This window comes from Mesorhizobium sp. WSM4832, assembly GCF_055811115.1.
In genome coordinates this window covers 566,280-622,473 of record NZ_JBVVQH010000001.1, presented here as the reverse complement: position 1 = coordinate 622,473, position 56,194 = coordinate 566,280, and the positions used below count along the sequence as shown (strand labels likewise).

General features: G+C 64.4%; 54 protein-coding genes and 1 pseudogene (2 of these 55 only partly in view). 33 read left to right on the top strand and 22 right to left on the bottom strand.

Features of this window, described 5'->3' with window-relative positions; genetic code table 11:
* Positions 1-1,090 carry the 3' portion of a DNA mismatch repair protein MutS gene (mutS, locus tag AC0L2L_RS02955; RefSeq protein ID WP_473576039.1) on the top strand. It extends 1,649 nt beyond the left edge of the window, so only the last 1,090 of its 2,739 coding nucleotides appear in the window; the start codon falls outside the window, past its left edge; the stop codon is at positions 1,088-1,090.
* On the opposite strand, the gene AC0L2L_RS02950 is transcribed toward mutS, so the two are convergent.
* Both AC0L2L_RS02950 and AC0L2L_RS02945 read right to left on the bottom strand, forming a co-directional pair.
* Positions 1,091-1,720, bottom strand: a complete 630-nt coding sequence (locus AC0L2L_RS02950; protein ID WP_473576037.1) for a methyltransferase family protein — start codon at positions 1,718-1,720, stop codon at positions 1,091-1,093.
* Between the two features lie 32 nt (positions 1,721-1,752).
* Complete coding sequence (locus AC0L2L_RS02945) at positions 1,753-2,667, bottom strand: DUF3313 domain-containing protein (RefSeq protein WP_473576035.1); 915 nt, start codon at positions 2,665-2,667, stop codon at positions 1,753-1,755.
* Between the two features lie 166 nt (positions 2,668-2,833).
* On the opposite strand from AC0L2L_RS02945, the gene AC0L2L_RS02940 reads away from it, so the two are divergent.
* The 3 genes from AC0L2L_RS02940 (at position 2,834) to AC0L2L_RS02930 (ending at position 4,567) form a co-directional block, all read left to right on the top strand.
* Positions 2,834-3,424, top strand: coding sequence for a TetR/AcrR family transcriptional regulator (locus tag AC0L2L_RS02940; protein ID WP_473576034.1), 591 nt, complete (start codon positions 2,834-2,836; stop codon positions 3,422-3,424).
* Positions 3,425-3,527: 103 nt separating this feature from the next.
* Positions 3,528-3,992, top strand: a complete 465-nt coding sequence (locus tag AC0L2L_RS02935; RefSeq protein ID WP_473576033.1) for a nuclear transport factor 2 family protein — start codon at positions 3,528-3,530, stop codon at positions 3,990-3,992.
* Between the two features lie 5 nt (positions 3,993-3,997).
* Entirely contained in the window at positions 3,998-4,567 is a 570-nt protein-coding gene (locus tag AC0L2L_RS02930; RefSeq protein WP_473576031.1) for a TetR/AcrR family transcriptional regulator, read from the top strand.
* Between the two features lie 9 nt (positions 4,568-4,576).
* On the opposite strand, the gene AC0L2L_RS02925 is transcribed toward AC0L2L_RS02930, so the two are convergent.
* The 4 genes from AC0L2L_RS02925 to AC0L2L_RS02910 all read right to left on the bottom strand — a co-directional run bounded on the left by AC0L2L_RS02925 (position 4,577) and on the right by AC0L2L_RS02910 (position 9,294).
* The gene (locus tag AC0L2L_RS02925) at positions 4,577-5,386 is read right to left on the bottom strand and encodes an MBL fold metallo-hydrolase (protein WP_473576030.1); all 810 of its coding nucleotides are present in this window, start codon (positions 5,384-5,386) and stop codon (positions 4,577-4,579) included.
* Positions 5,387-5,430: 44 nt separating this feature from the next.
* The gene (locus tag AC0L2L_RS02920; protein WP_473576029.1) at positions 5,431-6,276 is read right to left on the bottom strand and encodes an aldo/keto reductase; all 846 of its coding nucleotides are present in this window, start codon (positions 6,274-6,276) and stop codon (positions 5,431-5,433) included.
* 82 nt (positions 6,277-6,358) lie between these two features.
* On the bottom strand, positions 6,359-6,748 hold the full coding sequence (gene copM / locus AC0L2L_RS02915; protein ID WP_473576028.1) for a CopM family metallochaperone: 390 nt from the start codon (positions 6,746-6,748) through the stop codon (positions 6,359-6,361).
* Positions 6,749-6,789: 41 nt separating this feature from the next.
* The gene (locus tag AC0L2L_RS02910) at positions 6,790-9,294 is read right to left on the bottom strand and encodes a heavy metal translocating P-type ATPase (RefSeq protein ID WP_473576026.1); all 2,505 of its coding nucleotides are present in this window, start codon (positions 9,292-9,294) and stop codon (positions 6,790-6,792) included.
* Positions 9,295-9,479: 185 nt separating this feature from the next.
* Here AC0L2L_RS02910 and AC0L2L_RS02905 point away from each other — a divergent pair, with 185 nt between their 5' ends.
* The 6 genes from AC0L2L_RS02905 (at position 9,480) to AC0L2L_RS02880 (ending at position 18,916) form a co-directional block, all read left to right on the top strand.
* Positions 9,480-12,281, top strand: coding sequence for a [protein-PII] uridylyltransferase (locus AC0L2L_RS02905; RefSeq protein ID WP_473576025.1), 2,802 nt, complete (start codon positions 9,480-9,482; stop codon positions 12,279-12,281).
* A gap of 40 nt (positions 12,282-12,321) precedes the next feature.
* Positions 12,322-13,926 carry a murein biosynthesis integral membrane protein MurJ gene (murJ, locus tag AC0L2L_RS02900; protein WP_473576023.1) on the top strand — a complete coding sequence of 535 codons (1,605 nt, stop codon included), beginning with the start codon at positions 12,322-12,324 and terminating at the stop codon, positions 13,924-13,926.
* Positions 13,927-14,045: 119 nt separating this feature from the next.
* On the top strand, positions 14,046-15,113 hold the full coding sequence (gene trpS / locus AC0L2L_RS02895; RefSeq protein WP_473576021.1) for a tryptophan--tRNA ligase: 1,068 nt from the start codon (positions 14,046-14,048) through the stop codon (positions 15,111-15,113).
* 102 nt (positions 15,114-15,215) lie between these two features.
* A complete protein-coding gene (locus AC0L2L_RS02890; protein ID WP_027166068.1) occupies positions 15,216-15,707 on the top strand; it encodes a universal stress protein in 492 nt (163 codons plus the stop codon).
* A gap of 325 nt (positions 15,708-16,032) precedes the next feature.
* Positions 16,033-18,198 (top strand): amylo-alpha-1,6-glucosidase, encoded by a 2,166-nt coding sequence (locus tag AC0L2L_RS02885; protein WP_473576020.1) that lies wholly within the window; start codon positions 16,033-16,035, stop codon positions 18,196-18,198.
* Between the two features lie 148 nt (positions 18,199-18,346).
* Positions 18,347-18,916, top strand: a complete 570-nt coding sequence (locus tag AC0L2L_RS02880; RefSeq protein WP_473576019.1) for a NifU family protein — start codon at positions 18,347-18,349, stop codon at positions 18,914-18,916.
* 336 nt (positions 18,917-19,252) lie between these two features.
* Here the strand turns inward: AC0L2L_RS02880 and AC0L2L_RS02875 are convergent, their stop codons facing one another.
* Positions 19,253-19,870, bottom strand: coding sequence for a L,D-transpeptidase (locus AC0L2L_RS02875; protein ID WP_027166071.1), 618 nt, complete (start codon positions 19,868-19,870; stop codon positions 19,253-19,255).
* A 226-nt stretch (positions 19,871-20,096) separates the two neighbouring features.
* Between AC0L2L_RS02875 and cueR the strand changes: the two genes are divergently transcribed.
* Positions 20,097-20,510 carry a Cu(I)-responsive transcriptional regulator gene (gene cueR, locus AC0L2L_RS02870; protein WP_027166072.1) on the top strand — a complete coding sequence of 138 codons (414 nt, stop codon included), beginning with the start codon at positions 20,097-20,099 and terminating at the stop codon, positions 20,508-20,510.
* A 34-nt stretch (positions 20,511-20,544) separates the two neighbouring features.
* On the opposite strand, the gene AC0L2L_RS02865 is transcribed toward cueR, so the two are convergent.
* Entirely contained in the window at positions 20,545-20,739 is a 195-nt protein-coding gene (locus AC0L2L_RS02865; RefSeq protein ID WP_473576018.1) for a hypothetical protein, read from the bottom strand.
* A gap of 256 nt (positions 20,740-20,995) precedes the next feature.
* Here AC0L2L_RS02865 and AC0L2L_RS02860 point away from each other — a divergent pair, with 256 nt between their 5' ends.
* Positions 20,996-21,190 (top strand): hypothetical protein, encoded by a 195-nt coding sequence (locus tag AC0L2L_RS02860; protein ID WP_473576017.1) that lies wholly within the window; start codon positions 20,996-20,998, stop codon positions 21,188-21,190.
* Between the two features lie 344 nt (positions 21,191-21,534).
* Here AC0L2L_RS02860 and AC0L2L_RS02855 read toward each other — a convergent pair whose 3' ends face one another.
* From AC0L2L_RS02855 to AC0L2L_RS02840, 4 genes are all read right to left on the bottom strand, one after another.
* Positions 21,535-22,005 carry a nucleoside deaminase gene (locus tag AC0L2L_RS02855; protein ID WP_473576015.1) on the bottom strand — a complete coding sequence of 157 codons (471 nt, stop codon included), beginning with the start codon at positions 22,003-22,005 and terminating at the stop codon, positions 21,535-21,537.
* A 144-nt stretch (positions 22,006-22,149) separates the two neighbouring features.
* Positions 22,150-22,497 (bottom strand): hypothetical protein, encoded by a 348-nt coding sequence (locus AC0L2L_RS02850; RefSeq protein ID WP_473576014.1) that lies wholly within the window; start codon positions 22,495-22,497, stop codon positions 22,150-22,152.
* Positions 22,498-22,836: 339 nt separating this feature from the next.
* Positions 22,837-23,037: a hypothetical protein gene (locus tag AC0L2L_RS02845; RefSeq protein ID WP_473576012.1), complete on the bottom strand. Its 201-nt coding sequence runs from the start codon at positions 23,035-23,037 to the stop codon at positions 22,837-22,839.
* Positions 23,038-23,188: 151 nt separating this feature from the next.
* Positions 23,189-23,911 carry a hypothetical protein gene (locus AC0L2L_RS02840; protein ID WP_473576010.1) on the bottom strand — a complete coding sequence of 241 codons (723 nt, stop codon included), beginning with the start codon at positions 23,909-23,911 and terminating at the stop codon, positions 23,189-23,191.
* A gap of 110 nt (positions 23,912-24,021) precedes the next feature.
* Between AC0L2L_RS02840 and AC0L2L_RS02835 the strand changes: the two genes are divergently transcribed.
* The 3 genes from AC0L2L_RS02835 to AC0L2L_RS02825 all read left to right on the top strand — a co-directional run bounded on the left by AC0L2L_RS02835 (position 24,022) and on the right by AC0L2L_RS02825 (position 26,524).
* A complete protein-coding gene (locus AC0L2L_RS02835) occupies positions 24,022-24,522 on the top strand; it encodes an MmcB family DNA repair protein (RefSeq protein ID WP_473576009.1) in 501 nt (166 codons plus the stop codon).
* 160 nt (positions 24,523-24,682) lie between these two features.
* Positions 24,683-25,429: an SDR family NAD(P)-dependent oxidoreductase gene (locus AC0L2L_RS02830; protein ID WP_473576008.1), complete on the top strand. Its 747-nt coding sequence runs from the start codon at positions 24,683-24,685 to the stop codon at positions 25,427-25,429.
* A 42-nt stretch (positions 25,430-25,471) separates the two neighbouring features.
* The gene (locus AC0L2L_RS02825; RefSeq protein ID WP_473576007.1) at positions 25,472-26,524 is read left to right on the top strand and encodes an RNA polymerase subunit sigma-70; all 1,053 of its coding nucleotides are present in this window, start codon (positions 25,472-25,474) and stop codon (positions 26,522-26,524) included.
* Here AC0L2L_RS02825 and nhaA read toward each other — a convergent pair.
* From nhaA to AC0L2L_RS02800, 5 genes are all read right to left on the bottom strand, one after another.
* Positions 26,521-27,717 (bottom strand): Na+/H+ antiporter NhaA, encoded by a 1,197-nt coding sequence (gene nhaA, locus AC0L2L_RS02820; protein ID WP_473576006.1) that lies wholly within the window; start codon positions 27,715-27,717, stop codon positions 26,521-26,523. The two genes, AC0L2L_RS02825 and nhaA, sit on opposite strands and share 4 nt — an antisense overlap.
* Positions 27,718-28,077: 360 nt before the next feature.
* Entirely contained in the window at positions 28,078-28,641 is a 564-nt protein-coding gene (locus tag AC0L2L_RS02815; protein ID WP_027166079.1) for an ActR/PrrA/RegA family redox response regulator transcription factor, read from the bottom strand.
* 343 nt (positions 28,642-28,984) lie between these two features.
* Positions 28,985-30,310 carry an ActS/PrrB/RegB family redox-sensitive histidine kinase gene (locus AC0L2L_RS02810; RefSeq protein WP_027166080.1) on the bottom strand — a complete coding sequence of 442 codons (1,326 nt, stop codon included), beginning with the start codon at positions 30,308-30,310 and terminating at the stop codon, positions 28,985-28,987.
* Between the two features lie 340 nt (positions 30,311-30,650).
* Positions 30,651-33,113: an ATP-dependent helicase HrpB gene (gene hrpB, locus AC0L2L_RS02805; RefSeq protein WP_473576005.1), complete on the bottom strand. Its 2,463-nt coding sequence runs from the start codon at positions 33,111-33,113 to the stop codon at positions 30,651-30,653.
* 56 nt (positions 33,114-33,169) lie between these two features.
* Positions 33,170-34,060 carry a DMT family transporter gene (locus AC0L2L_RS02800; RefSeq protein ID WP_473576004.1) on the bottom strand — a complete coding sequence of 297 codons (891 nt, stop codon included), beginning with the start codon at positions 34,058-34,060 and terminating at the stop codon, positions 33,170-33,172.
* A gap of 24 nt (positions 34,061-34,084) precedes the next feature.
* Between AC0L2L_RS02800 and AC0L2L_RS02795 the strand changes: the two are divergent.
* The 15 genes and pseudogenes from AC0L2L_RS02795 to AC0L2L_RS02725 form a co-directional block, all read left to right on the top strand.
* Positions 34,085-34,228: pseudogene (locus AC0L2L_RS02795) on the top strand (PIG-L deacetylase family protein); the annotation flags it as partial.
* A gap of 265 nt (positions 34,229-34,493) precedes the next feature.
* Complete coding sequence (locus AC0L2L_RS02790) at positions 34,494-35,825, top strand: ABC transporter substrate-binding protein (RefSeq protein ID WP_473576003.1); 1,332 nt, start codon at positions 34,494-34,496, stop codon at positions 35,823-35,825.
* A gap of 216 nt (positions 35,826-36,041) precedes the next feature.
* Positions 36,042-36,989, top strand: a complete 948-nt coding sequence (locus AC0L2L_RS02785; RefSeq protein WP_473576108.1) for a carbohydrate ABC transporter permease — start codon at positions 36,042-36,044, stop codon at positions 36,987-36,989.
* Entirely contained in the window at positions 36,986-37,936 is a 951-nt protein-coding gene (locus tag AC0L2L_RS02780; RefSeq protein WP_041001244.1) for a carbohydrate ABC transporter permease, read from the top strand. The genes AC0L2L_RS02785 and AC0L2L_RS02780 overlap by 4 nt, the downstream gene beginning before the upstream one ends.
* Positions 37,937-38,126: 190 nt before the next feature.
* Positions 38,127-38,330: a hypothetical protein gene (locus AC0L2L_RS02775; protein ID WP_473576002.1), complete on the top strand. Its 204-nt coding sequence runs from the start codon at positions 38,127-38,129 to the stop codon at positions 38,328-38,330.
* Positions 38,331-38,332: 2 nt separating this feature from the next.
* The gene (locus tag AC0L2L_RS02770; protein WP_473576001.1) at positions 38,333-39,439 is read left to right on the top strand and encodes an ABC transporter ATP-binding protein; all 1,107 of its coding nucleotides are present in this window, start codon (positions 38,333-38,335) and stop codon (positions 39,437-39,439) included.
* Complete coding sequence (locus AC0L2L_RS02765) at positions 39,432-40,445, top strand: ABC transporter ATP-binding protein (protein ID WP_473576000.1); 1,014 nt, start codon at positions 39,432-39,434, stop codon at positions 40,443-40,445. Before AC0L2L_RS02770 ends, AC0L2L_RS02765 begins: the two co-directional genes overlap by 8 nt.
* 78 nt (positions 40,446-40,523) lie before the next feature.
* Entirely contained in the window at positions 40,524-42,161 is a 1,638-nt protein-coding gene (locus AC0L2L_RS02760) for a dihydroxyacetone kinase subunit DhaK (protein WP_473575999.1), read from the top strand.
* Between the two features lie 10 nt (positions 42,162-42,171).
* The gene (dhaL, locus tag AC0L2L_RS02755) at positions 42,172-42,771 is read left to right on the top strand and encodes a dihydroxyacetone kinase subunit DhaL (RefSeq protein ID WP_473576106.1); all 600 of its coding nucleotides are present in this window, start codon (positions 42,172-42,174) and stop codon (positions 42,769-42,771) included.
* Positions 42,771-43,160 (top strand): dihydroxyacetone kinase phosphoryl donor subunit DhaM, encoded by a 390-nt coding sequence (gene dhaM, locus AC0L2L_RS02750; RefSeq protein WP_140544084.1) that lies wholly within the window; start codon positions 42,771-42,773, stop codon positions 43,158-43,160. Before dhaL ends, dhaM begins: the two co-directional genes overlap by 1 nt.
* A gap of 19 nt (positions 43,161-43,179) precedes the next feature.
* Complete coding sequence (locus AC0L2L_RS02745; RefSeq protein ID WP_473575998.1) at positions 43,180-43,482, top strand: HPr family phosphocarrier protein; 303 nt, start codon at positions 43,180-43,182, stop codon at positions 43,480-43,482.
* A gap of 41 nt (positions 43,483-43,523) precedes the next feature.
* Entirely contained in the window at positions 43,524-45,098 is a 1,575-nt protein-coding gene (gene ptsP / locus AC0L2L_RS02740) for a phosphoenolpyruvate--protein phosphotransferase (RefSeq protein ID WP_473575996.1), read from the top strand.
* Between the two features lie 6 nt (positions 45,099-45,104).
* A complete protein-coding gene (locus AC0L2L_RS02735; RefSeq protein WP_473575995.1) occupies positions 45,105-45,536 on the top strand; it encodes a hypothetical protein in 432 nt (143 codons plus the stop codon).
* A 78-nt stretch (positions 45,537-45,614) separates the two neighbouring features.
* The gene (gene dhaK / locus AC0L2L_RS02730) at positions 45,615-46,601 is read left to right on the top strand and encodes a dihydroxyacetone kinase subunit DhaK (RefSeq protein WP_473575993.1); all 987 of its coding nucleotides are present in this window, start codon (positions 45,615-45,617) and stop codon (positions 46,599-46,601) included.
* A 68-nt stretch (positions 46,602-46,669) separates the two neighbouring features.
* Positions 46,670-47,695: a nucleotidyltransferase family protein gene (locus AC0L2L_RS02725; RefSeq protein WP_473575991.1), complete on the top strand. Its 1,026-nt coding sequence runs from the start codon at positions 46,670-46,672 to the stop codon at positions 47,693-47,695.
* On the opposite strand, the gene AC0L2L_RS02720 is transcribed toward AC0L2L_RS02725, so the two are convergent.
* Genes AC0L2L_RS02720 through AC0L2L_RS02710 form a run of 3 tightly spaced genes read right to left on the bottom strand, consistent with a single transcriptional unit; the run spans position 47,692 to position 49,384 of the window.
* Entirely contained in the window at positions 47,692-48,669 is a 978-nt protein-coding gene (locus tag AC0L2L_RS02720) for a serine kinase (RefSeq protein WP_473575989.1), read from the bottom strand. The two genes, AC0L2L_RS02725 and AC0L2L_RS02720, sit on opposite strands and share 4 nt — an antisense overlap.
* Entirely contained in the window at positions 48,666-49,097 is a 432-nt protein-coding gene (locus tag AC0L2L_RS02715; RefSeq protein WP_473575987.1) for a lasso peptide biosynthesis B2 protein, read from the bottom strand. Before AC0L2L_RS02715 ends, AC0L2L_RS02720 begins: the two co-directional genes overlap by 4 nt.
* Positions 49,097-49,384, bottom strand: a complete 288-nt coding sequence (locus tag AC0L2L_RS02710; protein ID WP_027166099.1) for a PqqD family protein — start codon at positions 49,382-49,384, stop codon at positions 49,097-49,099. The genes AC0L2L_RS02715 and AC0L2L_RS02710 overlap by 1 nt, the downstream gene beginning before the upstream one ends.
* Before the next feature lie 610 nt (positions 49,385-49,994).
* Here AC0L2L_RS02710 and AC0L2L_RS02705 point away from each other — a divergent pair.
* The 3 genes from AC0L2L_RS02705 (at position 49,995) to AC0L2L_RS02695 (ending at position 53,063) form a co-directional block, all read left to right on the top strand.
* Positions 49,995-51,902 (top strand): propionyl-CoA synthetase, encoded by a 1,908-nt coding sequence (locus AC0L2L_RS02705; protein WP_473575986.1) that lies wholly within the window; start codon positions 49,995-49,997, stop codon positions 51,900-51,902.
* Between the two features lie 112 nt (positions 51,903-52,014).
* Complete coding sequence (locus AC0L2L_RS02700; protein WP_473575985.1) at positions 52,015-52,167, top strand: hypothetical protein; 153 nt, start codon at positions 52,015-52,017, stop codon at positions 52,165-52,167.
* A 182-nt stretch (positions 52,168-52,349) separates the two neighbouring features.
* The gene (locus AC0L2L_RS02695) at positions 52,350-53,063 is read left to right on the top strand and encodes a metallophosphoesterase (protein ID WP_473575984.1); all 714 of its coding nucleotides are present in this window, start codon (positions 52,350-52,352) and stop codon (positions 53,061-53,063) included.
* A 136-nt stretch (positions 53,064-53,199) separates the two neighbouring features.
* Here the strand turns inward: AC0L2L_RS02695 and AC0L2L_RS02690 are convergent, their stop codons facing one another.
* Positions 53,200-55,581 (bottom strand): polysaccharide biosynthesis tyrosine autokinase, encoded by a 2,382-nt coding sequence (locus tag AC0L2L_RS02690; protein WP_473575983.1) that lies wholly within the window; start codon positions 55,579-55,581, stop codon positions 53,200-53,202.
* A 167-nt stretch (positions 55,582-55,748) separates the two neighbouring features.
* Positions 55,749-56,194, bottom strand: the 3' end of a protein-coding gene (galU, locus tag AC0L2L_RS02685) for a UTP--glucose-1-phosphate uridylyltransferase GalU (protein WP_473575982.1). It continues 451 nt past the right edge of the window; 446 of the gene's 897 nt are visible here — the last part of the coding sequence; its start codon lies off the right edge, out of view — the gene reads right to left on this strand; the stop codon is at positions 55,749-55,751.

Sequence of the window (56,194 nt, the reverse complement as noted above, 5' to 3'; positions counted from 1 at the left end):
GGAATCCAAGATCGCCAACGCCGCCGACAAGGCGCTCGGCATCGAGCTCGCCGCCTTCGACCGGCTCACGGCTGAGGTCGTAAGCGAGGCCGAACGGATCCGTGCCGGCGCCGAGGCGCTTGCGGTTCTCGATGTTTCATCCGCGCTGGCATTGCTTTCCGAAAGCGAGGGCTGGTGCCGGCCGCTGGTGGATTCCAGCCTCGCCTTCGAGATTGCCGGCGGGCGCCACCCTGTGGTCGAACAGGCGCTCAGGCGTTCCGGCGAAGGCCCGTTTGTCGCCAATGATTGCGACCTGTCGCCCGAAGGCGGAGCCAAGGCCGGCGCGATCTGGCTGCTCACCGGCCCCAATATGGGCGGTAAATCGACTTTCCTCAGGCAAAACGCGCTGATCGCCATCCTCGCCCAAACCGGCTCCTTCGTGCCGGCGCAAAGCGCCCATATCGGCGTCGTCGACCGCCTTTTCTCACGCGTCGGCGCCTCGGATGACCTCGCGCGTGGCCGCTCGACCTTCATGGTCGAGATGGTCGAGACGGCGGCGATCCTCAACCAGGCGGGTGAGCGGGCGCTGGTGATCCTCGACGAGATCGGCCGCGGCACCGCCACTTTCGACGGCTTGTCGATCGCCTGGGCGGCGGTCGAATATCTGCATGAGAAGAACCGCTGCCGGGCGATCTTCGCCACCCATTTCCACGAAATGACGGCGCTGGCCGGCAAATTGCCGCGGCTCCACAACGTCACCATGCGAGTCAAGGAATGGGAAAGCGATGTCGTCTTCCTGCACGAGGTCGGCAAGGGTGCGGCCGACCGCTCCTACGGCGTGCAGGTGGCGCGGCTGGCCGGCCTGCCCGAAGCGGTAGTCGCCCGCGCCAAGGAAGTGCTGCACCAGCTGGAGGAAGGCGAGGTTTCCGGCAAGACCAACCGCCTGGTCGACGACCTGCCGCTGTTTTCGGTAGCGGTGAAGCGCGAAGCGCCGAAGCCGGCGAAAAACGATGCGCTGGGCGAAGCGCTGGGCGCCATCAATCCAGACGAGATGACGCCCCGCGAGGCGCTGGAGGCGCTCTACCGGCTGAAGGGACTGGCGGGCCGGTAATCAAAACAATCGGAACATAGGCGTCACCAGCCCTGCCGACTGGAGCCAGCCGAGCAATTCGACCGCCAGTATCGCCACAAGGAAGTAAGAGCCGTCGATGGCGGTCCGCCTCAGCGCCACCGGGTCGAACGTGACGGGAGACTGCCCCAGAACGTCGTCGCGATCGCGCCGTAGACGGGGAAAGAAGGCCGGCACGCTTCGACAATAGCACCAATAGGCCTCGCCAAAGATCGCATCCAGTGCGATCGCTTCGCGCGTCGCGACATAGGAAAAGACCAGATAGGTGAAGGCAAAGAGAAACGCCGAAAGGATCAGCGATCCGAATGTCAGCCCGACGCCAGCCAGTCCAAGGGCCGAGAAGAAATAGAGGGGGTTGCGCGTATAGGCATAGGGGCCGGTTGTGACGAGTTCACGGTTCTTGCGTCCGCCAACATACAGCGTTGCCCAGCAGCGACCGCCGATACAGATGAGGATCAGCACGGCACCGAGAAATTCCAGCATTTCGCGAGAGGTGCTGCCTTGCGGCCACCCGCTTTCCGCAAGCAGGGCCGGCGCCAGGACGAGTGGGGCAACCAGCCAAAGGAAGCGCATCCTTCTGCCCTGTTGAAAAGCCGTCGCGGAAAGCGGCATCGGGAACTTCTCCTGCATTTGCTTCACCGCCTTCAGTCGTTGCGCAGCGCGGCTCCCTTGTCGGTCCAGGCCGGCGGCAATCCCATCCGATCGCCGAGCAAGCCGACCAGTCCGGGCGATTTGCCGAATGCCTTGCAGGCCGGGTATTTGGGCCCGCCGCCGAACATGTCGCGCAGCTCCGCCCTGGTCGGAAGCGACGGCAGCTTGCCGAACGGCGTCTTGCCGGTGACCAGGAGCTTGCTGAAATCGTGGCCGAACTTCGCCGCCAGGTCGTAAGCGTCGCCCTCTCGGGCGACCCGGCCGGAATCCAGCAGGGCGTTCGCGCCACGTCCCCAGATCATGGCCGCCGCCTGCTTGCCGTTGTCACCAATCGCTTCGGCTTCAAGCGACAGGCTGCCCAATCCGACCGGCAGGCGCGGAACCGGAATGTGCATGTCGGGCAACGCGACGGAAACTGCCGTGGACGCGACTTTCGAAACCCCTGCCGCCAGCGCATTCGTCGGCGCCACATGCGTTACCATCGCGTGGACCGTCAGGTCGGCCGGCTCGGTCAGGGCGACCACTTGAAAGCGCCGGCTCAGGCCGGAGCAAAGGGTCCTGTCGACGGCATTCGTGATCAGGCCGCGCTGGGCCGGTGTCAATGTCGATTTTCCGGCGGCAGGCTGCGAAAAGCCCGTCGGAATGATCCGAACCGTTTTTGCCGCAAGCACGTCGTCCTTGCTCACTCGCATTAGTGAGCGGGCCAACAAACCGTCCGACGGTTTCAACTCGTCATAGGATTGCAGTGAGCCTACCTGATCCAGGGGCGCGGACGCGCAACCGACCGCGAGCATGCTCAAGACCAGCACAAATGGCCATATTACGCGGTGGTCCGCGCGGCACGCGCGCGGATCGACCGGGCCACGATCGATGTGGGCCTCGCGACGGGAACGCAAGCGAGCTGCCATGGATGCCTCTGTCCGGATGCGCCCTGCGGGGCGTGTTGGGGGAGCGTCAATAATTGCACTTAGTGCAATAATTTACGGCGCGATTATGGCGAGGCGTGATGACGGGACTTGAATGTGCGCCAAATTTCTTGTCGCATTTGAGGAACGGTCATGGCAGGAGCGCTCCATGAACGACGCGCCAAAACCAGAAGGCCTGCGCGAGCGGAAGCGGCGAGAAACGTCCCACCGCATCGCCGAAGCCGGCCTGAAGGCTTTCCTGGCCAATGGCTACGACGCGACCACGCTTGACCAGATAGCCGCAGCCGCCGGCATCTCGCGCCGCACGTTCTTCCACTATTTCAACAGCAAGGACGAGGTTTTGCTTGCGTCTCTGGGCAATTACGCGAGCATGGTCAAAGCGTTGATCCTTGCCGAGCCACCAACCGGAGCGGCGATCGACATCGCCCGCGGCGCATTGCTCAATCTTGTCGGCAGTGCCCAGGCATCAGAAATGATGGCGACGGCCAAGGTCATGCGGGAAAGCAAGACGCTGCGCTCGCGCAGGCACGCAAGCTACCTGCAGTTCGAGCAAGCCATTTTCGACGGCTTATGCGAGTTGCGGCCGGATCAGGCGCGCGACAGCCTGCGACTGGTCTCCTTGGTGGCGATCGTCGCGTTGCGTCTGGCCGTCGAAACATGGCAGCAGCAAAACGTCAGGCATCCGCTGGCGGGATATGTCCGGGATGCCTTTGAGAAGCTGAAAACCGAGATTCGATAAGTCCAGCCGCCTGAGGCGTCGCAAAGAACGTACGCTGCGTTGACTCATTGTACCGATCGGTACAATGTCGGTTATCGATGATCGAAAACCGACAGGAGATTTCATGAGCCGTCCGCCATTGCCGCCCTTCACGGCCGAGACAGCGGCGCAAAAGGCGCGGCTTGCCGAAGATGCCTGGAACAGCCGCGACCCGGAACGGGTTTCGCATGCCTATACCGAGGACAGCGTCTGGCGCAACCGGGCCGAATTCGTTTCCGGCCGCGGCGAGATCGTCGGCTTCCTCAAGCGCAAATGGGCGCGCGAGCTGGAGTACCGCCTGATCAAGGAAGTGTGGACATGGAACGAAAACCGCATCGCGGTGCGCTTCGCCTATGAATGGCACGACGATAGCGGCCACTGGTTTCGCTCCTATGGCAACGAGAACTGGGAATTCGACGAAGCCGGGCTGATGCGCCGGCGCGTGGCCAGCATCAACGACCTGCCGATCATCGAGAGCGAGCGCAAATATCACTGGCCGCTCGGCCGCCGGCCGGACGACCATCCCGGCCTTTCGGAACTCGGGCTCTAGGGGCGGTGCGGCGCATCGCGCCAGAACGCGCGGACTTGCTGGCGATCGTGGCCGAGGTTTTCCGCGAGCATGGCTATGAGGGCGCCAGCCTGGCCCTGATCGGCGAGGCGACGGGGCTCGGCAAAGGAAGCCTCTATCACTTCTTCCCCGGCGGCAAGGAAGAGATGGCTCGGGCCGTCATTGCCCATATCGATGGCTGGTTCGAGGACAATGTCTTTGCACCCCTGCGCGACAGCCCCGATCCGCGGGCCGGGATCGAGCACATGATCGAGGCGACGGACAGCTACTTCCGCTCTGGGCGGCGCATTTGCCTGATCGGCGCCTTCGCGCTGGACGAATCCCGCGACCTGTTCGCCGGGCAGATAAGGGACTATTTCGGCCGCTGGGTCATGCGTCTCGCCGAAGCGCTGGAGCGATCAGGGCACCGGTCGGGCGAGGCCCGCGAGCTGGCCGAGGAAGCCGTCGCCGCCATCCAGGGCGCGCTCACGCTTGCTCGCGCCGCCGATGACCTCGATGTGTTTTCAAGGGCATTGCGGCGACTGCGGATGCGGCTTGGGCTGCCGGCCAAGATGTAGCCCCGGTTCCTACAGAGGTTCGAAGCGGAAGCCTGTCTCGGTTCGGGAAACCTTGCCGACGCCCGGCGAATCGAGATGCGCTCCGGCGACGCACCAGGCGTTATCCGCTGCAAGCGCCAAAAAGCGCAGCCGGGTTGCCCGCGCCTGGTCCTGGTCGGCGTCGAATTCCCATGCGACCTCCGGCCGCTCGAACTGAAGCGACGGCACATGCACGAGGTCGCCCCAGACCAACAATGTTTCGCCGCCGCACGTGACACGAAAGCATGTGTGACCGATTTCGTGGCCCGGCGCCGCAACCGCCTCGATATTCGCGCTCAGGCGCTGTCCCGGGTCAAAAGGCTGCGCTCGATCATGGAAGCGCCTCAACCTCGCTTCCGACCGGAACATGTCGAGCTCGGCTCGAGGGACAAGCAAGGAGGAGAGCCGCGGGAAACCGTCGCGACCGTCCGGAAGGATGAGTCCGTGGATATGGTCGAGATGCGTGTGGGTGAAAGCGACCGTGCGTATCCGATCGACGGCGATCCGCGCTTCGCTCAGCGCCTGCGGCAGAAAGCCCATCGTCGGGTGCCAAGCGTTCGAGGATCCCGAATCAATCAGCGTGATTTCGTAGCCGTCGTCAACGGCAAAGGCATTGACCGACAATCTGAGTGCGCCGTCGAAGAGCGGTACCTGCGACGGGAGGTCGTCGCCGAAGGGCTTGTCTCCCGGCGGGCGAAGTCGCCGGACCGGCATGTCGACATAGCCATCGCGCAGCGAGGTGACCTTGATGTCGCCGATTTCATAGGTTGTGTGATGAGGTCCGGCTGAAATTCGTTCCAATGCCTACTCTCGGTTCAGTCGCAAATCCGGATCGAGGTTTTCGGTTAGATCATTTCCAGGCCGCGCTTGCGCGTCGGCGGCGGGAAGGCGCGGTCGAGATCGGCAAGGTCTTCCGCCGTCAGAGCGATATCGAGCGCGGCCGCGTTCTGGCGCACGTGCTCCTGGCGGCTGGCCTTCGGGATGGCGATGACGCCATCCTGCGCCATGACCCAGGCAAGCGCGGTCTGCGCCGCCGTGGCGTTGTGCCGGGCGGCGACCGCCTCGAGCCGGGCATTGCGGGCCAGCGCGCCCTGCTCGACCGGCGAATAAGCCATCAGTGGAATGCGGTGCTGCCTGCTCCACGGCGCAAGGTCGAATTCGAGGCCGCGGCGCGACAGATTGTAGAGCACCTGGTTGGTCTGGACGTTGCCGCCACCGGCCAAGCCGACCAGTTCCTCCATCTCGTCGGTGTCGAAATTGCTGACGCCCCAGTGGCGGATCTTGCCTTCGGCCTTCAGCGCCTCGAAAGCCTGCACGGTCTCAGACAGCGGTACGCTGCCCGGCCAATGCAGCAGATAGAGATCGATGCGGTCGGTCGCGAGCCGTCTCAGGCTGTTCTCGCAGGCGCGTTTGACGCCGGCGCGCGAGGCGTTGGAGGGCAGCACCTTGGAGACCAGGAAGGTTTCGTCGCGGCGCCCCGCGATGGCTTCGGCCACCACTTCCTCGGCGTCGCCGCTGGCATACATTTCGGCGGTGTCGATCAGCGGGATGCCGAGGTCGAGGCCCAGCTTCAGCGCCGCGACCTCATCGGCGCGGCGGCGCCGGTCCTCGCCCATCTTCCAGGTGCCTTGGCCCAGCACCGGAACGGCTTCGCCGGACGGCAGCTTCAAGGTTCTCACTGATGACGGCATGGTTTTCTCCGCGTGAAGCCGGATCGCAGCACAGCCCCGGTTGGAAATCCAGACCGAAGGCTCCTCCGGATTTCCGGGAGGGTTACTTCACGGGGTGCTTGGCGAGCCAGTCCTGCATCTGTTTGATCTCGGCTTCCTGGGCCGTGACGACGCCTTCCGCGAGCTTGCGGATTTCCGGGTCCTCGCCGTTGGCGATCACAACCTTGGCCATGTCGATGGCGCCCTGATGATGCGGAATCATGCCGCGGACGAAATCGACATCGGCATTGCCGGTGTATTTGATCATCATCTGCTTGTGCATCTTGTCCATCGCCTTCTTGTAGCCGGCGGCAGCAGGACTCTGCGCGCCCATCGCCATTTTGGACATGTCGTGCTTCATCTCTTCCGATGAGGCCGGCACGCTTTCGAGGAAGACGGCAAGCAGCATTCCGGCGGCCATCAACAGCAGCACGATTTTCTTGGCCAAAGTCATTCAGGGTCTCCTTCTAGTTGGGTTTTATCTGGGGGCTCGGCTCAGAGTTTCAACGTCCTCAGCCGCAAAGCATTGGCGATGACCGACACCGACGACAGGCTCATCGCCGCCGCCGCGAGCATCGGCGACAAAAGCAGGCCGGTGAGCGGATAAAGCACGCCAGCCGCGACCGGCACGCCGAGCACGTTGTAGAGGAAGGCGAAGAACAGGTTCTGGCGGATGTTGCCTATCGTCGCCTGGGCGAGCGTGCGGGCCCTGACGATGCCGTTGAGGTCGCCCTTGACCAGCGTGATGCCGGCGCTTTCGACGGCGACATCGGCGCCGGTGCCCATGGCGATGCCGACATCGGCGCTGGCCAGCGCCGGCGCGTCGTTGACGCCGTCGCCGGCCATCGCGACGGCGGCCCCTTTGCCGCGCAGTTCTTCCACCAGCGCGCTCTTGCCGTCGGGCAGCAGGCCGGCGCGCACCTCGTCGATGCCGAGCCTGCCGGCAATGGCCCTTGCGGTGCGCTCGTTGTCACCTGTTGCCATGATGATGCGCAGGCCCTTGTCGTGCAGCGCCTTGATCGCCTCGGCCGTCGTTGCCTTTACGGGATCGGCGACGGCGACGATGCCGGCGAACCTGCCGTCGACGGCCACGAACATGGCTGTCTTGCCATCGGCCTGCAGCGCCTCGGCATTGGCCGCCGGCGTTTCGACGCCGAGGTCCGCCATCATCGCCGCATTGCCGAGCGCGACCTTCCGGCCCGAAACGGTACCCGAAACGCCCTTGCCGGTGGCCGCCTCGAAATCGACCGCATCGGCCAGCTTCAGGCCACGTCCGGCAGCGCCCTCGACGATCGCCTCGGCCAGCGGATGCTCCGAGCCCTTTTCGAGCGCCGCGGCAAGACCCAGCAGCTCATTCTCATCGATGCCCCCGGCCGCGACGACATCGGTAAGCCGCGGCCTGCCCTCGGTGAGCGTGCCGGTCTTGTCGACGATCAGCGTGTCGACGGAGGCAAAGCGCTCCAGCGCCGCGGCTTCCTTGATCAGAACGCCGGCGAGCGCGCCGCGCCCCGTCGCCGTCATGATCGACATCGGCGTCGCGAGGCCGAGCGCGCAGGGACAGGCGATGATCAACACCGACACCGCCGAGACGATGGCGAAGATCAGGCTCGGCTCGGGACCGAGGGCCGCCCAGGCGATGAAGGCCAGGACGGCGACCAGAACGACGGCCGGAACGAAATAGAAGGACACGCGGTCGGCGAGCCCCTGGATCGGCGCGCGCGAGCGCTGCGCCTTGGCGACCAGCTCGACGATGCGCGACAGCGTGGTCTCGGCGCCGACTTTCTCGGCGCGCATGACCAACGAGCCGTTCTTGTTGAGCGTGCCGCCGGTAAGCGCGTCGCCTTGCGTCTTTTCGACCGGCAGCGGTTCGCCGGTGATCATCGATTCGTCGATCGCCGAGCGTCCCTCCAGCACGATGCCGTCGACCGGCACCGCATCGCCGGGGCGGATGCGCAAGCGATCGCCGGTCTGGACGCTGTCGAGCGGCACGTCCTTCTCGGAGCCGTCGGCGCCGATCAGCCGCGCTGTCTTCGGCGCAAGGTCGAGCAAGGCGCGAATGGCCGAGCCGGTGCGCTCACGGGCGCGCAGCTCCAGCACCTGGCCGAGGAAGACCAGGGCAACGATGACGGCGGCGGCCTCGAAATAGACAGGCACCGTGCCGTCATGGCCGCGGAACTGATGCGGGAAGACATCCGGAAACAGGGCCGCGACGAGGCTGAAGAGGTAGGCGGCACCGACGCCCAGCGAAATCAGCGTCCACATATTGGGGCTGCGGTTGAGGATCGATTCCCAGCCGCGATGGAAGAACGGAAACGCCGCCCACAGCACCACCGGGCTTGCCAGCGCCAGCTCTATCCACGTCTTCGTCCGGCCGTCGATGAGGCTTTCGAAGCTGAAGCCCAGCATCGGCGCCATGGCGATGACCAGGAGCGGCACGGAGAGCGCCGCGCTGACCCAGAACCGGCGCGTGAAATCGACGAGCTCGGGGTTAGGGCCTTCGTCGCCTGTCGGGACGCCCATCGGCTCCAGCGCCATGCCGCAGATCGGACAGGAACCGGGCTTGTCGCGGATGATCTCGGGATGCATCGGGCAGGTGTATTGCGTGCCCTTCGGCATCGGCTGCGGCTCGGGCCGGCCGGCAAGGTATTTTGCCGGCTCCGCCTCGAACTTGGCCTTGCAGCCGGCGGAGCAGAAATAGAAACCCTGCCCTTCATGGCGCAGAAAGTGCCTGGCGCTCGCCCGATCGACGCTCATGCCGCAGACGGGATCCGCGGCGGAAAGATACGCTTCCGGCCCGGCCACAAATTTCGTGCGGCAGCGATCGCTGCAGAAATGGAACGTTCGGCCGCCATGCTCGGCCGTTGGCTTGCCGGCCGCCGGATCGACCGTCATGCCGCAGACAGGATCGCGAATCACCGCTTCGGCGGCGGGCGCGGCATCCTTGGCGGAGCAGCAGGCTCCGCCGTGCGCATGATGGTGATGATGGTCGGAATGGGTCATGGCCAGGCCTCTAAATTTCGAACTTGAGGCGGAGGTAGTCCTTCCAGTAACTGGAAGGTCAAGGGGTGGTTTGGATTTTTGGAGCTTTCGCCTTTCGGCTGCGCATGGCATCCATCGCCGGCCGTTGGAACGCGGCCACCAGCCCCATACACAGCGCGCGGAAAACGCGCTATAGACGCCGCCGAATGGCAAAGATCTCCCTCAAACTCGACGAAATCATCGATGGCGACGCGCTGCGCCGCGACTTGACAGCGCTGACGGCGGCGAGCGCGGGCGACGGCTCCAGCAAGGCCGCGCGCACCGCCGTCCTACAGCTGCTCAAGGGCAGGATGGCGGATGGCCGGACGACCGCCGAAACCATGCTCAGGCAGGATGGCGGCGGCAATGCCTGCGCCGAGCGGCTCTCGCATCTGATGGATGAGCTGATCCAGGCGCTCTATGATTTCGCCGCCACCCATGTCTACCGCGTCAAGAACCGTTCGACCGCCGAGCGCATGGCGGTCGTGGCGGTCGGCGGCTACGGCCGCGGCACGCTGGCGCCGGGCTCCGACATCGATCTGCTGTTCCTGCTGCCCTACAAGCAGACCCCATGGGGCGAGCAGATCGTCGAATACATGCTCTACATGCTGTGGGACATGGGGCTGAAGGTCGGCCACGCGACCCGCAACATCGAGGAGTGCCTCAGGCTGTCGCGCAGCGACATCACCATCCGCACGTCGATCCTCGAGGCGCGCTTCCTGTGGGGAGAGCACAAGCTCTATGACGAGCTGCTCACCCGCTTCGACCATGAGGTAGTGCGCACGACCGGGCCCGAATATGTGCAGGCAAAGCTTGCCGAGCGCGACGATCGTCACGCCAAGGCAGGCGAAAGCCGCTATCTGGTCGAACCCAACGTCAAGGACGGCAAGGGCGGCCTGCGCGACCTGCAGACGTTGTTCTGGATCGGCAAATATTTCTATCGGGTGCGCACCGGTGAGGAGCTGGTCGAAAAGGGCGTCTTCACCGAGGCCGAGTACCGCGAATTCCATAAGGCCGAGGACTTCCTGTGGGCAGTGCGCTGCCACATGCATTTCCTCACCGGCAAGGCGGAAGAGCGGCTGCACTTCGACATCCAGCGCGAGATCGCCGAGCGGCTGGGCTATACGACGCATCCCGGCCTGTCGGCCGTCGAGCGCTTCATGAAGCACTATTTCCTCGTCGCCAAGGATGTCGGCGACCTCACCCGCATCTTCTGCGCGGCGCTCGAGGAAGAGCAAGCCAAGCATGTGCCGGGCTTCAACCGCATCTTCCTCACTTTCTCGCGGCGCAAGCGCAAGCTTGCCGGCACTTCCGATTTCATCGTCGACAATCACCGCATCAACATCGCCGACGACAGCGTGTTCGAGCGTGATCCGGTCAATCTGCTTAGGCTCTTCTGGTTCGCCGACAAGCACGGGCTGGAGTTCCATCCCGACGCGCTGAAGCTGCTCACCCGTTCGCTCGGCCTGGTCAACAAGTCGCTCCGGCGCGACGAGGAAGCCAACCGTCTGTTCCTCGACATATTGACCTCGGACCGCAATGCCGAGCTGAACCTGAGACGCATGAACGAGGCCGGGCTGCTCGGCCGGCTGATCCCCGACTTCGGCAAGATCGTCGCCATGATGCAGTTCTCGATGTACCACCACTATACGGTGGACGAGCATTTGATCCGCTGCATCGGCGTGCTGGCCGAGATCGAGCGCGGCGACGGCGAAAAAGTGCATCCGCTGGCGCATACGCTGATGCCGGGGCTGAAGAAGAGCCGCGAGGCGCTCTATGTGGCGGTGCTGCTGCACGATATCGCCAAGGGCCGGCCGGAAGACCATTCGGAGGCTGGCGCACGCATTGCCCGGCGCATCTGTCCGCATATGGGGCTGTCGGCGGCCGACACCGAGACGGTTGCCTGGCTGGTCGAGAACCATCTCGTGATGTCGATGACGGCGCAGACGCGCGACCTCAACGACCGCAAGACGATCGAGGATTTTGCCTCGATCGTGCAGTCGGTCGAGCGGCTGAAGCTGCTTTTGGTCCTCACCGTCTGCGACATCAGGGGGGTCGGACCCGGCGTGTGGAACGGCTGGAAGGGACAGTTGCTGCGCACGCTCTATTTCGAGACCGAACTGCTGCTCACCGGCGGTTTCTCCGAAGTCTCGCGCGCCGAGCGTACGGCTGCTGCGCGCGAACGGCTGGCCGAGGCGCTCTCGGCCTGGCCGACCAAGGAGCGCAAGCGTTATGTCGCGCAGCATTACGAGAATTACCTTTTGACGGTCGACCTGTCCGACCAGCTTCGCCATGCCGAATTCATCCGCGAGGCGGATGCGGCGGGCAAGAAGCTCGCCACCATGGTCAAGACGCATGAGTTCGAGGCGGTGACCGAGATCACCGTGCTGGCGCCGGACCATCCGCGCCTGCTTTCGATCATTGCAGGCGCTTGCGCTGGGGCCGGCGGCAACATCGTCGACGCGCAGATCTTCACCACCTCGGACGGGCGGGCGCTGGACTCCATCCTGATCTCCAGGGAATTCGACCTCGACGAGGACGAGCGGCGCCGTGCCGAGCGGGTTGGCCGGCTGATCGAGGATGTGCTCTCCGGCAAAAGCTGGCTGCCCGAGATGATCGAGAAGCGCACCAAGCCGAAGCGCGGGTCGAAGGTGTTCAAAATCCAGCCGCGCGCCGAAATCCGCAACACGCTGTCGAACCGCTTTTCGGTGGTCGAGGTCGAGGGCCTGGACCGGCCGGGGCTGCTCTCCGAGATCACCGGAACGCTGTCCGACCTTTCGCTCGACATCGCATCGGCGCACATCACGACCTTCGGCGAGAAGGTCATCGACACGTTCTACGTCACCGACCTCACCGGCCAGAAGATCGACAGCCCGACGCGCACCGCCACCATCCACAAGCGGCTGATCGACACGCTGGAAGGCAGTTCGACCGAGCGCAACGGCAAGTCCAAGGCGGCGGCCGAGTGACCATCCATTTGACGCAATTTCCCTGGCAATCGTCCCCGGCATGAGCCTGGTCAAGAAATTCGCCACCGTCGCTTCCGGCACGCTGATGAGCCGCGCGCTGGGTTTCGGCCGCGAGATGCTGATGGCCGCGGCCCTCGGCACCGGGCCTGTGGCCGACGCGTTCAACGCCGCCTTCCAGTTCCCCAACACCTTCCGCCGGCTGTTTGCCGAAGGCGCCTTCAACGCCGCGTTCGTGCCGCTGTTCGCCAAGGAGATCGAGCAGCACGGCAACGAGGGCGCCAAGCGCTTCTCGGAGGAGGTGTTCGGCGTGCTGTTCTCGGCGCTGCTGGCATTGACCATCGCGATGGAATTGGCGATGCCGCTGATCGTGCGCTACCTGGTGGCGCCGGGCTTCGCCGACATTCCCGGCAAGTTCGAGACGACCGTCCGGCTGGCGACGATCATGTTCCCGTACCTGATCTGCATGTCGCTCGGCGCCATGATGGCGGGCATGTTGAATTCGCTGCGCCGCTATTTCGCCGCGGCGATCGCGCCCGCCTTCCTCAACATCATCCTGATCAGCGTGCTCGGCTATGCCTGGTACCATGGGCTCGACGCGCATGATGTCGGCTTCGGCCTGTCCTGGGGCGTGCTGGCGGCCGGCATCGTGCAACTCGCAATCGTCTGGATCGCGGTGCGCAATGCCGGTATCTCGATCGGCTTCCGCCGGCCGAAGATGACGCCCAATGTCAAGCGGCTCCTGATCCTGGCGTTGCCGGCGGCGATCACCGGCGGCATCACCCAGATCAACCAGCTGATCGGCACGGCGATCGCCTCGGCGCAGAATAGCGCCGTGTCGTCGCTCGCCTATGCCGATCGCATCTACCAGCTGCCGCTCGGCGTCGTCGGCGTGGCGGTGGCGATCGTGCTGTTGCCGGAACTGTCGCGGGCGCTGAAGTCGGGCAACCTGGTCGAGGCCGCCAACCTGCAGAACCGCTCGGTCGAGTTCACCTTGTTCATGACACTGCCGGCAGCGGCGGCGCTTTGGGTGATGTCGGAGCCGATCGTGCGGCTGGTCTATGAACGCGGCGCCTTCGCCACCAACCATTCGACGCCGACGGTGGCGGCAATCCTGGCGATCTTCGGCCTCGGCCTGCCGGCCTTCGTGCTGATCAAGGCGTTCACGCCGGGCTATTTCGCGCGCGAGGACACGCGCACGCCGATGATCTTCGCCGCCATCTCGGTCGGCGTGAACGTCGCCACGGCGCTGAGCCTGTTTCCGTCGATGGGCGCTCCGGGCATCGCGGTCGCTTCGGCCGTCGCCGGTTGGGTCAACGCGCTGATGCTGCTCGCCATGCTGATCAGGCGCGGCCATTGGGGCCGAGACATCCCGTTGCTGAAGCGTATTCCCAGGCTGGTGCTGTCTGCGGTGGTGATGGCGACGGCGCTCTATTTCGCCGAGCATTATTTCGCCGCAAGGATCGGGCCGGGCTCGCCGCTGGTCGTCAAGGCGACGACGGTGCTCGGCCTCGTCGCCGGCGGGGCGCTGCTCTACTTCATCACCGCCTTCGGCACCGGCGGCGCCGATTTCGGCATGCTCCGGCGCAACGTCAGGCGCGGATCGGGTAAGAGCGCGGCTGCGCCGAAACCCACCCTCGACGAATAGTCCGCCTAACATCCGCCCTATCGTCGCCACTTGCTCCCGCCCTCCGCTTCGTCCATAAGCGCGCCGTCGAAAGACTTTCGCCGCGCGCGAAACGGCCCTCCACAAGCCATGAGGAAACAATGTCCGCCTTCAAGCCACTCGTCTTTTCGGGCGTCCAGCCGACCGGCAATCTGCATCTCGGCAACTATCTCGGCGCCATCAAGAAATTCGTCGCCCTTCAGGAACAGTCCGACTGCATCTACTGCGTCGTCGACCTGCATTCGCTGACGGCGCAGCTCGTGCACCAGGATCTCGGCGACCAGACGCGGTCGATCACCGCGGCGTTCCTGGCCTCCGGCATCGACCCGAAGAAGCACATCGTCTTCAACCAGTCGCGGGTCATGCAGCATGCCGAGCTTGCATGGATCTTCAACTGCGTGGCGCGCATCGGCTGGATGTACCGGATGACGCAGTTCAAGGACAAGGCCGGCAAGGACCGCGAGAACGCCTCGCTTGGCCTGCTCGCCTATCCAAGCCTGATGGCCGCCGACATCCTGCTCTACCGCGCCACCCATGTGCCGGTGGGCGAGGACCAGAAGCAGCATCTGGAACTGACCCGCGACATCGCCCAGAAATTCAACAACGACTTCTCCGAGAAGATCGCCGCGCTCGGCGTCGGCATCGAGATGCAGATAGGCGAGGAGACGGTGAACGGCTATTTACCGATCACCGAACCGGTCATCGGCGGTCCGGCGGCGCGCATCATGAGCCTGCGCGACGGCTCGAAGAAGATGTCGAAGTCCGACCCCTCCGACCTGTCGCGCATCAACCTGACCGACGATGCCGACACCATCTCCAAGAAGATCCGCAAGGCCAAGACCGATCCGGAGGCCTTGCCGAGCGAAGTCGATGGGCTGGAGAGCCGGCCCGAGGCGGAAAACCTCGTCGGCATCTATGCCGGCCTCGCGGAGATCTCGAAGGAAGACGTGCTGAAGGAATATGGCGGCCAGCAGTTTTCCGTGTTCAAGCCGGCGCTCGCCGATCTTGCCGTGGAGAAGCTGGCGCCGATCGCTGCCGAGATGCGCCGCATCGAGGGCGACCGCGCCTATGTCGACGCCGTGCTCAAGGATGGCGGCGACCGCGCCCGCGCCATTGCCGAGGGCACGATGAAGACGGTGCGCGACATTATCGGCTTGCTGCAGGACTGATCGGTCCTGCCTCGTTGAACTTCCATGCCATGCCGGCCGGCGGCTTGCCGCCGGTTCGCGGCAGTGGCAGATTGCGGCCGAAACCATACAGAGCAGATAAACATGGTCTCCAAACGCCTTAGCCGCGAAGCCGGCCATCGCAGGAAATTCCTGACGATCATCGATGACACGCCGGAGTGCGAGCGCGCCGTCGCCTACGCTTCAAAGCGGGCGCAGAGCACCAGCGGGGTGCTGGTGCTGCTCTATGTCATCGTGCCGGACGATTTCCAGCACTGGCTCGGCGTGGAAAAGATCATGCGCGAGGAAGCCAACGCGACGGCGCGCGCGGCGTTGGACGGCTATGCGAACAAAGTGCGCCAGAAGCTCGGCATCGAACCGGAGATGGTGGTGCGCGAAGGCAAACCCACCGAAGAGATCCACAAGCTGATCGAGGACGACCAGGACATTGCCATTCTGGTGCTGGCGGCCGGCGCCGGCAAGGAGGGCCCGGGACCGCTGGTCAGCGCGGTTGCCGGCCGGGGTGCTGCTTTCCCCATTCCGGTCACGGTGGTGCCGCAGAATCTTTCGGATGAGGAAATCGACAGCCTCGCCTGACTTGCGAAGTCTCCCCGAAATCCGGCAGGCGCATCCCGCCGGGCGGCGCCCCTGGGTTATTTCGGCATGACCGCTCAACCATGCGACATGGCGACATGGCCCCTTGGCCCTCGCTTGCGGTGCACCATTTGGAATCGTCACGAGGGCGACAGTTCCAAATGGAGCGCTGATGGCCGAATCAAACCGGGAGACGAACCGGAACGGCACGTCGAGGCCGCAAGACAGAGCGGCCGAACCCGCCGCGACGCCACCTCTCCGGCAGCGTGCGCGAATCCAGCAGGAAGCCCGGCAGCCGCCCCCTGCAAAACCAGGGCGCAGGCACCGTGTGCTCGCCAAGCGCCATCCGGCGATGGTCGAAAGCATCGCGGGCGCGGTAACCGTCAAGAGCCTCGATCTCTACTATGTCGTCGCCTCCGGCGGGCAGATCCCTTTGAAAGGCGAGCACGGCTTCGGACTTTATTTCCACGACTGCCGCTTCCTCGGTGGCTATCGGATGGCGCTGGCCGGGCAGGCGCCGATCGTGCTGGCCTCGACCGCGCAAAAGGGCTACGCGGCGCTTTTTGAACTGACCAATCCCGAACTGCATTTCGATGGCGAATCGATCCCCAAGGATGAGCTCGGCATCCGCTGGGAACGCATCCTGGACGCAGGGCAAACATGCGTGCGCGAGGTCCTGACCATCCAGAATTTCGGTCACACGGCGCATGGCTTTCCGCTGACCTTGCAATTCCGTGCCGGTTTCGAAGACATCTTCGACGTGCGTGGCCTGGTACGGCAGGACCTCGGCAGGGCCGAGCGGCCCACATGGCGAGACGGCAGGCTGCATTTTGTCTATCACGGCGCCGACCGGCTGCGCAGGACAGCGACGATCGCCTTCTCGCCTCAACCCGATGCCATGCACGAGACCATGGCAGAGTTCCGGATCGATGTGCCGGCAGGCGAAGCGCGGACCATCGCGGTCATCATCGAGCTGAGGGAAGTTTCCGAAGAGGCCGAAGCCAATCATTTGAACCAGCGACCGGCAATCATCCTCGACAACCTTGCGGAGAACCTCCAGGCAGGCTCGCAAGAATGGCTGGAGCGGCACACGAAGTTCGAAAGCGACAGCCTGCCGCTCAACGGCATCATGGAGCGCTCGCTGCGCGATCTGGCGATGCTCAGATCCGATTGGGCCAATAGAGAGTATTTTGCCGCCGGCGTGCCGTGGTTCGTCGCCCTGTTCGGGCGCGACAGCCTGATCGTCGCGCTGGAAATGCTGGCCTTCCAGCCTGAGATAGCCGCCCAGACGCTGCGTCTTCTCGCCAGCTATCAGGGAACCCGGACGGACCGATGGCGGGAGGAGCAGCCCGGCAAGATCCCGCACGAGCTGCGCGTCGGCGAGCTCGCCCGCGCGGGCGATGTCCCGCATGCCAGGTTCTACGGCACGGTGGACGCGACCCCGCTCTTCCTGCTGCTTCTGGGCCGCCATGCGGCGTGGACGGGCGATCTCGGGCTCTTTCGTGAGTTGCGGGAGCCTGTGGAAAGAGCCTTGCGCTGGATCGCCAGGGCCGGAGACAAGCACGGCGAGGGCTATCTCAAATATCGGAGCACGGCGGAGAGCGGCCTCATCAATCAGGGCTGGAAGGACTCGGCCGATGCGATCGTCAGGGCCGACGGCAGCCTCGCCAAGCCGCCGATCGCGCTCGTCGAGGTGCAAGGCTATGTCTTTGCCGCCAAGCATGCCATCGCCGAGCTTTACGAGCGCACGGGGGACCGCAATCGCGCCAAGCAGCTTCGCCAAGAAGCCGAGAGGCTTCGGGCACGCTTCAACCGCGATTTCTGGTGCGAGGACCATGGCGCCTTTGCCCTCGCGCTCGAAGCGCGGGGCCGGCAGGTCGCGGTCGTTTCCTCGAACCCCGGACATGCGCTGTGGTGCGGTATCGCGGACCGGGACAAGGGCCGCCGGTCGGTGGCGCGGCTGATGCAGGACGACATGTTCAATGGCTGGGGCGTGCGCACGCTCGCCACCTCGGAGCGGCGCTACAATCCCGTCGGCTACCACCTTGGGACCGTCTGGCCGCACGACAATGCTCTCGTGGCCGCCGGCTGCCGGGAATATGGCGAGGACGACGCGGCGTTGCGCATTTTCACCGGGATCGCCGAGGCTGCCATGCACTTTCGCCATCACAGGCTGCCCGAAGCGATGGCGGGCTTTCCGCGCGCGGATTTCCAGACGCCGGTACATTATCCGGTGGCCTGTCACCCGCAGGCCTGGGCGGCCGGGGCAGCGCCGTTCCTGCTGACGGCCTGCCTTGGCCTGGAACCCGACGGTTTCGCGAACAAGCTGCGGATCGTGCGGCCGCGAATGCCCGGTTTTGTGAACCGTATCGAGCTTCGCGGGTTGCGTGTCGGCAAGGGCAGCGCCGACCTCGAATTCAGGCGAACGGACGATGGCGCCGAGGTCGATATCCTGCAGACGAGTGGACAACTGAGCGTCGAAGTTGGAGGATGAGGACTGCCACGGTTCGGACAACCCGCCATGGCAAATACATTCCGCCAGCCAGCCATTTTGGGCGACGCGTTTCGCTTGAATGTCCAGCCGATAGAGCCTATTTAGAATTATTCCAAACTATCGGCCCGGAAAGGGCCTGGAGATACCCATGTTCATCCAGACCGAATCGACGCCGAACCCGGCGACGCTGAAATTCCTTCCGGGCAAGGAAGTGCTGCGCGAGGGCACAGCCGATTTCCGCAACGCCGAAGCCGCGGCGGAGGCCTCGCCGCTGGCCGGCCGGCTGTTCGAGATCCCGGGCGTCACCGGCGTCTTCTTCGGCTATGACTTCATCACCGTCACCAAGGACGGCCCCGACTGGCAGCACCTGAAGCCGGCGATACTCGGCGCCATCATGGAACATTTCATGTCCGGCGCGCCGGTCATGGCGTCCACTGACCCGGCCGTCGAGACCAGCCAGACCGGCGAATTCTACGACAAGGCCGATGAAGAGCTGGTGCTGACCATCAAGGAGCTGCTCGACACGCGCGTGCGCCCGGCCGTTGCCCAGGACGGCGGCGACATCACCTTCCGCGGCTTCGAGAACGGCACCGTGTTCCTGCACATGAAGGGCGCCTGCGCCGGCTGTCCGTCGTCGACGGCGACGCTGAAGCACGGCATCCAGAACCTGCTTCGCCACTTTGTTCCGGAAGTCCAGCAGGTCGAGCAGGTCGCCTGACGCCCATTGAGAGTTCTACCCTGCTGACCATCTGGCTCGGTTTTCTGCGCTTCCGGCCTTCGCCGGACGAAGCACACTCGGTAGTCGCGGCGCTGCTAAGGCTACGGCCGGCGTAGGCCGGTGCTCACGTACTTAAATGTACGCTCCGCTCCGGTTCTCGAAAACCAACCATATGGATTCAGCAGGGCGAACTCTCAAAAGGGCGCCGCGCCGCGATATTCAAGGAAACCACAAAAACAAAAAACCGGGCCCCAACAGCCCGGTTTTCTGTTCTTGGACGTCTTGTTGTTGCCTAGACGGTCCGCTTGCGAAAGCTTTTGGCCTCGGCCTTCGTGATCAGATCACGATGACCTTGGCGCCGACCGACGTGCGGTCGTAGAGGTCGATAATGTCCTGGTTCATCAGCCGGATGCAGCCCGACGACATCGCCTTGCCGATCGAGAACCATTCCGGGCTGCCATGCAGGCGGTAGCCCATGTCGCCGCCCTTGTTGAAGAGATACATGGCGCGCGCGCCGAGCGGGTTCTTCAGGCCCGGCTCCATGCCGCTCGCGAACTTGGCAAGCTCGGGCTGGCGCTTGATCATCTGCGACGGCGGCGTCCAGGTCGGCCACTCGCGCTTCAGCGCGATATGGGCGGTGCCATGCCACTCGAAACCCTCGCGGCCGACGCCGATGCCGTAACGCATCGCCATGCCGTCGCCCTCGATGAAGTAGAGGAACTTGTTCTGGGTATCGACGATGATGGTGCCCGGCTTCTCCGGAGAGTCATACCGAACTTCCTGCCGGTGATACCTGGCGGGGACCTTCTCGATCGGGATGCGCGGCAGCTGATAGCCGGCATCGGTCATCGCGCCATAGTTGTTGGTGAACAACTGCCCACCGATGGTGCTGCAGCCGCTGATCGCGGTCGACAGCGCAAGAGCGGCGACGATTGCAAATGACTTCAAGCGCATGAATAGGTCCGACGCCCCGCCTCGATGCCAGCGGCACGAGTCGGCCGCTTTGTTGCCATCATTCATGCTGGCATTTCTTTTGCTTGCCAAGCGCGCACTGCCTATATGCAAGACCTTACGTGCTGGTAAGTGCCGGACTGCGGCATTTCCGCAACAGGCTTCACAGGATTGTAAAACAAAATCAATGAGGCGGCTGAAGAGCCGCCTGGAACTCGAGGAGAGCGCCATGAATGTCGGAGATGCCGCCGAACGTTCCGGCCTGCCGGCCAAGACCATCCGCTATTATGAGGAAATCGGCTTGATCCGCCCGGCGCGGGCCGAGAACGGCTATCGCGATTACTCCGGCGACGACATCCACCGCCTCGCCTTCCTGCGCCGTGCGCGCAACCTCGGCTTCTCAATCGACGATTGCAGGCAGCTGATGGCGCTCTATCAGGATCGCGGCCGCGCCAGCCACGACGTGCGCGAGATCGCCGCCGCCCATGTCAGGGCGATCGAGGAGAAGGTGCGCGAATTGCAGTCGATGCGCTCGACGCTGCAGACGCTGATCCAGGCCTGCCACGGCGACCACCGGCCGGACTGCCCGATCCTGGATGACATGGCGGGAGCGGTGGAAGTCAATCGAGCGCAAACGGCATAGAGAGAGCGATGGTCGCGGCCGTCGGGCCGACCAGCTAGGCGACCTGGCCGATCACATCTTTGCCGGTCTGGCGGTTGGTTGTCCGCTTGAGAAACAATTTGGCGTGCTCCGCCCAATCGGCTGCTGTGACGTCATGCTCACGAACCGACTTCCTGAACACCTCACGCAGACCGTCGAGGTCGAAGGCCGAAAGCCTCTCGCCGTTCGCTACCACCCCGTCCATCGCCATATCTACTACCCCCAAGCAACGGCAAACCACATATATATCATTATATAATCCCCCCGCTGAAAACAGCCCCTGGCCTGACTTCTTTTGGGTGCAATTGCCACCTTGCCCGACGCGCCATCCAATCATGGCTGCGGAACTAACCCGGCAGGGATGCGCCGTTTATTCGATAGAATGGGGACAGGACCAGCGACGGGTCTGTCAACCGGGGTAAATCGCTACGGCTCGCTTAGATGCCTAGTTTCGTAAAGTCGTCACGATGACCGAGCACTGCGGCCAACAGCTCGTCTTGATCAATGGCGCCGCGCTGAAAGAAGGCCAGTACTGTCAGCGCCAGAACCTGACCATCTACCGATTTCCGGTCCAATTCGGCATCGGCGCATATTCGATCGAACACGCGCTGGCAGATGGCCAAATCTTCCGGCCCAAGGACTCGGCTTTGCGGAACCCGTAGCATCACAACGCCTCAAGGGCAGCACAATGAACTCACAAGCATCAATGCCCATGGCACCGCCGGTGAACATTCGCGATTCATAATCCGCCGGCCGGTAGGTTCAATTGGAATTCACTGTACGATTTTTACCAAGCGGCACAGGTGCATTGCCCACCTTGTTGGGCGCCCTAATTCTAGCCGGCGACGCTCCCAATGTCCGCCGCGACAGTGGCCGACGCAGGCAATGCTCATCCGGCAGCCGCGTCGGCCATTTCTTTTATCAGGCAGGAGTGGCACCTAAGCCGACGTCTTGATGTCGAGCCTCGGACCGACCGCTAGGGCAAGCACTCGTTTCTGAAACCGCGTCAGCGCTTCCAGAAATCGCGGTGCGGGGCGAGCATCTCGTCCGCGATTTCGGGGAAGGGCCCAAACACCTCGATCTTTTTCTGGCCGGAGGCGAATACGGTGCGCGAAGCGAGGCTCATCGTCGGATTCTCCGCGTGATCCCCGGTGAGCGCGAGAAGCTCGGTCTCCTCGAAGCCATAGACCAGCCGGCCGATATTCGCCCAATACATGGTGCCGGCACACATCGCGCAGGGCTCACCGGTTGAAACCAGCGTGCATTGCCACAGGAACTCCGGCTCATAGGCCGCCGCCGCGCGCCGGGCCAGCTCGGTCTCGGCATGGCGCACCGTATCGAGATTGCCCTGCCGCATCAGCACGCGATCGTCCGGCCCGACCAGCACGCAACCGAACGGATGATGCCCATGCGCCGCCGCCTCGCGCGCGACGGCGTCGGCGGACCGGAGGTGGGCGAGCATCTGATCGCGGGTCATGGCAAAATCCATCACGCCGACATCACCAGATGAGCGGCTTCTTCAGCCGAGATTGCTGCCAAGAGACATGGTTAGCAAGAACTAATCTTCGCTTGAACGTCCACTGGTTTCAGGCTGATTCCAATCACGCAGCGCTGGGGCTTTTCATTCCCCTACGGCTGGGTAGCCCTTCTTGGGCCGGGCCTGCCTGCCTCTGCGATCCGACCCAGGCAAGATATTGTCAGCCACTAGCTGGTCTTCAGATGATAGCCTCGGCGGTATGAAAGGACCGGTTGCGCCAATCTCGCCTAGCCAATCTTCATAGCCATCGTTCATCTTGGCTTTCAGAGCGTCAGGCTCAATTACTCCGGATTTGAAAAGGCTCATAAGCCGCCGGCCGAAGTGTTCCCTTGCCGAGTGCCATTCAGGGATTCCAGCTTCGTCGCAGTAGCCTTTGAGTACGGCGGCGAGCATTGAAAGCTGCTTGGAATCGATTGAATTGTCGTATGACATTCGCTTTTCCCTTATGGGGCGAAAGCGTGATCGACTCTTCCAAGCGCCAGGCGCCCGTACAAATTTGGCCAGCGACGTTCCTTCAGTCCGCTTTAGTCAGGGATTAGCGAGTCAAATCGGTGCCGGCCTGTCTCGTCCCTGAATCCGCACTCTGGGTTTGTCAGCCATGCAATCGCCCAACTTAAGGGCCGCGCCCGCTTCACCATTCGTTCACGATATTAGCGCAGCCTAACGTAAGGTCATGCTGGTACAGCGTACATGCGTTAAGAGCCCTAGTGCCGATCCCCCTCAGCGCTGGGGCTTTTCTTGCGCCTTACAGCCGCGTGATCTTGTCCAGCTTCATGCGATCCGCTGGCCTTCCGCGTACATCAGGGCGAAGGCTTCAAGCTCGAATGAGACGGAGAATGCTTTTTCGCCGTCGACCACATGGACGAACCATTCGCCAGCGGCTTCGACCAATTCAACACGGCTCGTGCAGACCTCTATTCCGTCGTCCATCGCGTAGATCCGGAACCAAGATAGCCCGGTCTGCTCAATCAAGGGGGGTTCACAGGATTTCGCAGGCCGGGCCATGCACCGACAACAGTGGGATGCGCCGGGCACAAAAATATGATCCGCACAACGCGAGCCTTCAATACAAAATCGCTGTACGAAATCGTACAGGCGAGAGCGCCAGCCTGTCCTGAGGCACCTACAGCGGTTCGATAAGCTCACAATTGGTGAGCGAGACGACATGCGGTTCTATTTTTTGAATTTCCCCAACCACCGTCACTGTCTCGCCACGCTTCAAAATAGTTAGCCGGTCAAACCATTTCGCGTCGAAAGTCATCAACCTGTGAGGGTAAGGCGCGCCGTCACTGTTAGCGAAGGCTAGCAAAATGGTAGTTGGCCCGGAGGGCATAATTTCTCCAATCGGCCCCTCAACGCTTATCCATTTTCCGATATACGGCGCGACCATCTTGTCGGCCTGCACGCTCGTATATTCTTCGTAGAACTGCGCGAGATATGCAGGAGTAATGCTCTTGCTGACGAAAATCCGATCGGGCCAAGCGGTCGCCTTCGGTAGTGCTGGTATTGCTGGCGCCGGTGCCTCGATGACAGGCGGCGTCTCAGCGACTTTCTCGTGGCCGCCGCCTGTCGTCCCTTCGCGTATGTACGTGAGCCTTACGCTTTCCGCGATTCCTATGAGAGACACGGCCCCAATGAGACCGACGACGATAAGTCGGGTGGCAGTAGGCGCATTCCCAAAATCCCACATGACAGCAGTCGCCCCGAATAGACAGCCGGCCACGATGAAGCAAAACCGTGCGCGCCGGTAGTCGTCTTGGGTTGGGCCTAGCATGGTGAACGCAGCCCCATACATGGCAGCCGCGACAACCCACATAGCCAGTATGCCGAACTCAACCCCGTCCATGCGCTTTTCAATATCAGCGCATTCCTGTTTTCGGCAACGGGTCTATCAAATATACAATCGCCCTCATCAAACGGTTCAAACCGTGAACAAAATCTGGCATGGTGCTTCCCATGCCTATTGTTTCCCCGATTCCCCTCAATCCGCTGATCGACGGCCGCCAGTCGGAACGCGCCATGCTGGTGCGGCGCGGCGTGCAGCGGCTGCTTGCCGAAATGGGCGCGCATGTGCTGCCGGAGCTGTCTTTAGCCACCGGCCGCCGGGCCGATCTCGTTGCGCTGACGCGGCAGGGCGATATCTGGATCATCGAGATCAAATCCTCGATCGAGGATTTTCGCGTCGACCGCAAATGGCCGGACTACCGGCTGCACTCGGACCGTTTCTTCTTCGCCACCCATCCCGGCGTTCCACAGGAAATCTTTCCCGAGGAATGCGGCTTCATCCTTTCCGACGGCTATGGCGCGGAGATCCTGCGCGATGCGCCGGAGCACCGCATGGCGGCTGCGACGCGCAAGGCGCTGATGCTGCGGATTGCCCGCGCGGGTGCCGCCCGGCTGCTGGCGGCCGAGCTCGCCGGCGTTGCGGTTCCGGCGCTGGATGGCGAGAGCGGGTAGATCCTCATCGTGGCGTGTTGCCGCTGGCGTCCGAGGCTAAAGCTACCCCTGCCCAAGGCCGGCGAGAATTTTCGTTCCGCACCGATGATTTCCGCCGATCCCGATTGTCTTCACCAACAGGCGCGTCCGGATGGCCGGCGGCCTGGAAAAGAGGTGAAGCGTGAAATCTCTACAAAATCAGAATGTCGTCGTCGTCGGAGGCAGCCGGGGTGTCGGCCGCTCGATCGTCGAAGCAGCGCTTGGCGAAGGAGCGACCGTACTTGCCGTTGCCCGCGGCGCCGCCGACCTGAAGCAACTCGCCTGGGAACGCCCTAGCCTGAAGACCCTGAGCGCGGACGCGACGGCGGAGACCGCGCCGCAAGCGGTTTTCGATGCGCTTGCGCCGGACGTGCTGGTGGTCTGCGCCGGCGCGCTCGCCCCTTCCGCGCCGATACAGGAGCAGAGCTGGGAGGTGTTCTCGGCGAACTGGGAAATGGACGTCAAGGCGTCGTTCCTGTTCTGCCGGGAAGCCCTCAAGGGCCGGCTCAAGCCGGGGAGCCGGGTTGTACTGATCTCCAGTGGCGCAGCCTTGAGCGGCGGACCGCCGTTCGCCGGCGGGTATGCAGGCGCAAAACGCATGCAGATGTTCCTGGCCGGTCATTGCCAAAAGGAATCAGATCGGCTTGGACTGGACCTGCGCTTTATGGCGCTCGCACCGGCTCGCATCATGCCAGGGACCGGCATAGGCGATGCCGGGCTCGATGGCTTTGCGGCTTATTTGGGCATCCAGCCTGCAGAAATCCTCGCGAGCATGACCGACATGCAGACGCCGGCCGATGTCGGACGGGCGGTGATCCAGCTCGCGACGGGCAAGCCGCAGGGCAGTTCCTTCACCGTGAGCGGCAGCGGCCTTGCGGCGGCGGCATGAGGCGCGCAGGATGCCGACCGAATTCAGCGCCCAGGGCTCCGCATGACTGACGCTTCCGGCCCTATCGAACCTTTGGGCCGGCCAGGCCGGCCGGGCCTCGACCGGCTGGCCTTCGAGCGCCTGAGCCTCGCCCACCGCCGCGAGCTCAAGCTCCACTGCTACCGGATGATGGGCTCGCTCAACGAGGCGGACGATCTCGTCCAGGAGACGTTCCTGAAGGCCTGGCGCGCGCGGTCGCAATTCGACGGACGCGGCTCGGCGCGCGGCTGGCTCTACTCGATCGCCACCAACAGCTGCCTCAACGCGATCAAGGCACGGTCGTCGGCGCGGCGCATTCTCGAGCAACCCGAGCGGCCACCCTCCGAAGGCCTAGCGACCGGCGGACCGGCCGCCGAACTCGCCTGGCTGGAGCCATATCCTGACGCGGAACTGCCTGACATTGCCGATGACAGGCCCGGTCCGGAAGCGCGTTACGAGACCCGCGAGGCCGTCCGGCTCGCCTTCGTGGCGGCGATCCAGCTGTTGCCGCCAAGGCAGCGCGCCACCCTCTTGCTTTGCGATGTGCTCGGATGGTCGGCAATCGAGACCGCGCAACTGCTGGGCGGATCGACCGCCTCGATCAACAGCGCCTTGCAGCGGGCCCGCGCGACGCTTGGCGGACATTACGCCCAGGGGCGCCCGCCGCAGCGATCTGAGCCCAGCCCGGACCAAGGACTATTGCTCGAACGCTATATGCGGGCCTGGCAGGGCGACAATCTGGACGGGCTCGTCGACCTGCTGCGCGAGGACGCCATCTACCACATGCCGCCATGGCGGGAATGGTACCGCGGGCGCCTGGCAATCGGCGCTTTCCTGGGAACCATCTGGGGCAATTTTGCCGGCTATCGCGCGGTGGCCATCGGGGCCAACGCCCAGCCGGCCGTGGGCGTCTACGCGCTCGGCCGCCGGGATTTCGCGTGGCGGCCCCATTCGCTGCATGTCATTGAACCCGCCGACGGCAAGATCGCCTCGCTGACGATCTATGTCCCGCCGCTCGGCCCCGCTTTGTTTGCGGCCTTCGGCCTGCCGACGGAGCCTCGCGCCTTTGGGGACTAGCCCAGGTCTTCCTCCACCCCGCCAGCCGCCGGCGCCATGAGCAGCACGGCAGCGCCGAGCAGCGCTGCGACCAGCGAGCCCGCAAGGATGCCGACCTTCACCGCGTCCTGGAGCGCCGGGTTGCCGGCGAAGGCGAGCAGGCCGATGAACAGGCTCATGGTGAAGCCGATGCCGCACAGCAGCGAAATGCCCAGCATATGCAGCCAGCCGGCATTGACCGGCAGATCGGCAAGGCCGAACCGGATCGCGAGCGCCGAGGAGCCGAAGACACCGACCAGCTTGCCGAACACAAGGCCGGCGGCGACACCCAGCGTCAGCGGCTCGACCAGCGCTGCAAAGCTCACGCCGCCGAGCGAGACGCCGGCATTGGCGAAGCCGAAGATCGGGATGACGATGAAGGGCACCAGCTTGTGCAGGCCGTGTTCCAGCCGGTGCAGCGGCGAATGTTCTGTTTCGTGGCTGATGCCGGGGGAGCGTTCGAGCGGGATGGTGAGCGCCAGCGCCACGCCGGCCAGCGTGGCGTGCACGCCCGATTTCAGCACCAGGACCCACAGCAGCGCGCCGAGCAGCAGATAAGGCCAAAGCTTCATGGCCCGCATGCGGTTGAGCACGACGAGCAGAGCGATGACGGCGAAGGCGGCCGCCAGATAGGCGAGCGACAGGCCGCTGGTGTAGAACAGCGCGATGATGATGACGGCGCCGAGATCGTCGATGATGGCCAAGGCGGTGAGGAAGACCTTCAGCGAGGCGGGCACCCGACTGCCGAGCAGCGACAGAACGCCGAGCGCAAAGGCGATATCGGTGGCGGTGGGGATAGCCCAGCCGGAGAGTGCGGCCGTATTGTCGCGATTGATGGCGACATAGACCAGCGCCGGCACCACCATGCCGCCGGCGGCCGCGATGCCGGGCAGCACCCGGCGCGGCCAGGTCGAGAGCTGCCCGTCCAGCATCTCGCGCTTGATCTCCAGCCCGACCAGCAGGAAGAACACCGCCATCAGCCCGTCATTGATCCAATGCGAGATGCTGAGCGGCCCGAGATAGGCGTGAAGGACGGCGAAATAGGTAGCCGCCGAAGGCGAGTTGGCGACAATGAGCGCAAGCGCGGCAGCCACCATCAGGATGATGCCGCCGGCGGCCTCGCCGTCGAGGAATTCGCGCAGGATCGATTTTGGCCGTTGATCGGAACCCTGCATTTCGCCTCCTCGCATTCCGCCGAAGCGATGATGCTCAAACTTCAACGGCCGGGCAAGCATCGAGGGGCAATTGTCGCCCCCCGTGTCTTCCCATTTTCGAACGATGGCGCCGCCCCTCATCTGGCTGCCGCCATCTTCTCCCCGTAAACGGGGCGAAGGACGCTGTCGTCGTTGGTTTCGCCAATCGCCAGCGTCGCGGAATAGGCGCCGGCGTTGCGCCCGGCCCCTTTCTCCCCGTCGCTATACGGGGAGAAATGCCCGGCAGGGCAATGAGGGGCAGCGCCAACTTTGGCGATTTGTGATCCCGCACAGTCCAGAATTCTCGTGGCCTATAGCGCTTGTCCTGCACGTTTGGCTAACCTAGCGCGGCGCGCGTTTGGCCAGTATGCGCTGCAGGGTGCGGCGGTGCATGTTGAGGCGGCGCGCCGTCTCGGAAACGTTGCGGTCGCACATTTCGTAGACGCGCTGGATGTGCTCCCAGCGCACGCGGTCGGCCGACATCGGGTTTTCCGGGGGTGCCGCGCGTTCGCCGGAGGTGCGGGTGAGCGCGGCAAAGACGTCGTCGGCATCGGCCGGCTTGGAGAGATAGTCGATGGCACCGAGCTTCACCGCCGTCACCGCGGTGGCGATGTTGCCATAGCCGGTCAGGATGATGGCGCGGGCGTCGTTGCGCTTCTCGCGGATGGCCGCGACGACATCGAGGCCGTTGCCGTCGCCGAGCCGCATGTCGACCACCGCATAGGCCGGCGGATGGGCGCGCGCCTTGGCGACCGCCTCTTCCACACTCTCCGCCGTCTCGACCACGAAACCGCGGGTCTCCATGGCCCGGGCAAGCCGGGTGAGGAACGGCTTGTCGTCCTCGACGATGAGCAGCGAGGTGTCCTCGCCCTCGACCATTGCACCCGTCGTGTCGTCTCCGCTCATCTTACCGGCATCCTGCTGACTTACTTCGCATAACGGATTCTAGCGAATGCACCTTAAGTCTTTGTTTTAATGCATGTCGTTGTCCCAGGACCGCTGCGCACTTCTGGGCGACATGCATTAGTTTACGGGCGTGCCGCTTTCCCACACGCCACTGCATAGTTTTGGGCGACATGCCTTACTTTTACGCAGATACAGTCCTGCAACGGCAATGTCCAATTTTTACAGCCGGCAACAGAGCTGCCATGCGGCAAATGCAGGGCTTCCGTTAGCGTATCGCAATTCCGGACAGAGGCTACGGCGAAGTCGCCGAGCCTAACCGCTGCGCACTTTTCCTGGAATTGCTCTAGGCGTTGTCGAACATGGAGGCCGAAACCAGTTCCTGGTTGAGGAACACGCCGCGCGGCCAGGCGACCTGCACCACCGCACCTTCGCCGAGCCCGCTCGAATTGCGGAAATCGATGGTGGCGCCCGACCGTTCCAGCAGGGTCTTGGCGATGAACAGCCCCAGTCCCAGGCCGCCGCCGGCCTCCGTGCCCTGGCGCGTCGACATATAAGGCTCGCCGATGCGGTCGATGATCTCGGCCGGAAAACCCGGCCCATCATCGGTGATCGAGAAGACGACCTGGTCATTGTCCCAGCTCCAGCTGACGGTGACCGACTTGCGGGCGAAATCGACGGCATTCTCGACCAGGTTGCCGAGCCCGTAGATGACGCCGGGGTTGCGCCGGCCGACAGGCTCCGGGCCGATGCATTCGCCGGGCCGCAACCGAATCGAGATGCCGAAATCACGGTGCGGCGCTGTCACCTCCTCGACCAGCGAGGTGAGCGGCATGCGCGACAAATGCGCTTCGCCTTCCGACGAAAGGCTGGTCAGCCGCTTCAGGATCTCTCGGCAGCGTTCGCTCTGCGAGCGCAAGAGCTTCACGTCCTCGCCGTATTTCGGGTCCTTGCCGAGTGCCTTTTCCATCTCCTTGGCGACGACGGTGATGGTGGCCAGGGGCGTGCCGAGCTCATGCGCGGCCGCCGCCGCCAGCCCGTCCAGCGCCGACAAATGCTGCTCGCGCTGCAGCACCAGTTCGGTGGCGGCAAGCGCGTTGGCGAGCAGGCGCGCTTCCGCCGCGACGCGGAAGGCATAGATAGCGGTGAAGGCGATCGAGGCGAACACCGCCATCCACATGCCAGCGACATAGATAAACGGCATCAGGAGCGGCGAGCCTTCGTACCAGGGCAGCGGCAGGTGGAAGAACACCAGAAGCGTGGCGGCCACCACGACCAGCGCGCCGAGGATGGCGGTGAGCCGCAGCGGCAGCGATGCCGCCGAAATGACCACTGGCACGGCGAGCAGCACGCAAAACGGGTTGGTCAGGCCGCCGGTCATGTAGAGCAGGCCGGTGAGCTGGACACCGTCGAAAGTCAGGATGGCGAAGGCCGAGAGCGGGGTGAGCCGATGCGCCGCCGGGTAGCGGAAGGTGAGCCACAGATTCATCCAGGCCGAGCAGGCGATCAGCGCAAAGCACATCGACACCGGCAGCGGGAATTTCAGGCCATAGGCCACGACAAGCACGGTCAAGCTCTGGCCGACGATGGCCAGCCAGCGCAGGCGGATCAGCGTGTTGAGCCGCAACCGCTGGCTTTGCTGGGTGTCGGGCGCGCGCAGGATGTTGATCATCGACTTACGATTATAACCGCAGGAGAATAAGCGCTAGTAGCGCTGTAAAGGGGATTTGACAGGTTGGCAGCTGGCGTTTCGGTCCACCATCATGAGCGATTTCGTCATCCACGGGCGGAGCGACGCGAAGCGGAGCGCAGACCCGAGGATCCATTCCGTTACCTTGACCACAGAATGCAGCGGAGCAGAATTCTGAACGGTCGCAACGCTTGGAGGTCACGGCATGGATCCTCGGGTCTACGCGCGTCGCTTCGCTCCTTGCTCCGCCCGTGGATGACGAAGTAATGGGGCGGTTGCGCCAATCGCCAAGGTATGCGGTTCACTGCCGTGAGCCCTATTACTACGTTCCGCGCGGCTTGGCGCGGCTGGTGGCTGTTGCCAGCAGCGGATTCTCCGGCCAGACATGCCTGGGGTAGCGGCCGCGCATGTCGGTGCGCACATCCGCCCAGGAGCCGCGCCAGAAGCCGGGGAGATCGCGCGTCGTCTGGATCGGCCGGTGCGCGGGCGACAGCAGCTCGAGCGTCAGCGGCACGGTGCCGTTGGCGATCGAGGGGTGCCTGTCGAGGCCAAACAGTTCCTGCACGCGGATCGAAAGTACCGGCCACTCGCCGTCATAGCGGATCGGCACGCGACTGCCGGACGGCGCGTCGAAATGGGTCGGCGCCAGCGCGTCAACCTTGCGCTGCAGATCGTGCGGGACCAGCGCCATGAGCGCCGACGACAGCGTCGCCGGCTTGATGGCCGCGAAGGAGGCATCGCCGGCGAGAAACGGCAGGAGCCAATCGTCGAGGCGATCCCGAAGCGCGGCATCGGAAACGTCCGGCCAGGGCGCGCCAAGGCCGCGGTGCAACCAGCCAAGCCGCTGCCGCAGCGCCTCTCCCTCCTTGCCCCAGTCGAGCAACGACAAGCCGTGCTCGCGTAGGGCGTCCAGAATAGCGCGGTCGGCACCGGCGCCTGACGGCGCCGGCAGCATGCGTTCGGACAGCGTGATGGCGCCGAGCCGCGCGGTCTCGCGCATGCGCACGGCGCGGCGCTCGCGGTCGAAGGTCGCCTCGCGCTTCGTCTCGATGCGATCGGCAAGGGCGGCACGGATATCGGCTTCGTCGACCGGTGCGGCAGCGGTGACGCGGGCGTTCTGCGCCTTGCCCTGCAGGTCGGCCACGACCAGCCAGGTTTCATTGGCGAGCGGATCGGCGGCATCGACCATGGCGCCCGAACCGTTGGCCAGCACGAAGCGGCCACGCTCGCCGCGCGCCCTTGCCACGCGATCCGGCCAGGCGTGAATGAGGAGGGCGCCGGCAGAGGCCGCCTCGCCGCCCTGCCCACCACCGGCCTGTCTGGCCAAACGCTCGGAGAGCTGCCTGGCGGCGTTGGCGCGGGGGGATTTCTCGCCGCGAAACCGGATCAGACGCCGCTCCAGGTCGGCGCTGTCGCCGCCCAACCCACGCTCGGTCAAAAGCACCGCGAGCGTAGCCGCTTCCCGTGCATGGCCAGTCCTTGCCGCCTCGGCCACCATATGCGCCAGCCGCACCGGCAGCGCCAGCTTGCGCATGGCGGCGCCCGCTTCCGTCAGCCGCCCCGCGTCGTCGATGGCGTGCAGCGCCTTGAGCAGAACCCTCGCCTCGCCGAGCGCCGGTGCCGGCGGCGGATCGAGGAACGAAAGGCTCGACGGATCGGCGACGCCGAAAGCGGCGCAGTCGAGCAGCAGGCCGGAAAGATCGGCCTCGAGGATTTCCGGCGGCGTGAAGGCGGGGAGCGCTGCCGTCTGCTCCGCGCGCCACAGGCGCACCGCCACGCCGGGCTGCGTGCGACCGGCGCGGCCGGCGCGCTGGTCAGCCGAAGCCCTGCTGACGCGCACCGTCTCAAGCCTGGTCAGGCCGCTCGCCGGCTCGTAACGCGGCAGCCGCGACAGGCCGGAATCGATGACGACGCGCACCCCGTCGATGGTGATCGACGTCTCGGCGATCGAGGTCGCCAGCACCACCTTGCGGCGACCGGCCGGCGCCGGCTTGATCGCCGCGTCCTGTGCCCGATTGTCGAGCTGGCCGTAGAGTGGAACGATGTCGGTATCGGCGGCGACGTTGCCTTGAAGCCGTTCGGCGGTGCGCTCGATCTCGCGCTGCCCGGGCAGGAAGGCGAGCACGCTGCCCTGCTCGCTGGCCAAAGCCGCGCGCACGGCCCTGGCCATGGCGTCCTCGATCGCCGCGCCGGCCGGCCGTTCGTCATAGCGGATCTCGACCGGGAAGGCGCGGCCCTGGCTTTCGATCACCGGCGCCTGCGCCAGGAGCCTCGCGACGCGCGCGCCGTCGAGCGTTGCCGACATGACCAGCAGACGCAGGTCCGGCCTCAGCGCGCCCTGCACGTCGAGCGCCAGCGCCAGGCCGAAATCGCCGTCGAGCGAACGCTCGTGGAACTCGTCGAAGATCACCGCCGAGACCCCGGGCAATTCCGGGTCGTCGAGGATCATGCGGGAGAGCACGCCTTCGGTGACGACCAGGATTTTTGTCCGCGCCGACGTGCGGTTTTCCATGCGCATGGCATAGCCGACCGTGCCGCCTGGCTCTTCGCCGAGCAATTCGGCCATGCGGCGCGCGGCGGCGCGGGCGGCGAGCCGGCGCGGTTCGAGAAGAACGATCTTGCCGGCACCCAGCCAGGACGCATCGAGCAGCGCCAGCGGCACCAGCGTCGTCTTGCCGGCGCCGGGCGGCGCCACCAGCACGGCGCTGCTGCGCCCGGCAAGTGCCGCGCCAAGCGCCGGCAGCACGGCGGTGACCGGAAGGTCCGGCAAGAGTTTCGTCGTCATGGCGCCCGCATATCAGCGGTCGCGGTCGCCACGCAACTTGCGAGAGCGGCGCGCGGTCAAAGCCGGGTGCGCGAAAACGGGTTCCAGCGGACGGTGCCGAGCCTGACTTCTTCGCGCACCATCGTCAGAAGGCCGGAAGCGCCGACAACCGCCAGACCGACCAATGACAGCCAGTCGGGATATTCCTGGAAGAACAGCGCGCCGAGGATAACCGCCCAGACGATCTGCGAGTAATGCGTCGGCGCGATGCGGTTTGCGGGCGCGTATTTGACCGCAAGCAACTGCAGCAGTTGTCCGCCGGCGGTGAACATCCCGGCCAGCATCAACCAAACCAATTGCCCGAGATTGGGGAGCGCGAACGACGTCGCGGCCGCGCCGACGCCGTTGAAGACCAGGCCATAGCCGACCAGCGCGCCGAGAATCGTCGTGCGCTTTTCCTGCTGGGCGAGCGAGCGCATCAGGATGACGCTGGTGGCGGCGAGGAAGGCATTGGCGAAGGCGGCGAGATGGCCGAGATGCAATTCGCGGAAGCCCGGCCGCACCACCAGCATGACGCCGGCAAAACCGGCGACCACGGCCAGCCATCGCCAGGGGCCGACCCTCTCCTTCAGGACGACTGTCGACAGGATGGTGACCAGCAAAGGCGCCAGGAAGATCAGCGCGTAGACTTCGGCCAGCGGAATGGTGGTGAAGGCAAAGACGCTGAGCACGCCGGACGCGATGCCCGCCAAGGCGCGCGCCTGCACCGCCCATGGCCTTTTGGTGCGCCAGACGTCGCGCCAGCGTTCGCCGTTGGGCTTGGTGAAGAACAGAAAGCAGCCGGCAAACAAGGTCGAGAAGAAGCCGATCTCGAAGACGGTGAACTGCCCGCCCAGGCTCTTGATGACGGCGTCGCTGAACGAATAGCTTGCATAGGCGATCAGGGCGAGCAGGATTCCGTTCGGCACGATACCATTTCCGGGAGAGAAGAATTGAAGATACTGGCGCTGGGCGCGCATCCCGACGACATCGAGATATTCATGTTCGGTACGCTGGCCGCCTATGCCGCGCAAGGCGCAGAGCTGACTTTTGCGATAGCCACGGATGGTGCCAAGGGCGGCCAGGGCGACCCGGCGGCAAGCCCGAGCCCCGCCAGCCGGGCCGGCTGACAGCAGCGGGACGTGGCGTCCGGCGATCATTCCCCAACGATTTCAATCACCCGTTTCGCCATGCTGCGGCGCAGCAACGAATTCGCTTGCCTTGTTTAGTAAAAATTGCATCACTAAACAAATTACTAAACATCTGCGGCGCACCGCGTCGCCATGTTTGGGCCTCTGAGGAGAGAGGTTGAGGGCTCTTGAAACCGTCATCCGGACGCGTTTCGCAAATGGGAGGTAAGGCATGAAATCGACCTTGAAACTGGCGTTGGGACTGGCCTCGGCGATCTTTGCGTCGACAGCCGTCTCGAACGTCGCGCATGCGGAAGACCTGACGCTGTGCTGGGCGGCCTGGGATCCGGCCAACGCGCTCGTGGAACTGTCCAAGGACTTCACCAAGGAAACCGGCATCGGCATGAAGTTCGAGTTCGTGCCGTGGACCAATTACGCCGACCGCTTCCTCAACGAGCTCAACTCGCATGGCAAGCTCTGCGACCTGATCATCGGCGATAGCCAGTGGATCGGCGGCGCCGCCGAGAACGGCCATTACGTCAAGCTGAACGACTTCTTCGACAAGGAGAAGATCAGCATGGACGACTTCGTGCCGGCAACCGTGGTCGGCTATTCGGAATGGCCGAAGAACTCGCCGAACTACTGGGCGCTGCCGGCCATGGGCGACGTCGTCGGCTGGACTTATCGCAAGGACTGGTTCTCCAAGCCCGAGCTGCAGAAGGAATTCAAGGAGAAGTATGGCTGGGATCTCGGCCCGCCGGCCACCTTCGACCAGTTGAAGCAGATCGCCGAATTCTTCCAGAAACGGCAGATCGACGGCAAGACCGTCTACGGCGCCTCGATCTATACCGAGCGCGGCTCGGAAGGCATCACCATGGGCGCTATGGACGTGCTCTACAGCTACGGCTTCCAGTACGAGAACCCGAAGAAGCCCTACGAGATGGATGGCTTCGTCAACTCCGAGAAATCGGTGAAGGGACTGGAATTCTACAAGGCGCTCTATGATTGCTGCACGCCGCCCGGCGCCTCCAACAGCTACATGGGCGAAGGCGTCGACGCCTTCAAGTCCGGGCAGGTGGCGATGCACATGAACTTCGCCTTCACCTGGCCCGGCCTGCAGAAGGACGAGAATGTCGGCGGCGACAAGATCGGCTACTTCGTCAACCCGAAGGGTCCCGACGGCGAGCAGTTCGCGCAGCTCGGCGGCCAGGGCATTTCGGTGGTTTCCTATTCCGACAAGCAGGAATCGGCGCTGAAATACATCAAGTGGTTCGCCAACAAGGACGTGCAGGCCAAATGGTGGTCGCTCGGCGGCTATTCATGCCTGAACTCCGTCGTCAAGGACCCGAAGTTCCCGTCCAGCCAACCCTACGCGCAGGCCTTCCTCGACTCGATGGCCATCGTGAAGGATTTCTGGGCTGAACCCAGCTACGCGCCGCTGCTGCAGGCCTCGCAGAAGCGCTTCCATGACTATGTCGTCGCCGGCCAGGGCTCGCCCAAGGACGCGCTCGACGGCCTCGTCAAGGACTGGACGCAGGTCTTCCAGGACGACGGCAAGATGTAAGGCTCCTCCCGAGCTCGACCGCAGGGCGGATGATTTCGGGTCGAATGACCTGAAATCATCCGCCTCCGGACCAAAGTGAGAGTGAGCACGATGTCGTCCGAAAACCGCTTCACACTTTTCGGCATCATGCTCTGGTCCCGTGCCGCCCTTGGCACGGGACGCAGTTCAGATAAATTCCATCATCGAGACTGACCAGTGACCGAAGCAGGACTTACCATGCTCAATCGGACTGCGGACAACGTTGCCCGGGCGACCCCGGAGCCGTTGGCCAAGAAGATCCGGGGCATCAGCGACAAGGGCCTCGCCTGGCTGTTCATTTCGCCGACGATCCTTCTGTTGCTCGCCATCAACATCTTCCCGCTGTTCTGGGCGATCTATCTGTCCTTCACCAACTTCCGCGCCAACCGTCCCAACGAGGCGGTGAAGAACCTGGGGCTTTCGAACTACCAGCGCATCCTCGGCGACCAGGACATCTGGATCGCCATGCAGACGACGGCGCATTTCGTGTTCTGGACGATCCTTCTGCAGACGGTGATCGGCTTCACGCTGGCCTGGCTGATCGACAGGAAATTCCGCGGCCACGCTTTCTGGACGACGATCATCCTGGTGCCGATGATGCTGTCGCCGGCGGTGGTCGGCAATTTCTGGCGCTTCCTCTACGAGCCGCAGATCGGCCTCTTCTCCTATGTCATCTCCTTCGTCACCGGCATTCCGCCGACGAATGTGCAGATGCTGTCCAATGTCGAGCTGGCGCCGTGGTCTATCATCATCGTCGACACCTGGATGTGGACGCCTTACGTCATGCTGATTTGCCTCGCCGGCCTGCGCTCGATCCCCGAATACATCTATGAAGCGGCCGAGGTCGACCGCGCCTCCAACTGGCGGCAATTCTGGTCGATCACCCTGCCGATGGCGCTGCCTTTCATCATGCTCGCGGTACTGTTCCGCGGCATCGAGAATTTCAAGATGTTCGACATGGTCAACCTTCTGACCGGCGGCGGGCCAGGCTCGACCACCGAGGTCGCCTCGATCACGCTGAAGCGGCAGGCCTTCGAGAGCTGGCGCACCGGCTATTCCTCGGCCTTCGCCATCATCCTGTTCGTCGCGGTGTTCGGTCTCGCCAACATCTACGTCAAGGCGCTCAACAAAGTGAAGCAGAGATGAGCCTGACCACCGCCCATTCCGTCGTCGCCCCGTCGTCGAACGCAAAGCTGATCGCCGGCACGATCATCATAGCCTATGCGCTGATCTCGATCGTGCCGCTGCTGTGGATTTTCGCCACCAGCTTCAAGACACCGCCGGATTCGATCGCCTACCCTCCGAAGATCGTCTTCCAGCCCAGCATCGAAGGCTATTGCAACCTGTTCACCACCCGGACCCGGCAGACGCCGGAATACATCAACTCGCTGGGACCGGCGACCGGCTTCTGCGACGAGACGGTGCGTAAGCGCAACATGGTGATCGCCGGGCCGTCGAACTTCCTGCCGCGCTTCGTCAATTCGCTGATCATAGCCTTCGGCTCGACCTTCTGCGCGGTGTTCCTCGGCACGCTTTCGGCCTACGGTTTCTCGCGCTTCAAGGTGCCGCTGGCCGACGACCTTCTGTTCTTCATCCTGTCGACGCGCTTCATGCCGCCGATCGCGGTAGCGATCCCGATCTACCTGATGTATCGCGAGCTCGGCCTCTCCGACACCGCGCTCGGCATGATCTTGCTATACACCGCGGTCAACGTCTCACTCGCGGTCTGGCTGCTCAAGGGCTTCATCGACGAGATCCCGCGCGAATATGAAGAAGCCGCGATGATCGATGGCTACACACGGCTGCAGGCCTTCTGGCGCACCGTGCTGCCGCAGGCGACCACCGGCATCGCCGCAACCGCCATCTTCTGCCTGATCTTCGCCTGGAACGAATATGCCTTCGCCGCGCTGCTTACCTCCGGCACGGCGCAAACCGCGCCGCCCTTCATCCCGACCATCATCGGCGAGGGCGGCCAGGACTGGCCGGCCGTAGCGGCCGGCACGACCATCTTCCTGGTGCCGATCCTTGTCTTCACCATCCTGCTTCGCAAGCAGCTGCTACGCGGCATCACCTTCGGCGCGGTGCGCAAATGATGAATAGTCAGCAAATATGGAACCGGCGCTGCGGAAGCGCCCCTTCTCCCCGTTCACGGGGAGAAGATGCCGGCAGGCAGATGAGGGGCAGCGCCGACGTCAACGTTGAATTGAGGCGCTGGCGCCGCCCCTCATCCGACCCTTCGGGCCACCTTCTCCCCGTGAACGGGGAGAAGGAAGGGAGCTACGCATGACGCGCCCCGCCATCTCCAGAAAATCATCATGGCCGCGCTGGGCTCGGCGCGGGCTGATGGAAAACATCGCGACGGCACTGATCGCCATCGGCTTCTTGATGCTGTTCCAGCCCTTCGCGCTGTCGCTCTACACCTATTCCTTCGTCACCATGCTTGCCGGCACGGTCATGTTCATCATCGTCTCGAAATTCCCGGAATAGACATGGCCGAGATCCGTGTTCAGAACCTGAGGAAGGCCTTCGGCGCATTCGTCGCTGTGCAGGATTCCAATTTCGTCGTCGAGGACGGCGAGTTCTTCGTCATGCTCGGGCCGTCCGGCTGCGGCAAGACGACGACGCTGCGCATGATCGCCGGCCTCGAATTGCCGACCGGCGGCAAGATCCTGCTTGGCGGCGAGGACGTCACCATGCGCCGGGCGCGCGAGCGCGACATCGCCTTCGTCTTCCAGCTGTTTGCGCTCTACCCGCACATGAATGTGCGCAAGAATATCGGCTTCCCGCTGCTCGCACAGGGCATGGCGTCGGCCGAGATCCGCCAACGGGTCGAAGAGACCGCCAGGCTGCTGCGCATCGATCACCTGCTCGACAAATCCGTCTCCGGCCTTGCCGGTGGCGACCGCCAGCGCGTCGCGCTCGGCCGCGCCATCGTACGGCGGCCGAAATGCTTCCTGATGGACGAGCCGCTCGGCACGCTCGATACCGAGTTCCGAGATCTGATGGTGCATGAACTGCGCGAGCTGCACAACCGCATCCATGCCACGACCGTCTATGTCACGCACGACCAGATGGAAGCGATGTCGATGGCCGACAAGATAGCGGTGATGAACCATGGCGTCATCGAACAGTTCGGCACGCCGCGCGAGATCTACGACCGGCCGGCGACGATGTTCGTCGCCGACTTCATCGGTTCGCCGCCGATGAACTTTTTGCGCTTCGGCGGTGGGCTCACCAAGGGTTCGAAGGAGATTGTCGTGCAGGGCGCCAAGGTGACGGTGCCGGAAGTGCGCGAGGATGTCGCGCCCGCCGACATGGCGGTCGGCATCCGGCCGGAGCACATCCGCTTCGACGACGGCTCGAAGCTGCGCGGCGCGATCTACGGCACCGAATATCTCGGCACCACTCAGATCGTCGCCGTCGAGACGGCCGACGGCATTATCAAGGCGCGGGTGCCGGCAGGCATCCATCTCAGCCCCGGTGAACAGGTCGGGCTGGCGCTGAACGGGGCGCGGCTGTCGCTGTTCGAGAAGGGCTCCGGACGCGCGATCAGGACCGCCATGTATGATCAGGCAGCGGTGGCGCGCCATGGCTGACGTTCACATCCAGGGCGTGACCAAGAGTTTCGGCGACACCGTCGCGATCGACGATCTCGATCTGCAGATCAAGGACGGCGAATTCGTCGTGCTGCTCGGGCCGACCGGCGCCGGCAAGACGACGACACTGAGATTGATCGCCGGGCTGGAACGGCCGGACAGCGGCGCTATCCGCATTGGCGGGCACGACGCGACGGCGCTGTCTCCGGCCGAGCGCGATACCGCCTTCGTCTTCCAGCAATATTCGCTCTACCCGCATCTTTCTGTGTTCGACAACCTAGCCTTCCCGCTGCGCTCGCCGGCGCGGCGGTTTCCGGAGGAGGCTGTACGGCGCCGTGTCGAGGAGGTGGCGCGCATGGTGCGCATCGACCACAAGCTCGAAAACCGTTCGACAAAACTGTCCGGCGGCGAGATGCAGCGCGTCGCCATCGGCCGGGCGCTGGTGCGCAAGCCCGCCATCTACCTGATGGACGAGCCGCTGTCCTCGCTCGACGCCAAGCTGCGCGGCGATCTCAGGCTCGAATTGAAGCGCATCCAGTCCGAGCTCGGCGCCACCATGCTCTATGTCACGCACGACCAGATCGAGGCGATGACCATGGCCGACCGCATCGGCATCCTTGCCAACGGGGTTCTGGTGCAGATCGGCACGCCGCGCGCGATCTATTCGGAGCCGGCGAACTTGCATGTCGCCGCGCGCCTTGGCCAGCCGGCGATCAATCTTTTGCCGGCCGGGCTGCTGCCCGACGGCGGCGCGCCGACCGGAACAACGACGATCGGCGCCCGCACCGAGCATCTGTCGATCGAGAAGGCGGCGAACGGGCACGCCGACGGCGTCGTCGACTGGGTCGAGCATCTCGGAGACCAGAACCATCTGCACGTGACGGTGGGGGCGAGGAAGCTGGTGACGCTGACCGACCCCGATACGCCCTTAGCCAAGGGGGACAAGGTGACGATCCGCTATATCGCGCCGCTTTATTTCGGCGCTGACGGGGAAAGATTGATGTAGCGGGGGACTTATGCAGCCGGCTCGCGCCATATATTTGCAAAACGATTGACGACCGCAGATACGGACTGGACGAAATCCATGAAGCACTTTTTCAACCGCAAGGACACGATCGTCACCGAAGCGCTCGACGGCTTCCTTGCCACCGCAGGCTCCGGCACGCTCGCCCGCCTCGACGGCTATCCCGAGATCAAGGTCGTGCTGCGCGCCGACTGGGACAGGACCAAGGTGGCGATCGTTTCGGGCGGCGGCGCGGGGCATGAACCCTCGCATGCGGGCTTCGTCGGCGCTGGCATGCTGACGGCGGCCGTCTCCGGCGAGATATTCGCCTCGCCGAGCGTCGAGGCGGTGCTGCAAGCGATCCGCGCGACGACCGGGCCGGCGGGCTGCCTTTTGATCGTCAAGAACTACACCGGCGACCGGCTCAATTTCGGGCTCGCCGCCGAGAAAGCACGCGCTGAGGGCCTTGCGGTCGAGATGGTGATCGTCGGCGACGACATCGCGCTGCCCGACATCGCGCAGCCGCGCGGCGTCGCCGGCACGCTGTTCGTGCACAAGATCGCCGGACACCTCTCCGAAAGCGGCCGCGACCTGGCATCTATCGCTGCCGCGGCGCGCGCGGCGGCGAAGGACATTCTTTCGCTCGGCATCTCGCTCTCCTCCTGCTCGATCCCCGGACAGGCGCATGAGGAGCGCTTCGGCGCCGATGACGGCGAGCTCGGCCTCGGCATTCATGGTGAGCCCGGCGTCGAGCGCATCACGCTGCAGAACGCCAGCGCGCTCGTCGCGATCATGGCAGAGCGCCTCGTCGCGCGGCTCGATACCGGCGGCCGCTATGCCTTGCTGATCAACAATCTCGGCTCGGTGCCGCCACTCGAAATGTCGCTGATCGCCAACGCGGTGCTTGCCTCGCCACTGGCGAAATCCGTGGCGCTGACAATCGGCCCCGGGCATCTGATGACGGCGCTCAACATGAACGGCTTTTCCCTATCGCTGCTCAAGCTGGACGCGGAACGTGAGGCAGCACTGCTGGCGCCGGTCGGTCCGCATGCCTGGCTGCCGGCCACTCCGGTTCGCGCGCCGGTCGTCGTGGCGATGGCCAAGCCCGCCAATCGCGAAACAAAACCTGCCAGCCGCGATGTGGCCGCAGAGCGGCTGATCACGGCCGTTTGCCAAAAGCTGATCTCGCTCGAAGAGCCCCTCAATTCGCTCGACGCCAAGGCAGGCGACGGCGACACCGGCTCCACCGTGGCGACCGGCGCGCGCAGCATCCTCGATCGCATCGACACGCTCCCGCTTGCCGACAAGGCCGCAACTCTCGCAACAATCGGCGACACGCTGGGTACCTCGATGGGCGGTTCCAGCGGCGTGCTTTTGTCGATCTTCTTCACCGCCGCATCGCAAGCGCTCGGCACCGGCGCATCGCTCGGCAAGGCCTTGCTTGCCGGGCTCGACCGGATGACCTTCTATGGCGGCGCCAGGGTCGGCGACCGCACCATGGTCGATGCGTTGGAGCCGGCGCTGCGAGCCCTTGACGCAAGCGGGCTGGAAGCGGCCGCCAAGGCGGCGCGGCAAGGCGCCGAGGCAACCGCGGTAATGCAGAAGGCGAAAGCCGGCCGCTCCGCCTATATCGGCAGGCAGCTCGACATGGCGGATCCCGGCGCCTTCGCGGTCGCCGAAGTTTTCGCGGCCGTGGCGGCGCAGTTCGCCCCGGCATGAAGGACCGATGATGGCCGTATCCGATTTCTCCCGACTGATGGCGGCGGCGGCCGATACGATCGCGGCGCATGCCGATGAGCTGACCGCGCTCGACCGGGCGATCGGCGACGGCGACCATGGGCTGAACATGAAGCGCGGCTTCGAGGCCGTGCGCGCCGACGCGGACGCCTTCGCGGCCAAGCCGCTGCCCGAGGCGCTGAAGGCGGTCGGAACCAAGCTGGTGATGACCGTCGGCGGCGCATCCGGGCCTCTGTTCGGCACGCTGTTCATGGCGCTCGGCAAGGAGTTGCCGCCGGCAGCGGACCGCGCCGCGCTGACTGCGGCGCTGGCCAAGGCGATCGAGGCGGTGGCCGCGCGGGGTAAATCGCAAGTTGGCCAAAAAACCATGCTCGACGTGCTGCAGCCGGTGTATGAGGCGCTGGCGCAAGGCAAGACGGCCAGCGAGATCGCCGATGCGGCCGACAAGGCCGCGGAGGCCACGGTGCCGATGAAGGCCCTGCGCGGGCGCGCCTCCTTCCTGGGAGAGCGCTCGATCGGGCATATGGACGCCGGAGCGCGCTCGACCGCGCTTCTGGTACGCGCAGTCGCGGAAGCGATAGAGGGCATTTGATGAGCAATGTCGGTATCGTCATCGTGTCGCATTCGCCCCTGGTCGCCGAGGGCACGGCGGACATGGTGCGCCAGATGGTGGGCGACGAAGTGCCGCTTGCATGGTGCGGCGGAAACGGCCATGGCGGGCTTGGCACCAGCGTCGAGGCGATCATGGGCGCGATCGACAAGGCCTGGTCGGAAGCCGGCGTCGCCATATTGGTCGATCTCGGCGGCGCCGAGACCAACTCGGAGATGGCGGTCGAGATGATCGGCGAGCCGCGCTCGCACAGAATAGTCGTCTGCAACGCGCCGATCGTCGAGGGCGCAGTGATGGCGGCGACGGAATCCTCCGGCGGCGCCTCGCTCAAGGAAGTGGTGGCGACGGCGCATGAACTGTCGCCGTCGTGAACGAACGGGAACCGACTGAATGTCAGCATCCGCCGAAGCAACCGTTCTGATCACCCACGCCGTGGGCCTGCACGCACGCCCTTCGGTGAAGTTCACCAAGCTCGCCAAGTCGTTCGCGGCCGAAGTGGAAGTGGCGATCGCCGCCAACGGCCCCTGGTTCGACGCCAAGAGCATCGTCAAGGTGATGGGGGCGAAGGCGCCGAAGGGGACAATGCTGCACATCCGCGCCAAGGGCGACGGGGCAAGCGCCGCCGTCAAAGCGCTGGTCGATCTGGTGCAGCGCAACTTCGACGAGGACGCGGATCATGTCCGGTCCGCTTGACACCGGCCTGCATGTTTCCCGACCCGCAAGGAATGCGGGCCATGCGGATTGAGGGTATCCCAGCCTCTCCGGGCTATGCCGAAGGGCCGCTGTTCGACCTCAACCAGCCTCCGGCCAGCTACAAGGCCAAGGCGAGCGCCGCGGAAGAGAAAGCCGCGCTTGAAGCAGCAATAGGCAAGGCCGTCGCCCGGCTGGCCGCGCTGGTCGGAATCGCGGACGGCGACGCCGCCGGCATCCTCGAATTCCACATCGCCATGCTGGAGGACGACGCGCTGAGCGGTCCGGCCTTCGCGTCGATCGGCTCTGGGCAGCCGGCGGACGTCGCCTGGCGCGCGGCGCTCGACAGCGAAATCGCCGGCTACGAAGCATCGGACCAGGACTATTTTCGCGCCCGGGCGGCCGACCTGCGCGACATCCGCGACCAGGTGCTGCGGGCGCTGAGCGAGGATAGCGAGGTCGCGATACCCCAGGGCGCGATCCTCTACGGCGAGGACATCGCACCGACGCGATTCCTCGAAACCGACTGGAGCGGAGGCGGCGGCATAGCGCTCAAGGCCGGCAGCACGGCCAGCCATGTCGCGATGCTGGCGCGCTCGCGCGGCGTGCCGATGGTGGTCGGGCTTGGCGCCCCGGCTGGAAAGCCCGCCGGCATCGCGCTGCTCGACGCAGAGCATGGCGTCATCGCGCTGTCGCCCTCGGCGTCGGAGTTGGAGGCCTTCCGGCAATCGGCCGCCTCGTTCGCCGACCGCCAGGGCGTGGCGCGGACATTCCTGACGGAGCCGGCAGTGACCAAGGCCGGCACCGCGGTGCGCGTCCAGGTCAACATCGCCTACCCTTCCGACATCGACGGCATCGATATCGCGACCTGCGACGGCGTCGGCCTGATGCGCACGGAATTCCTGTTCGGCAAGGCGCTGCCCGACGAGGAGACGCAATATCTTGCCTACCGCAAGGTGCTGGAATGGGCGGGCGACAAGCCGGTGACCATCCGCACGGTCGATGCCGGCGGCGACAAGCCGGTGCCCGGCTTCACTGTCGAGGAGACCAACCCGTTTCTCGGCCTGCGCGGCATCAGGCTGTCGCTGGCGCGGCTCGACGTCTTCCGGGTGCAGATCCGGGCATTGCTGCGCGCCGCCATCCACGGCAATCTGAAGGTGATGTTTCCGATGATCGCCACGCCAGAGGAATACAGCCAGGCCGCCGCGCTGTTTGCCGAAGAGCAGGCCGCGCTCGCGACACACGGGGTTGCGCACAAGCTGCCGTCGCTCGGCATCATGGTTGAGGTGCCATCCGTCGCGCTGGCGCCGGAGGGCTTCAGCGATGTTGCCTTCTTCTCGATCGGCTCCAACGATCTGACGCAATATGTGATGGCGGCCGCGCGCGACAACGCCGCCGTGGCGCATCTCAATTCCATCCGCCACCCGGCCGTTCTGCGGCTGATCGCTGCGGTCGCCGCTTTCGGGCGCGAGAAAGGCATTCCGGTCAGCCTTTGCGGCGACGCGGGCGGCGACCCCGCCGCCATCCCGGCGCTGCTCGAGGCCGGTTTGCACGATCTTTCGGTGGCTCCGGCGCAACTCGCTATGGCCAAGGCGGCCATCGCGGACGTTTCGGTGTAGCGCGGCATGGCCAAGGCAGCCAAGATACAGGAAGCCGGCGCGGAAGACGCGATCCGCGCCTATAAGACGATCCTTTCGCAGGTCATCGACCAGCGACCTTCCGGCATGCGCCAACGCCTTGCGGACGCGCTCGGCAAGCATCGCAGCTTCGTCACGCAGATCTCCAGCCCGACCTATTCGATCCCCATTCCGTCAAAACATTTGCCGGCTATTTTTTCCGTCTGCCATTTCAGCCCCGCCGAGCGCGATCAGTTCCTGGTGGCCTATCACCAGGCGCATCCCGGCAAGCTGCCGGCGGCTTCGGGCTCGCGCAAGACACGCCACGTCTCGCTCATCGTGCCGGATTTCGGCGACGACAGGCAGAATGCCGCGCTCGACCGGGCGATCAACGAGTTCATCCAGAAAATAACCAGCATCGCCGGCAAGGGCAGCGGCTGAGCAAAGCACTTCCAGGAAAAGTGTGAAGCGGTTTTCCGTTCGGAATTGCGTAGAATGAAGACTGTTGGGAGGACTGCCGTGAAGAAGTTTCTCAATTCGGTGGATACCGTGCTGACCGAAAGCCTCGATGGGTTCGCCGCCGCCCATGCCGACATCCTCGTGCTCGGCGACGAGCATAAATTCATCCGCCGCAAAGAGCTGAAGCCCGGCAAGGTGGCGTTGATCTCGGGCGGCGGATCCGGCCACGAGCCGCTGCATGGCGGGCTGGTCGGCCATGGCATGCTGGACGCCGCCTGCCCCGGCCAGGTCTTCACCTCGCCGACGCCGGATCAGATGCTGGCGGCCATTCAGTCTGTCGACACAGGCGCCGGCTGCCTGTTCATCGTCAAGAACTATGAAGGCGACGTGATGAATTTCGACATGGCCGCCGAGATGACGGACGGCGTGCTGCAAGTGGTGACCAATGACGACGTCGCGGTCGAGAACTCGTCCTACACGACCGGTCGGCGCGGCGTCGCCGGCACGCTGGTGGTGGAAAAGATCGTCGGCGCCGCGGCCGAGAAAGGAATGGCCCTGGCCGAGCTCAAGGCGCTGGGCGACCGCGTCAATGCCGCGACGCGCTCGATGGGCGTGGCGCTGACCAGCGGCACGGTGCCCGCCGCCGGCAAACCGACCTTCGAGATCGGCGACGGCGAGATGGAGTTCGGCGTCGGCATCCACGGCGAACCCGGCCGGCGGCGTGATGCGCTGAAGAGCGCCGACGCCATCGCCGAGGAGGTGTGTGCGGCGATCGCCGGCGACTTCGGCGACCGCATCAATGGGCGGGCGCTGCTGTTCGTCAACGGTTTCGGCGGGACGCCATCGATGGAGCTTTACCTGATGTACAACAGCGCCCGCAGGATGTTCGAAAGACACGGCGTGACGGTGGTCCGCTCGCTCGTCGGCTCCTATGTGACTTCGCTCGACATGGCTGGATGCTCGATCACGCTCACCTTGCTCGATAATGAAACGACGACCCTGTGGGACGCCCCGGTGCACACGCCGGCGCTGCGCTGGGGGATGTAGGCGCCGCTGGCTTCTCGGGGGCTTTTCTGGCAAGCATGCGCGGACCTCTTTGCTGTTTTGCCGAACCGATGTTGCCCCAGCTTTCGCCCACCCAGGAAAAACTGCTGATCAACCTTGCCGACCCCGAGGCGCCCGCCGATTGGGGCAAGGACGCTTCCGCGGCCGGCCTGATGGCGCTGCTGACCAATGCCGAGTTCCACGGCGTCTTGCCGATCGTGCTGCGCAAGCTCAGGGAGCGGGGCGAGGCCAATCTGCCGAAAGACGCGAGCTTGCTGCAGAAGCTTGCCGAGTTGCGCGACCAGGCGACGATGGCGACCGGGCAATCGATGCTGCTGCAATATCATGGCGACCGCATCATGAAGGCGCTGGCGGCGAAAGGCGTTCCGGCCCGGATCGTCAAGGGGCCGGTGTTCGCGCGCAAGCTCTATCGCCAGGTTGCCGACCGGCCGTTCACCGATATCGACATCCTGGTCGACCCAGCCAGCATCGTCGAGGCCAACAAGACCATTGCCGAATGCGGCTTCGAGCTTGGCAGCGGCGAGGCCGAGTCGCAGGAGCTGCAGGAATTCAAATGGCTGGAGAAGGAGAACTCCAGCCTGATGATCGAGTTGCATGGCAATCTGGTGCACGACACCGGTATGCGGCGCCGGCTCTCGCTCGGCTTTCGCGAGCTGCAGGTGATCGACGGCGGCGAGGCCGACACGCCGGCGGCGTTGCTGACCATCGGCATCGTTCATGCGGCCGGCGGCCACAAATTCCACCGGCTGCAGCTTTGCGTCGACGTTCTGCAAGGCGTGCGGGCGCTGAAATCGCCGGAGGAGGAAGCGCGGCTGCTCCAGGCCGCCCGCATGAGCGGTATCGAGCTCGAGCTGGCGACGGTCCTCAATGTGACCGGACGCCTGTTCGACGCGCCGCGAGCGATCGAGCTTGCCAACCGCATCAAGCCGGACCTCTCGATAAGGCTGGCGAAATGGCTGATCACCGGCAACATGCTGCTGCGCGTCAATTCCCGCGAAAAGCTGCGCTCACGCCTCAGCCGCGACGCCTTCCGCTGGGTGCAGAGGCTTGCGCGGGCGCGACCTTATCCGGCCTAGCGCACCGCGGCGCGGATCAGCGCCGCCGCTTCGGCCGGCCTCGCCCCGACTTCCAGCGTGAAGGTCGGCACCGTCTTGACCAAGGCCGCGATCGTCGTCATTCGCCTTTTCTGCAGCGGCGACAGGCCGGTCATACCGGTCCGCACATTGTCGGTGGCTAAAGCCACCATGGCATCGGTCCTCGCCATAGGCACGAGCCGGGTCTCGGCATCGGCCGAACGGGCAAGATGCAGAAGCGCCGCGATCGGCCTGGCGCGGACGTCCTCGACACGGATGATCTCGCCAAGGCGATCCAGCGCGACGGCCTGCTCGCCCTCATTGTCCCATGTCTCGCCGAGGCAGGGTGACACGAAAGGCAGCATCGTTGCGGTGTGGCGGTGGATCTTCACTTTACGCGGCATGCCCCAGGCCGTGACGCCGTCCTGCGTCGCCCTGAGGATCATGACGTCGTCCGAGCAGAGGCCGAAGCCTTGCGAGGCGAGCGCCAGCGACGTCGTCGACTTGCCGGTACCGCTCGGCGCATGGATCAGCACGAGCGCCTCGCTGCCCGGCAGCGTCAGGCCGGCGGTATGCAGCATGTGCTGCGCGCCGGCATCAAGCGCGGCATCGAGCACCATCATCAGCAGCGTCCACTTGATCTTGCTGTCCGGACGAACGCGGATTTCGGCCCAATTCTCGTCGTCGTGGATCGACACCGTCTGCTGACCGGGAAAGACGAGATGGAAGACCTGGCCGGCGTCGATCATCCGGCAATGGCCATCCAGCGGCACATCGCCGTCGAAGGCGAGTTTTCCTTCCGGGTTCTCCGGCAATTCCGGCGTCTCGACGATATTGACGCGAAAGCCGGGCTGGACGGGCTCGCTCATGCGCAGCGTGCCGAGCATCAGGTCGAAGCTCGGCCAGAGGTCGGCGCGCGCGGCGGTGATGCCGATGACCTGGCCTTTGAGGTCGTAGCAGAAGGTCTGGTCGCTCAAGCGGCGGGCGCCTTTACACTGGACGGGTGGCGATAAACCTCCACCATGCCGGGCTGGCTGTCGCTGACCACCGACTTGCCGTCGAGGCAGACCCAGCAATGCGCCGACAGGCGAGGCTCGTGCATCGACCTTGCATCGACGCCGAAACGAAGCTCCGGATCGAGACCGGCCATGCGCAGAAAGCGAAAGCCGAGGAGACCCTCGCGAAGGCATCTGCGGTCGCGCATCAACCAGGGGCGCCGGACGGTTCGGTTGACTCGATGGACGATGTAGGTCCAGGGCAGATCACGATAGGGTGCCGGCGACTGCAGCGGCGCCAGTTTCAACACGCTTTCGAAATCGCGCCGGCCGACCAGCACCGGCATCAGCCGGGCGCTGAGCCACAAGTGCGCGCGGAACAGGATGCGCAGGAACGGTCCGTCGGCCATCACACGCCCGGGTCAGCGAGGATGCCTTCGGCCACCAATTCGGCGGCCAATGCGGCCATATCCTCGTCGAGCGTTGCCTTGTCGACCTCGAATTCGTCCGACAACAGGTCGACGATCTGGTCAAGGTTGCGCGCGCCGTCGACTTTGCCGAGAAAAGCCTCGGTCGTGTCGTTGCAGGTGTAGAGCTGGCCGCTGCGGGCCAGGAGCACGACGGCGCCATCGCCGACATGCTGCACGGACGCGTCGTCCGCCATCCGCAGTACCGTTTCAGAACCAATCTCAGCCATGCGCCCGCTCCATCAGCCGCAGAGCAATTAGCGCGCCAACCCTACGCTGTCCATTGTCTCGCTGTGGTACGCCGCTACGGTGGCCGTCTCGCCCACCGTCAAGGCGCCCGATTGCCCAGGGTTGCCTTCCTTCCCTTGAGTAAGCTATGACTCCACCGCGCTTTGGGGAGTGAATTTGTATGCGTTACAATTGGGAACGGGCTCCGACGGCGTTCGAGCGCCACCGGAAGGCGCTTGCGGCGGCTATTCTGATCGCCGGCGGCGTCGGGCTGATGCTGGCGGCATTGCCGCTTTAAGCCGGCTTATATCGCGGACAGCGACAGCGACGCCTCTGCTTGAGGCGCCGAACGGAGACGTTTGCCGGCGACTAAAGCGCGTCCCGCTGAATTCAGGCGACGCACTTTAAGTTTTTGTTTTGATGCATGTCGCTGTCCCAGAACCGCTGCGCACTTTGGGCGACATCCATTGGAGCGTTCCACCGTTTCATAGAAACGGTGAACCGCTCTATCCCTTTGTTTTGACGCAATTCCGGACGGAAAACCGTTTCGCACTTTTCCTGGAATTGCTCTAGGCTATTCCCAGACGGCAGAATGTCCTGGGAGGAATGTCTATGGCCTCACGCTACCATGAAGTCTATGAGGGCTGGAAACGCGACCCCATAGGGTTCTGGGCCGAGGCGGCGAAGGCGATCGACTGGTATATGCCGGCCGAGAAGGTCTTCGACCCGACGCAAGGCGTCTATGGCCGCTGGTTCGTCGGCGCCTCCTGCAACACCTGCTACAATGCCCTCGACCGCCATGTGGCGGGCGGCCGCGCCGACCAGCCGGCGCTGATCCATGACAGCGCGATCACCGGCACGATCCGGAAATTCACCTATGCCGAACTGAAGCGCGAGGTCGTCGCGCTGGCCTCGGTGCTGAGGCATCGCGGCATCGGCAAGGGTGACCGCGTCATCATCTACATGCCGATGGTGGCGGAAGCGGCGATCGCCATGCTCGCCTGCGCGAGGCTAGGCGCCGTGCATTCGGTGGTGTTCGGCGGCTTCGCCTCGCACGAGCTCGCCACCCGCATCGACGACGCCAAGCCGAAGCTGATCATCACCGCTTCCTGCGGCCTGGAGCCAGGCCGCGTCGTCGCCTACAAGCCGTTGCTCGACAAGGCGATCGAGATGTCGAAGCACAAGCCCGACGCCTGCCTCATCCTGCAGCGCGAGCAGTTGCGCTGCGAGATGAAGGACAATTACGATTTCGACTATGCCGATGCAGTCGCCCGCGAGCGCGCCGCCGGCGCCAATGTCGACTGCGTGCCGGTGTTGGCCACAGACCCGCTCTACATCATCTACACCTCCGGCACGACCGGACAGCCGAAGGGCATCGTGCGCGACAATGGCGGCCACATGGTCGCGCTGAAATGGACGATGGACAACGAGTTCGGCGTCAAGCCGGGCGAAGTGTTCTGGGCGGCTTCCGATGTCGGCTGGGTGGTCGGTCATTCCTACATCGTCTACGGGCCGCTGCTGCATGGCTGCACCAGTGTGCTGTTCGAAGGCAAGCCGATCGGCACGCCGGACGCCGGCACCTACTGGCGGGTGATCTCGCAGCATGGCGTGGTGGCGCTGTTCACCGCGCCGACCGCCTTCCGCGCCATCAAGGGGCAGGATCCCAAGGGCGAGTTCGTGCCGAAATACGACCTGTCGAAGTTCCGTACCCTGTTCCTGGCCGGCGAACGCGCCGACCCCGAAACCATCAAATGGGCGGAGCAGAAGCTCGACCGGCCGGTCGTCGACCATTGGTGGCAGACCGAGACCGGCTCGCCGATGACGATCAACCCGGCGGGTCTCGGGCTGTTGCCGGTGAAATACGGCTCGCCCGGGGTGCCGATGCCGGGCTACGACATCCGCATCCTCGACGATGCCGGCCACGAAGTGTCGCGCGGCACGCTGGGCAATGTCGTGGTCAAGCTGCCGCTGCCCGCCGGTTGCCTGCCGACGCTGTGGAATGCCGATGCCCGTTTCCGCCAGGCCTACCTCGAAGAATTCCCCGGCTACTACAAGACGGCGGACGCCGGCATGATGGACGAGGACGGCTATCTCTATGTCATGGCCCGCACCGACGACATCATCAACGTCGCCGGCCACCGGCTCTCGACCGGGGCCATGGAAGAGGTGCTGGCGGCCCACCCCGATGTCGCCGAATGCGCGGTCATCGGCATTGCCGACGCCATGAAGGGCCAGGTGCCGCTCGGCTTCGTCGTGCTCAATGCCGGCGTGTCGCGCGATGCCGGCGCGATCGAAAGCGAGGTCGTGGGGCTGGTGCGCGAGCGGATCGGCCCGGTTGCCGCCTTCAAGACCGTGGTGACGATCAAGCGGCTGCCCAAGACCCGCTCCGGCAAGATCCTGCGCGGGACGATGCAGAAGATCGCCGACAAGGAGGAATGGACGATGCCGGCGACCATCGACGACCCGGCGATCCTCGACGAGATCACGACGGCGCTGAAGGGCCGCGGCATCGGAATATAGGCTGCGGCGGTCGCGCGCCACGAAACGAACTCCTCCCGCAGCGCAATCGTCTGTTGTGCAATGCAGCAATAGCTCCTAAACTCTGGCTGGGCGGCCATTGCGAAGGCACGGCATGGCTCAGCACAAGACGACATCCGGCGGTGTCGACATCCTGCGATTCCTGGCTACCGCCGCCATTGCGGTGAACTGGCTGGTGGCGGCAGAGCCACGCATCCGGCTGCTACTCGGTCACACGCTGCTCCTTAATCGGTTGAAAGCTACTTAGAGCGGTTCACCGTTTCGTGGAAACGGCGACCCGCTCATCTCGTTGTTTGGAACGCCGGTGTGGAATTGTTTGCATCCGGCATGATATCGAGGTGCAAATCAGTGCAAGTATCCGAGCCTCAATCCGTGAACCTGTTCCAACGATCGAGACGTCCCCGACCCGCGCCACGCGAGCGCCTTGTCATGGATATGCGCGACACGATCGTCTATGCGATCGGCGACGTGCATGGCTGCCATGACGAGCTGCGCGCTCTGGAACAGAAAATCCAGCTCGACGCGCAGCAATTCCGCGGCCGCAAGATCATCATCATGCTGGGCGACTATATCGACCGCGGCCCGCACTCGCGGCGCGTGATCGAACATCTGATGGCGCCACCGCCGAAAGGCTTCCTGCGCGTCTGCCTCGTGGGAAACCATGAGGTGGCGCTGCTCAGCTATCTGGACGGCTATCTCTCGCGCGAGCCCTGGCTCGGCTATGGCGGTCGCGAGACCTTGTTCTCCTACGGCGTCGACCCGGACCGGCTGGCAAGCCTCTATGGCTCGAGCGAGCAGACGGATGCGCGCATCCGCGAGGCCATTCCCGCCAGCCATGTCGACTTCCTGCGCACGCTGCCGGCGATGGTGTGCTCCGAGCAATTCGTCTTCGTGCATGCCGGCATCCGGGTCGGCGTCGCGCTCGAGGCGCAAGACGAGGGCGACCTCACCAACATCCGCGAGGAATTCTTCCAGGCAGCGCACCGTCTCGACCGGTGGGTGGTGCACGGCCACACGATCGTGGACGTTCCCACCCTCGACGGGCGCCGGCTCGACATCGATACCGGCGCCTTTCAAACGGGACGGCTGACCGCACTCAGGATCGTCGGCAAATACGGCCGGCTGCTATCTTCGGCAAATTAGAGCAATTCCAGGAAAAGTGTGAGCGGTTAAGTTCGGCGTCTTCGCCGTAACCTTCTGTCCGGAATTGCGTCAAAACAAAGAGATAGAGCGGTTCGCCGTTTCCGTGAAACGGTGAACCGCTCTAGCGGGCGCCGCGTCAAGCAGCTTGCTTGGAGCGCGACTCCGACTTGTCCAGATAATAGCTCGAGTAGCGGTCGAAGAACTTTTCCGAGCCGCCGAGCGAGCCGTATTTGGCCAGTTTCTTCAAGTCGACCTTGTTGAGCACCGCGCCGGTGATCTTGTTGGCGATATAGGGCTCCGATTCCAGCATCGAGCGCACCATGGCACGCGGCGTGCGGCCCCATTCGGTAACCAGAACGAAGCCGTCGACCAGCGGCGCGAAAGCCTTGGCGTCGACCACGGGGCCGAGCGGCGGCAGGTCGACGACGATGTATTCGAACGTCTCCTTGGCATTCTCGATGAAGCGCCGCATGCCGGCCGAACCCAGAAGCTCGCTGGTATGCGAGAACTGGCCGCGCAGCACGGCGGGAATGATCGCAAGCTTGGTCTGGCGGTCGACCTTGCCGACCGACTGCCAGGTCTGGCCGTTGACCACCGCTTCCATCAGGCCCTGTTCTGTCTCCATGCCGAGGCTGCGGCTGAGGCCGGGATTGCGCAGGTCGCCGTCGATGAGAAGCGTCTTGGCGCCGTTGGCTGCGAGCAAGCCGGCAAGGTTAGCGGCCACCGTAGACTTGCCTTCGCCAGGCAGCACCGAGATGACGCCGATGACCCGGCTGCCGCGGTCCTCCATCACCACGTCGAAGGCGATCTTGGCGTTGCGCAGCGTCTCGGCGAACATCGAGGCCGGAGCGTCGATGCTGACACGCATGCGCGCCCGTTTCTCGGCCGCGGAAAGGCTGGCCACCTTGCCGTCGGTCGGCAGGTCGTCGGGCTTGCTATCCCTGGCCTTGCCGCCGCCGATCGTCGGCAGATAGCCGAGGAACTTCAGGCCGACGCGGTCACGAATATCCTCGCCCGTCCTGAAGAAACGCTCGTTGAACTCGTTGAGGCCGCCAAAGCCGGCGCCGAGCATCAGGCCAAGCACCAGCGACAGCGCCAGCACGCGCAAAGTGCGGGGGCTGGAGGCCGCGAGCGGCATTGCCGCGTCGGAAATGATGCGGACCTTGCCGACCGGGAAGGACTGCTGCTGCGAGGCTTCCTCGTAGCGGCCGAGGAAGGTCTGGTAGAGCGTGGTGAGCGCCTGCGCCTGCTGGTCGAGCTCCTTCAGCTTCACCTGCGACTGGTTGTCGATCGAACTCTTGCCGGCAGCGGTGGAGATCTTGTCGCGGAGCGCCGTCTCGCGCGACTGCGCCACTTCGAAGTCGTTGCGGTAGCTTTCGGTGATCTGCTTCAGCTGCCCGAAGATCTGCGTCGACACATCGGCCTTCTCCCTGGCCAGCGCGACTGCCTGCGGGTGATCCTTGCCGAAATTCGTCTCGACGTCCTGCAGGCGCTTGGCAATGGCCAGATAGCGGGTCTTGAGCGCGATGATGACCGAGCTGCTCGGCTGGTCCGCGCCGATGGCCGAATCGTTGAAGGCGCTTTCGGAGCCGCTGTCGACGATCGCCTTGTATTGCTGATAGCGGGCGCCGGCGCGAGCCGTGTCGGCCTGCGCGACGATGAGCTGGGCGTTGAGGTCGGCGAGTTGCTTATCGCTCAGCAACTGGCCGTCGCTGTTGGCGGAAAGGCCATGCTCGGCCCTGAACTTCTCGACCGCCAGCGAAGCGGCCTGCGAGCTTTCGCGCAACTCGGTCAGCCGCCCCTGCAGCCACAGGGCCGCGCGCTCGGTGGCGTCGAAGCTGGCGTTGAGCTGGTCGGCGAGATAAGCATCCGCATAGGCTTTCGTGATGGCTGTGGCGAGTGCCGGGTCTGTCGCCTGGTAGCCGATGCTGATGACATTGCTGCGGCTGACGCGATCCGCCATCAGCCCAGTCTGCAGCATAAGAACCGCGTAATCGTGGGTTGCGGTCTTGATCATGGCTTCGCGCGTCGCGGCATCGACATTTTGGATGCCGGGGAGTTGATCGGTCGCATTGCCGCGGAAATAGCCGACGACGCCGCGCACGAACCCGATACCCTTGGCCAAAGCCGATTGCGGCGGGTTCATGAAATCCTGGTTCTGGTCGAGCTTCAACTTGTCGACCACCTCCGACGCCAGCCGAGCCGAGTTGAGAATCTCGATCTGGCTGAGGATCGTCGCATCGGTCTGCTGCGTAGCGCTGGCCGCCGAGATGTCGTCCATGACCTTGTTCATGCCCTCGTCGATCAAGACGCTCGCCATGGACATATATTGCTTGGGTGTCGTCTGCAGATAGACCACGCCCAGGAACAGGCCGATGATGGCGCAGACCGCCACCACCTTGGCCTGCCGGGCGGCCATGCCAAGCAGACGTTCGACATCGATGAAGTCTTCACCCTTTTCCTGATCGGAGCCGGGCAGCGGCATCCTCTTGTCGAGAGGGAAGTTGGCATAGTTCATCTTCGGTCCAATTCCAGGTTGCAGGCGCTATCGGCCTTGGTAGATCGGCGTCGTGACCAGAAAAGACCGCGCAACGTCGTTGCCAGGATGCGCCGGGCCTGAAGGCCCGGGCGCTGGTGTGGCTGTCGCGCCATCGCAAGTTCGCATATGCACCCGAAACATGGGCATTATGCGGCTACTTCCCGGCGCTCATGCGACCGGACAAATTGCTGCAGCATCTCGAAGACAGGTCCTTTCATGTCGTCGCGCGCCAGAGCAAAGGCGATGGTGGCCTCGATGAAGCCTTCCTTGGAACCGCAGTCGAACATGCGGCCATCGAAAGGCTGGGCGTAGAAGGACTGGCTCTGAGCCAGGCGCACCATGGCGTCGGTGAGCTGGATTTCGTTGCCGGCGCCGCGCTGCTGGTTGCCGAGCAGGGCAAATATTTCCGGCTGCAGGACGTAGCGGCCGTTGATGTAGAAATTCGACGGCGCATTGGCGGGCGCGGGCTTTTCGACCATGGCCGTGACCTTGAAGCCGGAGCCGACCTCGTCGCCGCGGCCGACAATGCCGTATTTGCCGGTTTCGGACGGGTCGCAGCGCTCGACCGCGATGACATTGCCGCCGGTCCGCT

Excerpts from the sequence above, each read along its gene's own strand:
- dhaM (WP_140544084.1), top strand. The coding sequence starts at position 42,771 with ATGAGCAATGTCGGTATCGTCATCGTGTCGCATTCGCCCCTGGTCGCC.
- AC0L2L_RS02905 (WP_473576025.1), top strand. The coding sequence starts at position 9,480 with ATGGCAAAGATCTCCCTCAAACTCGACGAAATCATCGATGGCGACGCG.
- copM (WP_473576028.1), bottom strand. The coding sequence starts at position 6,748 with ATGACTTTGGCCAAGAAAATCGTGCTGCTGTTGATGGCCGCCGGAATG.
- murJ (WP_473576023.1), top strand. The coding sequence starts at position 12,322 with ATGAGCCTGGTCAAGAAATTCGCCACCGTCGCTTCCGGCACGCTGATG.
- AC0L2L_RS02785 (WP_473576108.1), top strand. The coding sequence starts at position 36,042 with ATGCTCAATCGGACTGCGGACAACGTTGCCCGGGCGACCCCGGAGCCG.
- AC0L2L_RS02695 (WP_473575984.1), top strand. The coding sequence starts at position 52,350 with ATGGATATGCGCGACACGATCGTCTATGCGATCGGCGACGTGCATGGC.
- AC0L2L_RS02745 (WP_473575998.1), top strand. The coding sequence starts at position 43,180 with ATGTCAGCATCCGCCGAAGCAACCGTTCTGATCACCCACGCCGTGGGC.
- AC0L2L_RS02710 (WP_027166099.1), bottom strand. The coding sequence starts at position 49,384 with ATGGCTGAGATTGGTTCTGAAACGGTACTGCGGATGGCGGACGACGCG.
- AC0L2L_RS02765 (WP_473576000.1), top strand. The coding sequence starts at position 39,432 with ATGGCTGACGTTCACATCCAGGGCGTGACCAAGAGTTTCGGCGACACC.
- AC0L2L_RS02835 (WP_473576009.1), top strand. The coding sequence starts at position 24,022 with ATGCCTATTGTTTCCCCGATTCCCCTCAATCCGCTGATCGACGGCCGC.
- AC0L2L_RS02875 (WP_027166071.1), bottom strand. The coding sequence starts at position 19,870 with ATGCGCTTGAAGTCATTTGCAATCGTCGCCGCTCTTGCGCTGTCGACC.
- AC0L2L_RS02790 (WP_473576003.1), top strand. The coding sequence starts at position 34,494 with ATGAAATCGACCTTGAAACTGGCGTTGGGACTGGCCTCGGCGATCTTT.
- dhaL (WP_473576106.1), top strand. The coding sequence starts at position 42,172 with ATGGCCGTATCCGATTTCTCCCGACTGATGGCGGCGGCGGCCGATACG.
- AC0L2L_RS02865 (WP_473576018.1), bottom strand. The coding sequence starts at position 20,739 with ATGGCGATGGACGGGGTGGTAGCGAACGGCGAGAGGCTTTCGGCCTTC.
- AC0L2L_RS02770 (WP_473576001.1), top strand. The coding sequence starts at position 38,333 with ATGGCCGAGATCCGTGTTCAGAACCTGAGGAAGGCCTTCGGCGCATTC.
- AC0L2L_RS02910 (WP_473576026.1), bottom strand. The coding sequence starts at position 9,294 with ATGACCCATTCCGACCATCATCACCATCATGCGCACGGCGGAGCCTGC.
- AC0L2L_RS02690 (WP_473575983.1), bottom strand. The coding sequence starts at position 55,581 with ATGAACTATGCCAACTTCCCTCTCGACAAGAGGATGCCGCTGCCCGGC.
- trpS (WP_473576021.1), top strand. The coding sequence starts at position 14,046 with ATGTCCGCCTTCAAGCCACTCGTCTTTTCGGGCGTCCAGCCGACCGGC.
- AC0L2L_RS02840 (WP_473576010.1), bottom strand. The coding sequence starts at position 23,911 with ATGGACGGGGTTGAGTTCGGCATACTGGCTATGTGGGTTGTCGCGGCT.
- AC0L2L_RS02715 (WP_473575987.1), bottom strand. The coding sequence starts at position 49,097 with ATGGCCGACGGACCGTTCCTGCGCATCCTGTTCCGCGCGCACTTGTGG.
- AC0L2L_RS02825 (WP_473576007.1), top strand. The coding sequence starts at position 25,472 with ATGACTGACGCTTCCGGCCCTATCGAACCTTTGGGCCGGCCAGGCCGG.
- AC0L2L_RS02940 (WP_473576034.1), top strand. The coding sequence starts at position 2,834 with ATGAACGACGCGCCAAAACCAGAAGGCCTGCGCGAGCGGAAGCGGCGA.
- AC0L2L_RS02735 (WP_473575995.1), top strand. The coding sequence starts at position 45,105 with ATGGCCAAGGCAGCCAAGATACAGGAAGCCGGCGCGGAAGACGCGATC.
- AC0L2L_RS02880 (WP_473576019.1), top strand. The coding sequence starts at position 18,347 with ATGTTCATCCAGACCGAATCGACGCCGAACCCGGCGACGCTGAAATTC.
- AC0L2L_RS02815 (WP_027166079.1), bottom strand. The coding sequence starts at position 28,641 with ATGAGCGGAGACGACACGACGGGTGCAATGGTCGAGGGCGAGGACACC.
- AC0L2L_RS02860 (WP_473576017.1), top strand. The coding sequence starts at position 20,996 with ATGACCGAGCACTGCGGCCAACAGCTCGTCTTGATCAATGGCGCCGCG.
- AC0L2L_RS02810 (WP_027166080.1), bottom strand. The coding sequence starts at position 30,310 with ATGATCAACATCCTGCGCGCGCCCGACACCCAGCAAAGCCAGCGGTTG.
- AC0L2L_RS02935 (WP_473576033.1), top strand. The coding sequence starts at position 3,528 with ATGAGCCGTCCGCCATTGCCGCCCTTCACGGCCGAGACAGCGGCGCAA.
- AC0L2L_RS02780 (WP_041001244.1), top strand. The coding sequence starts at position 36,986 with ATGAGCCTGACCACCGCCCATTCCGTCGTCGCCCCGTCGTCGAACGCA.
- AC0L2L_RS02920 (WP_473576029.1), bottom strand. The coding sequence starts at position 6,276 with ATGCCGTCATCAGTGAGAACCTTGAAGCTGCCGTCCGGCGAAGCCGTT.
- nhaA (WP_473576006.1), bottom strand. The coding sequence starts at position 27,717 with ATGCAGGGTTCCGATCAACGGCCAAAATCGATCCTGCGCGAATTCCTC.
- AC0L2L_RS02725 (WP_473575991.1), top strand. The coding sequence starts at position 46,670 with ATGTTGCCCCAGCTTTCGCCCACCCAGGAAAAACTGCTGATCAACCTT.
- AC0L2L_RS02760 (WP_473575999.1), top strand. The coding sequence starts at position 40,524 with ATGAAGCACTTTTTCAACCGCAAGGACACGATCGTCACCGAAGCGCTC.
- AC0L2L_RS02700 (WP_473575985.1), top strand. The coding sequence starts at position 52,015 with ATGGCTCAGCACAAGACGACATCCGGCGGTGTCGACATCCTGCGATTC.
- AC0L2L_RS02945 (WP_473576035.1), bottom strand. The coding sequence starts at position 2,667 with ATGGCAGCTCGCTTGCGTTCCCGTCGCGAGGCCCACATCGATCGTGGC.
- AC0L2L_RS02705 (WP_473575986.1), top strand. The coding sequence starts at position 49,995 with ATGGCCTCACGCTACCATGAAGTCTATGAGGGCTGGAAACGCGACCCC.
- AC0L2L_RS02775 (WP_473576002.1), top strand. The coding sequence starts at position 38,127 with ATGACGCGCCCCGCCATCTCCAGAAAATCATCATGGCCGCGCTGGGCT.
- AC0L2L_RS02855 (WP_473576015.1), bottom strand. The coding sequence starts at position 22,005 with ATGACCCGCGATCAGATGCTCGCCCACCTCCGGTCCGCCGACGCCGTC.
- AC0L2L_RS02850 (WP_473576014.1), bottom strand. The coding sequence starts at position 22,497 with ATGTCATACGACAATTCAATCGATTCCAAGCAGCTTTCAATGCTCGCC.
- AC0L2L_RS02890 (WP_027166068.1), top strand. The coding sequence starts at position 15,216 with ATGGTCTCCAAACGCCTTAGCCGCGAAGCCGGCCATCGCAGGAAATTC.
- AC0L2L_RS02950 (WP_473576037.1), bottom strand. The coding sequence starts at position 1,720 with ATGCCGCTTTCCGCGACGGCTTTTCAACAGGGCAGAAGGATGCGCTTC.
- ptsP (WP_473575996.1), top strand. The coding sequence starts at position 43,524 with ATGCGGATTGAGGGTATCCCAGCCTCTCCGGGCTATGCCGAAGGGCCG.
- hrpB (WP_473576005.1), bottom strand. The coding sequence starts at position 33,113 with ATGACGACGAAACTCTTGCCGGACCTTCCGGTCACCGCCGTGCTGCCG.
- cueR (WP_027166072.1), top strand. The coding sequence starts at position 20,097 with ATGAATGTCGGAGATGCCGCCGAACGTTCCGGCCTGCCGGCCAAGACC.